Genomic DNA, 57,671 nt, shown 5'->3' with positions numbered 1-57,671 from the left:
AACGCACACTGCGCTGGATCTATACTCCCTAATCCTCTCTCAGCATAGAAAACAGTTTGTAGAATGTCTGGGAGCACAGTCTGAAGAAATTATGGAAGAGTTCTTGAACTGCATCGTTAAATTTCAGTATGAGAACCTTAATACGCTGGAGTCGTTCATCTACTGGATAAAAAATACATCACCAACAGTGAAGGGCAAAACTAATGCTTCTAAGGATGCTGTTAAAATCATGACAATTCACAGTGCCAAGGGAATGCAGTCGCCCGTGGTGTTCCTGCCAGACACCACTACTATCCCAAGGTGTGACCTGCAGGTAGTTTTTGATGCTCAAAACAGACCATTCTGGTGCGCTGGAGACACAAATTTTCATTGCAAACAGCTGAAACTATTGAAAAAACAGGAAGAATACAACGAGTATCTGCGTCTGTTATACGTGGCCATGACCCGAGCAGAGGACGAGCTTTACATTGCAGGGCTAGGCAATGCAAGTAGCAAGTCCTGGTATGATATCGTGGTAAATGTTGGCCAGGAAATCTTTGAAAAAAAGGTCGCAACCCTGCAGCCTATGTTCTCAGAACCGGTGGACATAATGTATGTGAAAAGTTAGGACTTACACACGAAAATAAGCCTACGACCCCCTATTCATACTTATAGCACAAGCACCAACTAGCTTTCTATCCTCCAAGTCCTTATGCGCTGTGGCAATTTCGTCAAAAGAGTAGGTTCTGGCTACATCTACCTTAATGTACCCGCGCCTTATTACCTCAAAAATCTCCATTGCAGTTAAACCCAACTCTATTCTGGATTTCTTGTAGTGGTGGATCAAAGGTGCGGTTATGAACCACGATCTAGCACTCAACATAGACATGCTAACGTTAGGTATGGGACCAGATATTTGCCCATAGGACACGTACAAACCAAACATGCTCAACACACTGAACGATAAGTGGCTTACATCCTTGCCTACTGGGTCGTACACTACATTTACTCCATTGCCCCCAGTAATAGACATTATCTCCTTAGCCACGTTAGGATCGTTCCGGTTCACAACATAGGCGCATCCCACAGACTTGGCCACGCTCACACCTGATGCAGAGCTTACCGCACCTATCACTTTACACCCTCTATGATTAGCCCACTGACAGAGTACTCCCCCAACGCCTCCAGTCACTCCGTGAACTAAAGCATATGTACCCTGACGAACAGCATACACCCTGTGAGTAAGGTAGTGCGCGGTCATTGCATTGAATAGATTGGCAGCAGCAACCTCATCGCTGAGCAGATCAGGAATTTTAAACAAGTATCTCTGATCTATGATTCTGGACTCCGCGTAGGCACCACCTCTTGCAGTGCAATACCCCACCCGATCGCCAACTCCTATAGCTTCTACATCAGATCCAACCTGCCTAACAATCCCTACGGCTTGCACACCTGGAGTATATGGCAGAGCAGCTCCCTTTCTCAGCCCTGCCCTGCACTCAACATCAAACCTACTGAGACCTACAGCAACATGATCAACAAGAACTTCACCTACCCCTGGCTCCCCAATATCTTGGTCAACATATTTCATTACGCCGGGACCACCCGTTTTCTCGACAACAACAGCCCTTGTCATAAGCCCACCTAACCTACTGCCACCATATTACACACAACTGTTAACAAAAGGCAAAATACACAAATAGCACAACGCACCTCCTACCTAGAAGGCGCTACCAATATCCACAACTAAGAAGCTCACAAATCTGCACAAGCCTAGTGTTAAGCTACGCAGCGTAGGTCATACAAATTATGAGCTGAGAGCCAGTTTAAATCATCCCCCAGATTCACCGATATTATCTTGCCCTGACGAGGCATCGGAATGCATTTTAGTAGATCTCTTCTTGTCTTGTTTACCTGCTGATGAGAGATCTTGTTGCAATTGGGAAACAGCCTCTTACTCAGTAGATTCCCCGGCACTGTCTGTACTCTGCCCCGCATTGCCGCTCTTAACTTTCGCGCCAGTGCTGTCGGGGTTTTTCACAGTTAGAGGTCTACCACGCTTAGGCGCACTTGGCTTATCGCTGTGTTTCCTCAACGCAGCAACGCTCTGTATTTCCTCTGCACTATTTGAAGACGCCTGTAGCGGCTGTTGCTGTATAGTAGCACTCTGTTTCTCAGATAGTGGAGCACCCTTTGTCTCACGCACAGCGTTACCTTCTTCAGCTTTTCCTTTGGAAACGTTGGAATTCCTGGCACTGACAGCTTGCCGGGACTCTCCCACTTGCACGCTGTCTTTACCACCAGGAGCTACACTTCTTCTGCGTTCTTCCTCCGTACTATTTGAAGACATCTGTTTCTGTTGTTGCTGTGTCTTGGCGCTCTGCTTCCAAGATACCTCAGTACTTTCCACGTTTTGCGTTACTTCTTTCCCTGTAACTTTTTCTTTGGAAACAGCAGAATCTCTAACAGAGACATCCACACTACCCGTAGATACCTTAGCTTGCACCCCGCTAGCGCTTACCACGGGACTTCCCTTAGGTGCTGGATTGTTGCCCATGGCCACAGGCTGCTGCGTAGGATTGCTACCCTCTGTTCCCCCAGCAACCGGAGCCTGAGGCAAGGAAGTCCGCAGTGCAGGTGCCGGCCCATGACGCGTCGCATCTGTTACCTGAGGAGGTGTTGGAGGCTTGCTAGTGCACCGGCTTAAGATTTCATCCCTATCCCCGATGGAACTCAGCATTCCATCATCCATAACTATAACCTGATCCACAACACTCAAAATCTGCATTTTGTGTGTCACAACAAAAGTGGTTATTCCCTGCTGTTTAGCATAAACCAGAGCTTTCATCAGCCACGCTTCTGCCTTCCCGTCAAGATTGGCGTTAGGCTCATCTAGCACCAAAAGCCTTACATCGCCATAAAATGCCCTGGCTAGCCCTATCATTTGTTTCTGCCCCCCTGAGAGAACAATGCCACCGCTCCCGATTATGGTGTCATACCCATTGGGAAACTGCAGAATCATCTCATGAATGCCAGCTATCATCGCCGCTTTTATTACTTTTTCTGGATCAGGATTGGGTACCATGCGGGCAATATTTGTTTTGACGGATGCATTAAACAGCTCCACATCTTGCGGAAGGTAACCAACATGATTACCAAAATCCTCTCTAGCCCAGGTATACACATCAGCTCCGTCAAGTCTAGCAACCCCAGATATGGGCTTCCAAACCCCAACTATAAGCTTCACTAGAGTGGACTTTCCCGAAGCACTCGCCCCAATAATACCTACACTCGTTCCAGGCTTCACATTGAAAGTAACACCCTTGATCGTGGGCTTTGATCCCCCATAAGGAGTAAAAAACACCCTATCCATTGACACTTCACCCTTAGGCACCGGTAAAGCCATAGACTGCTCACGTCGTGGCGCGGATAATAACAGCATCTGCAATCTGCGGTACGATATACGAGCAGATAGAAGCATTTTCCAAGTATTTATCGAAGCCTCAAAAGGAGCTAAGGCACGCCCCATAAGTATAGATGCTGCTATTATCCCACCAGCAGTCTTGTGCCCATGGATAGCTAACCACGCCCCTACCCCTATTACTGCAATCTGCAGCACCGACCGTGAAAACTTTGTTACGCCCATTATCGCATTAGAGCGGCTTTGCGCTCTTATCTGTAACTCCCTGTTTTGGTCGTTTCTCGATGACCACTCCGTCACTATATGGCCGATCATCCCCATCGCTTCCACGACTTCTGCATTGCGACTAGCGACGTCTATATACCCAATATTGCGGACATTCTCTTCGCTCGATTCCTGCATTATTTTTTTGGTAGCCAGCTCATTCCAGATGGCCATGCACACTAATAGTATTATCCCAACCACCGCAATCATCCCAGTAACAGGGTGTATCATAAAAATTGCCACCAAATACACAATTGCCCAGGGCATATCAAATAGGGAGAAAATGCCCATCCCTGTGAGAAAACCTTTGACAATACCCAGGTCTCTTACCGCCTCTCCACTTGCAGAAGAGCCCTTAACCGAAGTCAAACTTATGGCCTTAATTATGAGGTCGGGCGTGGCTTCCCTATCTATCCAATCCGCAACCTTTGCCATGGTTAAAGAACGGCAAACGTCTAAAAGTGATGAACATACCAAAGCAGCCACCGTGACGATGCTCAGCATCATAAGCGTGGAAGTGCTCCCACTGGATAGAACCCTATCCAAAACCTGCGAGGTATATAAAGGCAAAAACAGCGCCAAAATGTTTATGGCCGAGCTGAACCAAAAAACAAACCAGAATACACTTTTACACTTTTCCAACGTCTGATAAAGGATGCTTTTCTTAAGCTCCTTCATGGCTGCAAAGCCAAATTTCACACCTTCCACAAACACTCCTATATATCACGGGGCGTACACCAAAAATTTGAGTCCCCGTTAGGTCTGGATATTACTATAAAAATTCACTTATCATAAGGTAAATCGGTGTTGTACATTACGGTGGCGTAAGATATAATCGCCGAAAAAGTGGCTTCACATGCGATTGTTCGTTGTTGTTGTGTTGGCGCTGCTGGCGGTTTTGTCGCTGGTGGCGGGAGTTGTGCTTTCGTCAACGGGTGGTCGTTTTTACGAAAAGTACAAAAATAAGATCATGCTGTTGCGTGTGATATTGCAAGCCATAGCTATAGGTGCTGTTGTCATACTGGTCAAGTAGTGAGCTCATCTTTTGATGACACAAGGATTTTGGGTATCCTGAATGTCACGCCGGATTCCTTTTCGGACGGCGGCAAGTTCTTGCATGTAAAGGGCGCGCTGTCGCACGCCAAAAAGCTTATAGCAGAGGGAGCGCATATTGTGGACGTAGGTGCCGAATCAACCGCCCCTGGAGTGTCACCAGTAACTCATGAAGAAGAATGGCAAAGGCTAGAAAATGTGTTGCCCGAGGTGATCGCTCTTGCCCATGGGGAAGGAGTTGAAGTCAGCATTGACACCAGACATGCAAAAACCGCAGAAAAGGCCTTGAAACACGGCGTAGATATAATCAATGACCAAGGGGGGCTTCTGGATCCTGAAATGGTCTCGGTAGCAGTAAACTGCAGCGCCAAAATTATCATAATGCACCACTTCGGCATACCTGTGTCGAAAAACGCATTCCCAGTATGCAATTCTGATAAACTCGTGCGGGAAATCATTGGTTGGTTACTTGCACGCGCAAAAACACTCTGCGAGAACTGTGTTGATGAAAGGCGCATAATACTGGATCCCGGAATAGGGTTTGGCAAAACACCTGAACATTCTTGGCACATAATAAAAAACATAGGCGTTTTTACAAAACTGGGGTTTGACATTTGCATAGGACATTCGAGGAAATCTATGTTCTCAGCCGTAGATGTCGTGTTGGAAGACCGCGATCCTGCCACAGCAATTGTGGCATCGTACCTTGCGCAGCAAGGAGTTAAATACATACGTGTCCATAATGTAGCACTTACTAAAACTGCCACAAAAATTGCTAGCTATCTCAAATAGCGAAGGGTATTCAGGATGTGCGGCTCGTTGTACAACACTGCGGTACGTCTTTTACCCGTGTTCATTCAAACACGCATCCCCATTAATACGCTTAGGTGGCGCTAATGGCGTGCAACAACGAAACTTACCGCCTGTTTTGGGCTTATTGCAGGTCGTAAAAGTCAGAACTTATCAGTGTTGAGCAGCAGTACGTTTTTGCTTTTTGTGAACATTAGTAGTAACATGCTCGGAATTCGTTAAAATGTAGACAAGATGCCGAAGCGCACAGATATTGAAAGTATCTTAATCATAGGAGCAGGTCCGATAGTTATAGGACAAGCATGTGAGTTCGATTATTCCGGAACGCAAGCATGCAAGGTGCTGCGAGAAGAGGGTTACAGCACCATACTGGTGAATTCCAACCCCGCCACAATAATGACGGACCCTGATCTTGCGGACGCTACGTATATTGAGCCTATAACTGCAGAGTTCATCGAAAAAATCATAGAAAAAGAAAGACCAGATGCATTACTAGCCACTATGGGGGGGCAAACTGTGCTGAACGTGGCATTAGAGCTACATGACAGGGGAACGCTTGCCAGATACGGCGTGGAAATGATCGGCACAAGTCATACAGCTATAAGAAAAGCAGAAGACAGGGGCCTATTCCGAGAGGCAGTGCATAAGGTAGGTGCTAAATGTCCGAAAAGCGTGGTCATTAAGGAAGGCGCGGATACAGATGCAGTGTTGGAATACATTGGCCTGCCTGCAATAATTAGACCGTCCTTCACTCTGGGAGGAATAGGGGGAGGTATAGCGCGCACCAAGAGCGAATTCTACTCGGCGATAAAGCACGGCTTTGCGATGTCTCCAAGCTCAGAAGTCCAAGTAGATGAGTCAATCATTGGATGGAAAGAATTTGAAGTAGAAGTAATGCGCGATTGCAAGAACAACTGCATAGTGGTGTGCTCAATAGAAAATATCGACCCCATGGGAGTCCACACTGGAGACAGCATCACTGTTGCACCTGCAATTACCCTGAGGGATGAGGAATATCAAAAGATACGCAGTATCTCCTTCGACATTCTGAGAGAAATAGGAGTGGAAACCGGTGGGTCCAACGTGCAGTTTGCTGTGAACCCAGGAAAAGATGGGGAAATTGTAGTTATAGAGATGAACCCCAGGGTTTCTAGATCTTCCGCGCTTGCTTCTAAGGCAACAGGGTTTCCTATAGCGAAAATAGCGGCAAAACTGGCCGTAGGATACACTCTAGATGAAATTGCTAATGACTGCGCGGTCTCTATCCCCGCATCCTTTGAACCTGTTATGGACTACGTGGTTGTAAAGATACCAAGGTTTGACTTTGCAAAGTTCAGAATACCCAACCAAGAGCTGTCAACTTCCATGAAGTCTGTAGGAGAAGTTATGGCTATAGGAAGATCGTTTTCTGAAGCTATGCAAAAGGCGTTATGCTCTCTCGAGGTTGGCTACACTGGTTTTAACGAATACTTTGATAAAGATACAAGTGTTGAGAACATCTGTGCAGCGCTTGCAAGCCCTTCCCCCAGCAGAATACTAATGATCGCAGATGCAATTCGCATGGGAACAAGCATCAAAAAAATCAATGAAATAACCGGGTATGATGCGTGGTTTCTCCAACAAATAGCCGACGTAATATCTTGCGAACAGGAGATTCGCACTCACGGTCTTCCATCAACTAAAGAAAGACTACTGCACCTGAAAAAGATGGGGTTTTCCGATTCCAGACTTGCAGAATTAGGCAATGTAGATGTGAGGCAGGTCGAAGAACTGCGCGAAAAGTTGTCAGTGCACCCGGTATACAAGCGCATTGATACATGTGCTGGGGAGTTTAAGACCAGCACTGCGTACATGTATGGCTGCTATGAAGGAGATGCGTTCAGTGCTCCGGAATGTGAGTCTCGGGTCACAAACCGAGAAAAGGTAATAATTTTGGGAAGTGGGCCTAACCGCGTCGGCCAGGGAATAGAGTTTGATTACACCTGCGTGCATGCAGCATTTACTGTCAAACAGATGGGCTTGGAAGCAATAATGATCAATTGCAACCCCGAAACCGTGTCCACAGACTATGATACTTCTGACAGGCTATATTTCTCACCGATAACAGAAGAGTGTGTGCTGGACATCATAAGAAATGAGTCAAAAGGAAACGCATCCGTACGGGTGATAGTCCAATTGGGGGGGCAAACTCCTCTGAAACTTGCCAGGGTGTTGCACGAGCGATCGATAAACGTGGTAGGCACCGATTTTAGGTCAATAGATATCGCCGAAGACCGGATGAAGTTTCAACAACTCCTACAAGAGCTAGGGCTCAAACAGCCACATAGTACAACTTGCAACTCCGCCACTGAGGCTTTGGCAAAAGTGGAACAAGTGGGATACCCTGTGCTGCTGCGTCCCTCTTACGTTCTAGGAGGACAATACATGGCCGTCGTTCGAGACCAAGCGGCTTTCCTTACTTATCTGGATACCCACAAGAAAGCTTTCAACTCCGGATCATTGCTAATAGATGAGTTCTTGACAGATGCCTATGAAGTCGATGTGGATGCGGTATGTGACGGGGAGAAAGTATATATAGCAGGCATTATGGAACATGTTGAAGAAGCCGGAATACATTCCGGCGACTCAGCGTGCTCTATACCTCCTCACACTTTCAATCAAAAAACTAAAAAACTAATCACGCAGTATACAAAAAAGCTGGCCTTAGCCTTAAACGTTAAGGGTCTTCTGAATGTCCAGTATGCCATTTATGACGGGGCGATATACGTGCTGGAGGTAAATCCCAGAGCAAGCAGGACTGTCCCCTTCGTAGCAAAAACCACCGGCGTACCCGTAGCAAAAATCGCGACCGCCGTCATGCTAGGGAAAAAATTATGCATCGACAAGGACACCTGCGAAATCGCTTATACTGCTGTTAAGGAAGCGGTGTTTTCTTTCTCAAGATTTGAAAGTGCAGACCCGCTACTGGGCCCAGAAATGAAATCCACAGGAGAAGTAATGGGCATAGACGAAAATTTCGCAATGGCTTTTATAAAGTCCCAGCTTGCAGCGGGATACGCGCTTCCTAGATCGGGAAATGTTTTCATATCAGTGAAAAATAGCGACAAACCCGGAGCAGCTATCCTGGCGCAAGAGCTAATAACACTAGGATTCAACCTTTTCTCCACAACCGGAACAAACAGATATCTAAGTGAGCGAGGAATTCCATCAACTCATGTAAACAAAGTACGCGAGGGTGGAACTCATATAGTTGATATGCTAAATGCCGACCAAATTGTTATGGTAATAAACACATCAGAAGGAGCCAAGACTGTCTCCGACAGCGCAGACATACGAAGAACAGCTATGATGAGAAAGATCCCACACAACACAACGCTTGCGGCAGCTAAAGCAACTGTTGTTGCACTACAGGGGCTACACAGCGGCCAAATACCACAGGTAAAGTCGATACAGGAGCACTACGAAGACAACTCAAAGAATCAGAGCAAGTGCGAAGCTAAATAATGGAAGGAACAGAGCGAAGCTACTACTAAGCTTCGCCGCCTTTAGAAGACTGAGCAGCCGATGACGGCACGGACGAACCCCCGCCGGGAGCACCGTAAACCGCCCTTTCAAGTTTGAGAATTCTACGCTTAACTGCCCTCAGCTCTTCACGAAACTCTTCCCTGAGTTCATCAGCCCAGCCGCCGTCATGTGCTTGCTGCGCATCCTTATCGTCAGCAGCAAGTTGCCCTGCAACTTCACCACTGCCCTGCAAGCCAGAAGCAAGAACCTTCTCCTGCATCTTCATAATAGAAGCAACGACATCGTCGAATTTGCCATCACCGAAAACTTCTTTAACGCTTCCAATGCACTGCCTAATGATCTCCTTATATTCGTCGTTTTCCGACATAAACACCACCGAAGAATGCCTCCCAAGGCCTCTAGGGTATCACGCTGCTACGCGCGTGTCAATGACAAACTACAATGTCATCCTCCGCACAATATCTTAATTTTTTGCATCAAAACTTCATCAGCCCCCAGACTATACCGCATCTTTAAGGGAGGCGTTGTGATTGGGTGCTATGTTTCTGAAGGAAGCGTTAGCCGCGGTGCCGTGATAAGATCCCGTCGTTCTGTTTCCGAGTGGTTGTGCTGGTAAGTCCTTTGAGTTGGTCATCGACGAGGTCTCCCGTTGTCGCCAATCAGTTATGTGAGATTGCAGTCTGTCAGCTCTGCGCTGGGCCTGGTGGCCAGCAGTTTGGCTTTTTGCGTGCATATGCTTGGTAGCGTAAAGAGTGGACAGGTTAGAGTTTTTTGTTGCAGAAAACCTGCCCTTACTTTTGTAGCATTGCGGAGGAAGACCATTGCAAAACGGGCAACCAATTCCTCCCCCCTAATACCACTGCCACAAACAATGACTGCTCAAAGTGCGGGACAACCCATGCAGCTACTCGCTGGGAGCAATCATCTTTGCAGGATCTACTATGGAGTCAAAATCTTTTGCGTCTACGAGATTTAAAGACGCTGCTGCCTCCTTCAAGGTCACACGATTGTCAAACGCATATTTCGCCACCTTTGCCGCATTGTCATAGCCGATGTGCCGGTTCAGCGCAGTTACCAGCATAAGCGACTCCCCCAGTAAACTAGCTATGCGTTCAAGGTCTGGTTTTATACCGGACACACACTTCTCCGTGAAGCTAAGCGCCGCATCAGATAATAACTTTACCGACTGCAAAATATTGTACGCTATGACAGGCTTGAAGACGTTGAGTTCAAAGTGGCCATTGGAACCACCAATAGTTACCACAACATGATTACCCATAACCTGTGCACAAACCATGGTCATCGCTTCGCACTGAGTGGGATTCACCTTTCCAGGCATTATGGAAGATCCGGGCTCATTAGATGGCAATACAATTTCCCCAATCCCACACCTTGGCCCCGAGGCCAGAAGACGTATGTCGTTAGCAATTTTCATGCAACTCACGGCAAGAGTGTTAAGTGACCCACTTAGCTCCACCAATGCATCATGTGTCGCCAAAGCTTCAAATTTATTTTCTGCGGTTACAAACTGCAGCCCGGTTATACGAGAAACCTCTGTCGCAAAATCCTCGGCAAAACCCTTTTTAGTATTGAGCCCAGTGCCAACTGCAGTACCACCTTGCGCAAGCTGGTACACCCCCTGCAGGGCTGACTTGATACGCTCCCTACCCTGCCTAATCTGGTACTCATACCCTGAAAACTCCTGACTCAGAAGCAGCGGCGTGGCATCTTGTAAGTGCGTCCTACCCACCTTCACTATTCCCGCAAACTCTTTCACCTTTGCCTGAAAAGCCTTCTGAAGGATCTCTAAACTTGGCAAGAGACTTTTCTCTACTGCTACGGCTACAGCTATGTGCATAGCAGTCGGAAATACGTCATTAGATGACTGAGAACAATTAACATGGTCATTAGGATGAACAGGGGCCTTACTGCCCACCTTCCCCCCAAGCATTTCGATAGCCCTGTTTGCAATAACCTCATTGGCATTCATGTTTGTTTGGGTTCCAGATCCGGTCTGCCAAACTACCAACGGAAATTCCCCATCATGTTTACCATCGACAACTTCTTGCGCCGCTTTACATACCGCATCCCCTACTTGTTCAGTTACGTTACCGAGTGCCATATTAACCCGCGCTGCCGCAAGCTTCACTATACCCAAGGCCCGCACCAACTGTAGTGGTATTTTTTCATCCCCGATTTTAAAATTGCCTAGAGAACGCTGTGTTTGCGCTCCCCAATAGCGGGCAGCAGGAATCTCTACATTCCCCATGCTATCGGATTCAACCCTAGTATCCATAACAGAACCTCAGAACAATCTGAGCCCAATTCTACAGCTGCTTAAGCGCCCAGTCTACCCAGCGCAAGCAACAAAATTACACATAATTTGCCATGCCGCACTAGTAGCGCTATCATCCAGCTTGTCCCTCAAGAAGCGAGATATTTTTAGTGGTTCGTGTCCTGATAACAGCCGGCTCCACCAGGGAGCATATTGACCCGGTACGGTACATTAGCAGCAGCTCCTCCGGGAAGCAAGGCTATGCTTTGGCCGAATGCATGGGAAAAATTGGCTGGGATGTAAATCTAGTGTCTTGCTCTCTAGGAATATCTCCCAACTCACAGCTATACCAGGTGTTCAACGTGGTTTCCGCCGCACAAATGTTAGACAAGAGCTTGTCGCTACTTCCCGTAGATATCGCAATCCTCACAGCTGCTGTAACTGATTGGGTTCCTCATTACCATGATAGTAAGCTCAAAAAACATTCGAAAAACTCCATTGAATTGTTGCACAGTCCAGACATAGCCAAGTGCTTAGGTACTGCTCCTAACAGACCTAAACTTGTTATAGGCTTCTGCCTCGAATCCTATAATCTACTAGATGCAGCACGACATAAGCTGGAATATAAGGAATGCGACTGGATAATAGCTAACCCACACTACGTAAAAGAAAATGAACCAGTGATGGGTAGCGACTACAACAAAATATCGATAGTGCGCAAGGATTCCGTGAGAAACTATGAGCTCATGACCAAGGTAGAGGCCGCTAGAGTGATAGTAGAAGAAATAATTGACTACTTAAAGGTGGAAGATTTACTCTAGAGGGGGCGTGGTCTTGCGGTGTTGCAGTGAAATCTGAAGATCAGAGTTGGCATCTCCTGGAAGGTGGACAGCGCACCGGTTACGTCGTGGCGTATATCAACGCCCGGGTGATAGATCCTGAATCTGGAACGGACTGTCATGGCTACTTGCTTACCAATGGTCAGCACATTCTGGGCTTGGGACCAGACGTAATGCCAAATTCCTCCCCTAAGGTTGATGAAGTTGTGGATTGCCAGGGAAATATCCTGATGCCGGGCATGGTAGATATCCATGTGCATCTACGCGAACCCGGGGGCGAACACAAAGAAACCATAGACACAGGAAGTCGTTCAGCAGCCGCAGGTGGTATAACCACTGTAGTTTGCCAGCCCAACACTTCGCCGAGAATAGAAAACTCCACTGTAGCAAATTATTTGAAAAAACGCGCCTTGGAAAGTTCATGCGTTAACATTGAGTTCTACGGCGCGGTAACCAGCTCTAATGACACACTTTGTGACCTGCAATCGCTGCACGATGCAGGTGCATTGGGATTTACTGATGATGGCTCCCCCGTTATGAACGCTTTACACATGAAGCAGGCATTCGAGTGTGCGCGATCCTTGAATTTAGTAGTCGCCCAGCATGCTGAAGACTGCAACCTCTCGAATAAAGGCTGCATAAATGAGGGACATGTTTCCCGGCAACTGGGCCTACGTGGCATCCCAGACATATCCGAAAGTATCATTGTGAGCCGAGACATCCAGTTGCTGCGGGAGGTTCCGGAAGCCCATTACCACGTGTTACATATATCAACGAAAAAAGCGTTGGATGAAGTTCGAGCAGCAAAAAAAGAAGGACTTAAAGTAACTTGCGAGGTTGCGCCACATCATTTCACCTTGAACGAAACTGCCGTACTGGAACATGGGCCTATCGCTAAAATGAACCCTCCACTGCGCACTGAGGAGGACCGCATTAGCATGATATCCGGCCTGAAGGATGGAACCATAGATTGCATAGCTACTGATCATGCACCGCATGCACCCGGGGAAAAGGCCCCTCCTATATCATGCTGCGCATTTGGTATAGTCGGCCTGGAGACCATGTTGCCCTTATCACTGGAGCTGCATTTCAATGAGGGCATGTCGCTACTTGACGTACTTGCTAAGCTAACGAGCAATCCGGCTAAAATTGTCGGCCTCAAAAGAGGTCAACTGCGTGAAGGATGGCCTGCTGATCTGGCAATATTTTCGCTTGAACACCAGTGGGAAATTGACATAGCAAAATTTGCTAGCAAATCCAAAAATTCCCCATTCAATGGGAGGAAAGTGCGAGGCAAGGTACTGAGAACCGTAGTGGCAGGGAAAACAGTGTACTCAGCTGGTAGTGTTGTATAAATCGCGTTCTCCTTAATTATCAGCACTGTAGCACACTCTCCTTTTTTTTCGGAGGCTAACGCATGAATTATCGAAAACAAACCACAGTCAGTCCCGTTTATACCTCGTAAGGATAGTAGAAAACTGTCATCTGCCGCAATATCGGAAGACAGAAAACTTGATCGTCTGTAGCTTTGCAACGTATAAGCGGTAACAACAACTGGATCTTCATTCCACCGTTATCCATATTACCAGTGCGGGACGGCGTACCCGAATTACCAGTAACTACCACTATGACAAACATACCAGAGGCCTGCACGCTACAGCACCTATGATGGAATCTCTGTTGCCAGGCTTCGTCTGGTGACCCTGCGTAATCCAGACAGCTGCTTACATAATGCTCCTTTAAACACCGCACGGATCAATGCTCTGCGAACAGCTAGCAACTGCTTGTGCGTTCCGAATATTGTAAACGCACCTTAGTTAGCTGTTACATAGCTGGCAGCAATACCTGCAACACCTTAACCACATGTGCAATGAGCACTGCTACACATATGCCACCTATATAAGGCGTGCACTCCCCAATAATTCGCTCCCAAAATTTAACCATATAATTCCTGCGACACTCTACAAAATGTAACATGCAGATGAAGTCCAAAACACAGGCACTGTAGATGAAGTACCGCTATATATTCGTGAAGTGGTAAAGAAGGCTTTGCTACATGGTGCTTCGTACATAGTGATATCACATAACCACCCCAGTGGTGATCCCAAACCCTCAGCGGCGGATATTCGCACTACGGAAACGTTGAAAGCGGCCTGTGAAAACATGGGGATTATTTTGGTAGATCATGTGATAGTGACTCCGCAGCGACACTACAGTTTTAAGACCAACGGCTTACTGTGAACTATGACTATAGCTGCACAATACTTGCGGAATTTTGGGTAATATTTAACACTATGAGTTATTCGGGATTGCTTACGGCCATTGCGTACTATGTGTGTTGAATGGAAGACCTCTTGTGGACTTGTAGAGTACAGTGAGGCCTGTACCACTATGATCGAGCGTGTTGACGGGATAATTCGCGGTGACCAAGAGGAACTGGTATGGCTTCTAGAGCACCAGCCCGTGTATACTGCGGGCACCAGTGCCAAGCCAGAAGAATTGCTTGATGGCAGGCTATACATAATTTATAGCCACATATTGCGGATACAACAACCAGTCTTACCTAGACACCAGTCATTGTACTTGCGACGTTATGGCTGCCATGAAGAACACAGACACTGCGCATGAGGTGTATGATATAAAAGCACAGCCGCTGCTTTATGATCATAAATTGTTCCGCTATGCACCACGCAAGAAGCCGAAAGTTCTGATATAAAAGCTGTCCGTTAGCGCAGCGTGCTACCTAGGCAGCCTATGTCGCTCTACATCCCGACAAAACGCAAGCATGTGCCAGTGCTGTAAAAAGCTTTAGCCGCAAGTATGTGAAATACTTCAGCAAAAAACCTGGCACAGTATACAGCTAGCTACTCTCGTCAAACCCAGAAAACTTTTCTCTTGTCTCTCGAAGTGCGCAGTCAAGTGCTTCTTACGTTGTCGCGCTTAAAAGAGGTCCTGACGACATCTATGAAATGCATACGTCTGATTGTTAAAGGCATCAATGTTACCTAAAAGCAACTATCTAAAGTACTGACTAAGACACCACTTATTGTGTGCGCTATACCTGGCTTGATATCCAGTTTATCCGGTCAGTTGACTCTGTTGAGAGTAAGCGTCGCTAAAAAACTTTAGCAAACTCACGTCTAAGAACCTCATCTAACACTTCCATTGATACGTCTTTGCCTAACTTACGCAGTGACGTCACCCCTAAACCTGCCAAACCACACGGTATTATCCCAGCGTAGTGTGAAAGATCTGTACTTACATTTATTGATACTCCGTGGTATGTGACCCACTTACGTAGCCTTATGCCCATAGCTGCAATCTTTTCCGAATGGGCGCCGTTTTTAACCCACACCCCAATGTTTGTTTTATCAAAGTAGCTGTCAACACCTAATGCCACCAAAGTATTTACAATCCAGTTCCCCAAATTTCTGACATACTCGCGAATATTACACTGATCTCTTCTCTTCAGGTCCAGCATGACGTACACCACTCTCTGTCCAGGACCGTGATAAGAATACTTTCCACCACGCGTCGTGTTTAGCACTGGAAATAGGTTGTCATCAAGCAATTCTTCTGGCTTGGCACTGGTGCCCGCAGTATACACGGGCTGGTGCTCTAGAAGCCATACCAGTTCCTCTTGGTCACCGCGAATTATCCCGTCAACACGCTCGATCATAGTGGTACAGGCCTCACTGTACTCTACAAGTCCACAAGAGGTCTTCCATTCAACACACATAGTACGCAATGGCCGTAAGCAATCCCGAATAACTCATAGTGTTAAATATTACCCAAAATTCCGCAAGTATTGTGCAGCTATAGTCATAGTTCACAGTAAGCCGTTGGTCTTAAAACTGTAGTGTCGCTGCGGAGTCACTATCACATGATCTACCAAAATAATCCCCATGTTTTCACAGGCCGCTTTCAACGTTTCCGTAGTGCGAATATCCGCCGCTGAGGGTTTGGGATCACCACTGGGGTGGTTATGTGATATCACTATGTACGAAGCACCATGTAGCAAAGCCTTCTTTACCACTTCACGAATATATAGCGGTACTTCATCTACAGTGCCTGTGTTTTGGACTTCGTCTGCTAGAATGCAATACCGTTTGCCTAGATAAAGCACAAAAAACTGCTCTATACTCGCGTTACCTATTCGGACACGAAAGTAGTCGATCAAGCTTGCCCACTTATCAATGACGGCTCCATTAGCGACCTCGCGCCGAAGTGTTCTAATTATTGCCTGTCTTACACAGATGATCGCCGCTACTGCTGCTTCCCCTACATCCTTTACCTGTCGCAGTTCACCTATATCGGCATAAAGCACCTGTGGTAAACTTCCAAACTTGGAGACAAGTCTCTTAGCCACAGGCTTCAAGTCTATTCTGCTGCGTGCCGAGCATAAAATGAGCTCCAGAATTTCATAGTCCATCACCCCATCACCATCATTGCATATAAGCCTCTGGCGGAGCCTTTCTCGGTGGCCTGATCGCTGTTTTTCCAGTTCCCCAGCGTCCCCTTTGGGCATGAACACGCTACCTAGCTGACTTTTCTAAAGTAATTTAAGCACAGAAAAATTGAATAATTAACCATTTTCGGCAGTCATCAAAACACATAAACAAAGAACGCTTGTAAGGCTGAATACCTGCATGGTTTCGTGTGCAAAATGAAAAAAATGACCTGTGGCACTTGAAATTCAACTTCGTGACTCCTATATACCGCTAGAGTTATTGTGACGTCATGGTAAGTCACTGGTGTTAAGGAGGGTCGTTTATGAATTTGGCTATGTTGCATGATAACGTGTTGGTAGAGGCTTTGGAGGAAAACAATTCAAGTTCTCCCATCCAGCTTCCCGACTCTGCAAAGAAGAAACCTACTAGAGGTAAGGTTGTGTCTGTTGGCCCGGGCGCGAAAAACGATGAAGGAAAGGTTACGCCTATGTCTGTAAAAGTTGGTGACTGTGTATACTACCGTCAGTGGGCTGGCAACGAAGTAGAGTTTGACGGCAAGAAGTTTATAGTGATGAAGGAGAGTGACATAATAGCTAAGGAAGCGTAGTCCGATTCTCCAGTTTTTGGTTCTGTTAGTTTAAAGTTTGAGAGGTTAGAAATGGCAAATACGGTTGTCACGGGTGAGGTGTTAGATAAGTCGATCAGGGAAGTGGTACGAACCCTGGAAGACGCTGTTGGGTGTACTGCCGGACCGAAAGGGCTTACTGTTGCTATTAGCAAGCCTTATGGGTCACCAGAGATTACTAAGGATGGCTACAAGGTAATGAAGAGTATTAAGCCTGAGGAACCGCTCGCTGCGGCTATTGCTAGCATAATTACTCAAAGTGCGTCACAGTGTAATGACAAAGTGGGTGACGGAACTACTACATGTTCGATATTGACTGCAAAGGTTATTGAAGAAGTAGCTAGGGCTAAGGCTGCGGGAGCTGACATTGTTAGCATCAAGAACGGTATACTGAAGGCGAAAGAAGCAGTCTTAACCGCGCTTATGTCAATGAGGCGTGAAGTTGAAGAAGAGGAAATTGCTCAGGTTGCTACCATCTCTGCTAACGGCGATAAGAACATAGGAAGCAAAATTGCTCAGTGTGTGAAGGAAGTTGGTCGTGATGGGGTTATAACTGTCGAAGAAAGCAAGGGATTCAAAGACCTAGAAGTCGAGAAAACTGATGGTATGCAGTTTGATCGCGGTTATCTCTCTCCTTACTTCGTAACCAATGCAGAAAAGATGCTGGTGGAGTTCGAGAATCCGTACATATTCCTAACAGAGAAGAAAATAAACGTAGTACAGCACATTCTGCCGATCCTTGAAAACGTTGCTAGATCCGGCAGGCCTCTGCTCATCATCGCTGAGGATGTAGAAGGAGAAGCTTTAAGCACTCTGGTTCTGAACAAGCTGCGTGGTGGTCTCCAAGTTGCAGCTGTTAAGGCTCCTGGCTTTGGTGATAGAAGGAAGGATATGCTTGGTGATATCGCAGTAATTGCTGGTGCTAAGTACGTCGTGAATGACGAGCTAGCAGTTAAGATGGAGGACATCTCGCTAAGTGATCTAGGAACTGCTAAAAACGTTCGTATCACAAAGGATACAACGACAATAATAGGAAGTGTTGACAGCAATTCTGAAGTTATTGCCAGCAGAACTAACCAAATCAAAGCACAGATGGAGTCCTCCACTTCAGACTATGATAAGGAAAAGCTTAAGGAACGTTTAGCGAAGCTATGTGGCGGCGTTGCGGTTCTTAAGGTCGGTGGTTCTAGTGAAGTTGAAGTTAAAGAACGCAAAGACAGAGTAGAGGACGCATTGCATGCGACTCGCGCTGCTGTCGAGGAAGGTGTTGTACCAGGTGGTGGCGCTGCCCTGCTCTACACATTGTCATCTCTTGATAGCCTAAAGGGTAAGAACGACGACGAGCAGCTTGGTATAAACATCATTCGTCGTGCGGCGTGTGCTCCTATCAAGAGGATAATAAAGAATTCAGGTTCTGAAGAAGCTCCTTGTGTGATTCAGCATCTGTTAAAGCAAAATGATAAGGAGCTTATCTACAACGTTGACACCATGAACTATGCCAATGCGTTCACTTCCGGAGTTATGGACCCTCTTAAGGTAGTGCGTATTGCGTTCGACCTTGCTGTTTCTCTCGCTGCAGTGTTCATGACCTTGAATGCCGTAGTGGTTGACGTTCCTAGTAAGAACGACTCTGTTGGAAACGGTGGTGCTGGCATGGGTGGCATGGGTGGTATGGGTGGCTTCTAAGCAGGCGCTCTGCACCTATGGTGCGTTGTTTTAGCACAAACAGTTTTTGACTGTGCCGGGTGGGTGCTCGTTATTTATGTGTTGCGAAAACCTACCCGGCCAGCAAACTGGGCACCGTTGGGTGCTTATCTGATGCTTTGAGACGTGTAATCGAGCAAATTCCCCACCATAAAACTGCGGCAGAAGAGAGTAAGAAGAAAAAAGAAGACGAGGGGGCGGCCATTTGGAAAGCACGCTGCCAACTGCTTCGTGAAGGCATAAGGTGCCTGCCCATACGTCAGTAACCCTGATATCAAAGCAACCTACTGAAAAAGAGAACTCTCGAGGGCGCTGACTATTCTGAGACAGTCAGCTCATACACTTGACCGGTGGTATTGCACTCATCACTAGCAAGCTCAACAAACTTGTCAGTCAACTGCCTTGGCTGCGGAAGTTTAGTCTGGTCTTGCGCAGGGAATATAGCTGAATAAATACTACTTGCTACAGGACCTGGACACACCATATTAACGCAGAGCTTGCTATGCTTAGTTTCTGCGGCATAAACCTGGACCAATGCTTCCAATGCAACCTTACTTGTAGCGTATGGAGCAAAATATGAATAACTCAACAAGGCCCTTGGCGCTTCGGATGTGACAAAAATCGCCCTACCCGCTTCTGAGTTCTTCAGGAGCGCATCAAACTGGCGAATAAGATGCCAGTTCGCATATAGATTCACCCCCATGATTTCTTGCCACATTGAAACTTCGCATTCTTGCACCGATGCAATACTACCCGCCACAGCAGCTGCAGACACCAAAATATCAAGCCTGCTATATTTATTTTCTATGGACAGGGCCAGACTCTTGATACTTTCCTGGTCACTCAAGTCTATAGCCGCCAGCATTACTTCACCTCCGGACGACTGTATCTCTTCGCAGAGAGACTTCATATTTCCTACATTGCGTGCCGCAAGGACAACACCGGCCCCCTCCCTGGCAAATCTTTCAGCGACCGCAGATCCTATACTGCCTGAGGCTCCAGTAATTAACGCAACCTTACCATGCAAAAGGCCTTCCATCACACTGGCTCGTGCCACCATAAATACAGGTCCGCATGGTACTTCCTCTGCAAAAAGTTGACAAGCAAAATAAGTTCAGCTCACTCAGCTTGACACCACTTGGGAAGTATGTTTTTAGAGGTTTCTACTTGCAGTTCTGCTTTTTACATGGTGTAACCTTTAAATTTTATAAAGTTAATACCTATCTATAGGGATGAGTATGAATATGGGGACGTGTTGCCATGGATTTGAACAAATTTACTGAATCGGCAAAGGGATACATAATGCGCGCTCAGGTATTTGCAATATCCTCAGGGCACCAGTTGCTTTTGCCAGAACACTTGCTTCATGTGATGCTGGAAGAAAAGGGCGGCATTGTTGATGACATATTGTCGTCACTAAGCGTCAATACCAGCACAATGAATACCGAACTTGAACAACACCTAGGTAAGCTACCTGTGGTAAGCGGGTCTGGTAGTGGGCACCTAAGCCTATCAAGAGAAATGGCACGAGTGTTGGAGGAAGCTACCTGCATCGCTAAGAGAAACCAAGACGCTTATGTGACTACTGAGAGGCTACTGCAAGCACTGACGATAGTAGAGAGTAATGTATCGAGAATACTGCAGAACTGTGGTGTTACCCCACAAAAGTTGGGAACACACATAGAAAAAATGCGTGGCGGGTCTAAGGCTGACAGCGCAACCGCAGAAAACAAGTTTGACGCTCTCAAGAAATACACCCACGATCTTACTGCACTGGCTGCCGCAGGCAAAATGGATCCAGTTATCGGACGGAGTGACGAAACCCGGCGACTGATTCAGGTTCTGTCCCGAAGAACAAAAAACAACCCCGCATTGATCGGGGAACCCGGCGTTGGCAAGAGTGCCATAGTTGAGGGGCTTGTGCAGGAAATCGTATCTGGAAATATCCCCCAATGGCTACAGGATGCGCGGGTGCTTTCCTTAGACCTTGCGGCCTTGGTTGCTGGCACAAAATATAGGGGGGAATTCGAAGAACGATTGAAGGCGGTGCTATCACAGATCACAGCATCTGATGGCAAAATTATACTCTTTATAGATGAGCTACACATGCTTGTGGGCGCGGGTTCCACTGGTGACTCTATGGATGCATCCAACATCTTGAAACCCATGCTAGCTAGGGGAGAGCTTAGGTGTGTTGGGGCCACTACTCTTGATGAATATCGCGAAAACATTGAGAAGGATCCTGCACTTGCAAGAAGATTCCAGCCAGTGTTTGTAGCAGAGCCTAGCATCAGCGAAACTACATCTATACTCCGTGGCATCAAGGAAAAATACGAGCTGCATCATGGTATAAGAATCTCCGATGGGGCAATCGTAGCCGCTGCTAACTTATCAAGTAGATACATCCCTGATAGGTTTTTGCCAGATAAAGCAATAGACCTTATTGATGAAGCAGCAAGTCGCGCCAGGATAGAAATAGACAGTAAACCCGAAGTCATCGACGGTATAGAGCGACAAATAATGCAGCTGAAAATAGAAGCTGAAGCTCTAAAAAACGAAAAAACAGATACTGCTGCACAACGGTTGGAAGTCATTGAAAAGGAACTCAAGAGCCTCAGCGCCAAGGCTTGCGATTTAAATAGCAAGTGGCAGGCTGAAAAGGGCAAAATAGCAAAAATGCAAGAGCTAACAGAAGCTCTGGATAGCGCCAGGATAGAGCTTGAGCAGGCTCAAAGAATGGGCAATCTTTCTCGTGCTGGAGAATTGATGTACGGAATTATTCCATCCTTGGAGAGCGAGCTCAAGAAACACGAAGAGGTCGCTGGAACGCTTTTGAGAAAGGAAATTAGCGCCAATGACGTTGCAGCCATTGTTTCCCGATGGACGGGAATTCCTGTGGATAGCGTCTTGAACAGCGAGAAGGAAAAGCTGTTACATATGGAAGAGGCGCTAAAGAAAGTTGTCATTGGCCAAGACAGCGCAGTTGCCGCGGTTAGCAATGCAGTGCGTAGATCCAGAGCCGGAGTCCAGGATTCTCAGCGGCCTATGGGATCATTTCTGTTTCTTGGTCCCACTGGAGTGGGGAAAACCGAACTGACCAAAGCTTTAAGTGAGTTTTTATTTGACTCGCGCTCTGCTCTATTGCGCTTTGACATGTCAGAGTTTATGGAAAAGCATTCTGTGGCAAAGCTTATAGGAGCGCCTCCAGGATACGTAGGGTACGAGCAAGGGGGCCTATTAACTGAGGCGGTACGCAGGCGTCCCTACAAGGTAATTTTGTTTGATGAGATTGAAAAAGCCCATGCCGACGTCTTCAATTTGCTTCTACAAGTTTTAGATGAGGGGCATCTCACTGACAGTAGAGGAAATTTAGTTAACTTCAAGAATACAATCTTGATCCTGACTTCTAATATTGGGCAAGAAATTCTGGTGAATAGTTCAGAGGATTGTAATTCTCCAAAGATAAGACAGACTGTGCTTGAGATTCTCAGCAGATCGTTTAGGCCAGAATTTTTAAACAGGCTAGATGAGATTATGATCTTCAACAGGCTCACTAAAGAGCACATAGAACAAATTGTAGACGTGCAACTCAATCACTTACAGGAAACCATCAGCGATAAAGGAATTTCGATCACTTTGCGCCCTGAAGCAAAGAAATGGCTTGCAGAAAACGGATATGACGAAGTGTACGGGGCACGGCCTCTGAAAAGACTAATACAGCAGAATATTCAAAACCAGTTAGCTCATCTTTTGCTTGAAGATAAAATAGAGGAAGGCAGCGTGCTCGAAGTACACACAGAAAACGATGTGCTAGTGATCAAGCATGTAGGTAAATAGCTGGTTAGAGGAAACATCCAGGTTGCTGCGACAGTCGCGGGGTGGGTTTATGCTCACCCTGTAGCAGCTGCAAGAATATTCTGAAAGAAGACAAATAACCACATCAAAAGTGGTGCTCACATCCAGAAAAAAGCACACCTCTTTTCTCTAAAACGCCCGCGGTATTCCAATATACCATGGCATCACAGAGCTACTATTGCCCTTACACCGCCATCACGCACAACGATCATATCCTAACCGAGAAATAACTTCACGGAAAGGCCATGACCTTTTCTTTATATAATAGAATAGAAGCCTGCAACAAGTTACATCAGCATATAAGTGGCGCTTTGTCGTCATCGCGATCCCAAACCTCCTCACCGGCTGAATAGCTGTCAACTTCGTTTTCACGCACAACAACCCTGGCTGGTTGCTCCATCTCATTGATAACGGGAGACACTTCTCCATCTTGCACATAATCCGGAGCTCTCCTTCTATTGGCTCTGATTGACAATAAGCCAGCAGCAATCAGATTTAATACTCCAAAATTTGATACGGTGTTGCTCAATTGCTCGTTGAGCCAAACAACATCTTCCCATCTCTCGTCCTTGGACATTGCAGTACGCACCCCGTATAAATCCCGCGCTATAGCACCGAAAACAACAACAGATGTAATAATGGACCCGAGGAAAATACAGGTCTGGAACGCTGTTAAGGGGAGAAGAATACTCATCGCAGGAATTTGTGCAACAGCGTACAGCCCCAAGGAAAAAATCAGCAGATTGCCCAAGAAAATCTCGGTATAGAGACACGCTCTATTTGCTACAGCGGCTAACATCTTACGGTTACTATTACGGAACACATTAGAGAGCTGCCAAAACAGTGCAGGGACAATGAATAAAGCATCCGTTATGCGTCGTACTAGTTCATGTACAAATCTCTTCTTCCCGTATTTAAACCCCCTACCTGAAAGCTCCGCCCTGTCGCGAAACAGTGAGCATACGCAATTCACGCAGACAGTAAGAATGCCAAACTTGAGCACAGAACGTGCCACATCATCCGAGATCTCTTCCGGATGCCCGTATTCTTTTGCCCCTATCTCCCAGTAGCAATACACAACTGCTACGGCTAGTATCAAGGACGAAACAATTATACCATTCAGCAGCGCAATGCTCGCGCTATCTGCATGGAGCTTCACGAAAACTATGTGCTTATAAAATTTCTCTAAGACATAGGTGACAGCACTCACTACAAGCACATTGGTCAATAACATGTGCGCAGAGACTGCTAACACCCTTGTCACAGCCATGGCGGTTCTTTTTTTCTTTCTCTGGAAAAAATCACAAAGAAGCGCAAGACACGACGGCAATACTAGAAGATACGAAGTGCTATATATATAAACATCGAAAAATATGTCAGCCCCGTAGCGCTTCCGTTTTCTGCCGTTCTCTCGTATAAGTAGAGGACCACTACGCCCGGTATAACAAACCAGAGCTGGAATGCCGCGGGAGACATCGCTCAGATAACTGCGAGAAAGAAGCGCCTCCACCACGCTGTAGTTCCGAGTCTTGACCATGTCGTATACTATCGAGTACCTAATGGCCAATACAAAACATAACACAGGAAACGCACACATGACTCCAAGAGCCAGGATAGCCAAGTCCCGGTTTGTTATAAAAAAGCCACTGAGAAAGTTGCCATATGTCTTATTCAAAAAGTGCAAGACTTTGATGAATACCAAGCTGAAGGTCAACATACAATGCGACAGCATGAATACCTCCATGCTGATTGCCGCACCTGTCCTTCGCCCTCTCTTGTATAGCTCCTTGGACACAAGGTAGGGTACCAATGGTACCGCACACAATATAGAAGTACAGAGAATGTAGCAGATAAAAATTCGGTTTTTTAAGTCATACTCCTTCTCATCGCCTACAGCGCGAACAACAGGCCCCCTCCTTGCCTCATGCTCAACAGAGGCTGCAACTTCTTCGCTTCCGTTCAAGTTTTCACGAGCTGCCAGCATAACGAAACTAGGAAAGTCCTGCAACATTCACAAGCTGAAAACTCGCCAGCCTGCTGTATCTCATGATACCAATAACAACTAACAATCTCCTAACATCAGAGCGCGTCTATACAACCGGAACTTGCAGCAGTCTCCTCATTAACCCCCAATTTTTGGCTCACATAAGAGCCCGAACCCCACAGACAAGCACAAACCAGAGCTCCTCCACCCTGACCGCAGTCTAGCGAAGCATGGCTTGTAACACTATAGAGCCTTATTTTTCCCATGTAAACCAAAGAGCCCCTAGGCGCACGGTGGTTAGGCGCTAAAAATCCAAATCCCCTCACAAGATCCGGAAGATCACCCACCAAAGCGATCTCTGCACTGCTCCGTGACATCACGTACTTCTCGCTCTTGCCCCGTACATAGGTCATACTCATAGCAACAAATGGCAACCAACGTCGTAGGAACACCGAACAACAGCTGTTTATCATGCCTGGATAGGGATGACATGCTAGAATAGCCCTCAACCTGGTCCCGAAGCATCAAATCCAGAACCGAGTCTTTAAATCCATCACGCCCAACCTCGTGATCATGCACTTGCAGCCTCGTACAGTATTCCATCAAGAGCCGGCTACTGGACCGAAAAAACCTGGAAAAACTGTAATACGCCACAGACATGACACACAGAACACATGCTGGACCTAGAGAAGCCAACGCCGCTGCTTTAAATGCTGCCGATACTGTCATGGCTGGGCTCGCGATTTTCAGTACAGCAGCGGTAAGTAGCGTAAAAAACACCACGTTACTGGCAAATACATGCCAGTAAGCAAAAAACTGAGCCGCGTTGTGTCCCAAAAGGCTGCAAAAAGGTCCTTTAAAGACACAACCGCTCTTGACGCTACTGACGCCACGCACACGCTGAGAACTGCGGTGTACCGCCCCTAGCAGCGCACCAAACGCCAAGTACAACATTATCAGCGGAGCTATAGCTAAAACTGCAAGGGCCATAGAAACCCTTAAATACCACGAAAACGCTGAGTAACCACGGGTTACCACTCCTCTAGAAGGCGCCATCTAACCCCTCCGTGGAGACCTCAGACGACTCTTGAGTACAACTCCCCCAGCAAATCCCTACACCCATCACCATAGCAACAGACCACACACACGCTCGTAGTGTACTACTAACAGCAGGTACTGTCAATTGACTCTTGCCCCTTAAAGTTCAGAAAGTAAAAACCGCATAGGTAATGTACGCAACCTTGATGGCCAATTTCACCACTCATGCATCACGTCATCTTTTCCCGGAAATGTGAGATTAAACTCATATATTTTAACCCCACCTTCCTCTCCAATAAGCCGCGCCGTAAGCAGCTTCCTCATGGATCCCGGAATCCGACTCAAACTCGAGTGCCCTTCACTGCCCTTTCCTTCGAAAAACATTTCCGTCTGAAAGTCAGGAAGCTCTGGGTGCTTCACAAGGAAATGTACTCTTGGAGACCCCCCAAAATGCCCTCCAGGAACTATGGTTATAAAACCGTAATTTCCCAGGTTATCGGTCGTAACTTTACCCGACCCGTTAAACCTCCGGTCAAAGCCTTCATCCTTGCTATATTTACCTTTGGAATCAGCCTGCCACACGAAAACGTTAACATTAGACACCGGTCTGCATAGTGAATCCGTAACCCTTCCAACAAGATACACCACCTCTCCCTCAGCGACAACAGCGCTACCAACGCGTCTAGTAAGGTCATTAGTGAGATTGAAAACAGTAGGCTTATAATTTTCGCTATCAGCTTCTATGCCGGGAGTTTCAATGCAGTTCACTATAACCGGGTCTACAGCCCATGCACGAACCACAAGGAAATTCTGTAGACAAACAATCATCGTTGTTAACCACACACTTCTTAAAAAGAACCTTTTCAATCTCCTACCCTCTGACATGCAGCAACGAACGTCTAGCACAGCCTCCATCTCTGGGCAAAACAAAGCCCGATGCAGGAAAACCCATGTAATTTCCTATATAACTATTTGATAAACTTTTGCCAACAAGAAGCACCACACACGGGAGAAAATGAGTCTCATATCGCTACCCGCCTGTGCCCCTGAAACTTAGACCCATTGTATTGTACAATTCTGGAAAATACACAGAACAGTAAACCCGTCTTCCTGAAATGCGAAAAACATCATTTTCCAGCATTAACTAAAACAGAGAGACCTTGCTGCGCCGCAACCCTAGTGCACTACCAGCTTGATATGACCATCGAATGAAGCTAGAATGGCAGCCATACTTTGCTAATGGTGGTTTTATGGCGAGCATTTCGTTTTTTGGCTTGGCTTCAGGTGTTTCTGCTTTACCAAAGACAGCAGTACTTGTGGTCGGTGTCTTTAAGGGCGGGAACACACTCGAAGATGGAGGCGTGCTGCACTCACAAGAAGCGAAAGCAGTGCTAGCAGCTAAGGAGGCGTCGTTGTTTACCGGCGAGTTTGCTAGTTCGATGCCGGTAATCCTGGCTTCGGAAAGCAGGACCGTGTTGCTGATGGGGCTCGGAGAGAAATCAGACACTATATCTGACCATAATAAGGCGATGGAACTAGGTGGCGCTATTTATGCTCGTTTGGAGGAAATTAAAGCAGCAAAGGCTGTTATCATCCCTCCTCAAGGCATTGAGTCACGACTGGCATATGGTGCCATGCTTGGTAGTTTTAATTTCAACAAATACTTCAAAAGTAAAAAGAGCGAGCATGAGGCAAAAGTAGAAGAAATAACACTGGCAGTCGCTGGTGATTTAGCTGCAGTGAAAAGTGATTTCGAGCTTCTAAAAACTGAAGGCGAGTCTGTGTTCTTCACCAGATCGCTTGTATCCGAACCTGCAAACGTTCTCTACCCCGAAGAGTATGCACACCGCATCCGGGACGAGCTTACCCCACTTGGAGCAAAGGTGGAGATACTCAACGAAGAGCAAATGCGGTCTGCTGGTATGATGGCACTTTTGGGCGTTGGCCAAGGGAGTAGCAAAAAGTCATGCTTAGTGGTGATGAGGTGGGACGGTGACACTAAATCCAAGGATACCCTCGCCTTTGTCGGTAAGGGAGTAACATTTGACACAGGAGGTGTTTCTTTAAAGCCATCCAAAGGCATGTGGGACATGAAATATGACATGGCAGGTTCTGCTGCCGTTGCAGGGCTGATGAGAGCTTTGGCTGCAAGAAACGCACCTGTAAATGCCGTAGGAGTGGTGGGACTGGTGGAAAATGCTCTAGGTGGCAATGCACAGCGGCCGGGAGATATTGTTACATCAATGTCTGGGCAAACAATAGAGGTTTTGAATACTGATGCGGAAGGCAGGTTGTTGCTAGCAGATGCCTTGTGGTACACACAGAAAACGTTTTCACCAAAGTACATGGTAGATCTAGCAACATTGACAGGCGCAATAGTTGTTGCCTTGGGAGAGGGGGAATATGCTGGATTGTTCTCCAACGACGACAAATTGTCCGAGCAGCTTTTAGCTTCCGGCAAGGTCACCAACGAAAAGCTGTGGCGCATGCCCATGGGTAATGCGTATGACAAGATGATTGACTCACCCGTTGCTGACATGAAAAACATAGCGACAGATAACCGCGGTGCTGACAGTATCACTGCCGCTCAGTTTTTGCAGCGCTTTGTGAACAACGTTCCCTGGGCACACATTGATATAGCTGGGATGGCCTGGAACAGCGCAGGGTCTAAGATTTCTCCCAAAGGCGCTACAGGTTTCGGTGTTATGTTGTTAAACAAGTTCGTTCAGTTGCATTGCGAAGGTGCTACTGATACCGCAACGGCATAAGACACGCGCAATAACTAGAAAGGGGTCATTTTGAGAATTGGTGTCCTAATCTCAGGTCGTGGATCTAACTTGGAGGCGTTGGCCCGAGCCTGTGTTGACAGCGAGTATCCCGCTACTATTGCGTGTGTTATATCCAATAAAGTTAATGCACACGGTATTACAATAGCGTCCCAATACAGTGTACCTGCATTTACTGTTAACCGAAAACCTTTGGATACAGAGGGAATTTCTTCAATATTAGAGCAGCACAAGGTCGAGCTGGTCTGCCTCGCTGGATTTATGAGTGTGTTGCCTGCACAATTTGTTACCAAGTGGCATGGTAAAATCATAAACATTCATCCCTCCCTTCTGCCATCGTTCAAGGGTCTAAAAGCACAAGAGCAAGCGTACAATGCTGGAGTAAAAGTGGCAGGATGCACCGTGCATTATGTCAGTCCTGAAGTTGATGGTGGCCCCATCATCCTACAGGCGGCAGTCCCCGTATTGAACGACGACACTGTTGAAACCCTTTCTCACCGCATTCTTTCTGTTGAACACCTATGCTACCCAGAAGCTGTGAGGCTCATTGCTCTTGGAAGGGTAAAGATAGTAGAAAACAGAGTAGTGCGTGTAAAAGGGAACGACGAGCTGTTCCTGTTGAGCCAGAAAAGCTAAGCTGCAACTTCCACGCGGCAGCATCTTGACATGAATTTCAAATAAATTTAGCATGCCGAGTCAATCTTCATGAGGGGGGGGGGGAAAGGATAATGGTAGGAATTTCATTTCTCAGTTTAGCCTCAGGCATCAGCGCCTTTCTAAGGGCAGCAGTGCTCGTGGTTGGTATTTACGAGGGTAGCCACCAACTAGAGCATGGAGGCGTGACAAAAACAAGAAGTGGAAATAATTCTGGCGACGACAGAGGCTCACGGGTTCACTGGAGAATTCGCTAGCTTGATGCCTATCATAATTACTCCGGATGAAAAAACTGTACTGCTGGTGGGGCTAGGTAAGGAGTCTGATTTATCTGATCTTAAAGCAATGGAACTGGGCGGGACAATTTATTCTAACTTAGAGAAAATAAAAGCTGCGAAGGCCATGGTTATCGCGCCACAAAACATCGAGGCAAGGCTGGCCTACGGCGCAATGTTGAAAAGTTACAAGTTCAACAAGTATTTCAGCAGAAAAAAGGATGCCCATGCTGCTAAAGTAGAGGAGATTGCTCTTGCTGTTTCAGGTGACGTAACTTCTGTGGAAGGGGACTTTGATTCCCTAAAAGCAGAAGGAGAGTCTGTGTTTTTCGCTCGTTCTCTGGTATCTGAACCTGCAAACGTTCTCCATCCCGAAGAGTATGCCAGGCGAATTCGCGCTGAGCTTGAGCCGCTTGGAGTGAAGGTGGAGGTATTGAACGAAGAGAGAATGAAGGCCGAGGGAATGGGGGCCCTCCTAGGAGTGGGCGCTGGTAGTGATAAGAAGTCTCGCCTAGTAGTAATGGAGTGGAATGGTAATTCCAGATCTAAAGATACGCTTGCCTTTGTCGGAAAGGGAATCACCTTCGACACCGGAGGGCTGTCACTCAAACCACAACAGTACATGATAGGTATGAAGGGTGATATGGCTGGTTCCGCGGCAGTAGCAGGGTTGTTAAGAACTTTAGCAGTGCGCAATGCGCGAGTCAACGCTGTTGGCGTTGTGGGCTTGGTAGAAAATGCAGTCGGTGGTGGTGCTTATCGTCCAGACGATGTTGTGACTTCCATGTCTGGTCAAACGATCGAGATTGTTAACACAGACGCTGAAGGAAGGCTGACCTTGGCGGACTCAATGTGGTACGCACAAAAGAAATTCGCTCCCAAACTTATAGTAGATATAGCCACGCTTACTGGGGCAAATATGGTTGCGTTGGGTTGTGAGTATGCGGGGTTGTTCTCAAACGACGACACGCTTTCTCGTCAGCTTACTGACGCAGGGACAGCTGTTGGAGAAAAAGTATGGCGCATGCCCATGGGCGAGGTTTTCGATCGAACTATAGATTCTCACATCGCGGACATGAAAAACCTCGGACCGCGTGAAGGAGGAGCTATAACGGCTGCTCAGTTCTTAGCGCGCTTTGTTGATAACATTCCGTGGGCCCACATCGATATGGCTGGGATGGAATCTGACAAAGCCACTAAGGTCCGTGGATCGGGATTCGGAGTGATGTTGCTAAATAGGTTTGTGCAGCAGTATCACGAAACTCCTAAAAAACCTACGGTGGCTAAACAACGTAAATAGCACGGGTACGTCGGAAATCTATATGGTTTCCGACAACAACTCAAACATTGAGGCTTCTGTTCTGGGGCGCACTGGCGCCGGGGTTTCCTGCTATTGGTGTACTCTCTGTTCAGGGTCAGTCTACCCCACATCCTTAGAAAGGAGTCTCAACAGTATTTACCGTTTAACGAAAGAACCTTGGCGTCAGTATTTAGCATAATAATAGGAAGAAGAACCCTAAATTGTACTCAGGGGGAATGTGGACGGGTTCAGCACAATTTGCACTCGCAGCGAGTATAAAATGTAGCTTCACCGCAGTGATTCTGGAAAGCTTGGGGACGAGCACGCCTCTGGCAGCCCTCAGGATAGGCGCTCAAAGCCTAAAAGACTGGGCCACCGCGACTAGATTAACCCTGGGGTTTCAGTGTTTGAACTACTGTCCACACCAACATTTTCCTGTTATACCCTCCTCCACGTACACATTTCACAAATGCTATCAAACCCATGGCCTTAAACCAACTAGGACGCGAGGGGGAAGGAGCCACCATAGCTTGGTCATAACCGTTAACCATAACCCTCCGCGGGGTCACTTGATACGGATTTCAAACAAATTTGGCACGCCGTGTCAATTTTTGATTATTGGGGAAAGATAGACATAGTTAGGCGCTTCGTTTTTTGTTGGCACCAGGTGTTTCAGCTCTACAAGAAGCGTCTGTGCTTGTAGTTGGTGCTTACACAAATGAAACATCATTGGAAGATGGCGGCGTGCTCAGCGACAATGAAGCCAAGGTCGTGATCAATGAAAAGGAGGCTTCGTCTTTTACTGGGAAGTTCGCCGGCTCCATGCCCGCAATCGTGACCCCAGAGGGTCGCACAGTGCTGCTGTATGGACTGGGAGCTAGGTCTGAAACTATGAGCCCATAAAGCTGCTGATCTAGTTGGCGCGATCTATGCTCGCTTGGAGGAGATCGAAGCTACTGGGGGGCTTAGTTGTTGCTCCCAAAGGGCAGTAGGCAAGAGTAGCATACGATGCTCTTTTGCGTAGTTTTAAGTTCAATAAGTATTTAAGCCATAACAAAGACACGTGTGGAACACAAGTGGAAGAACTTGCACTTGCGGTTCAGGGCAATGTTTCTGCTGCAGAAAGTGATTTCAAGCTGCTTAGGACCGAAGGTGATGTTGTATTCTTTACTCGCTTGCTTGTGTCCGAGCCTGCCAATGTTCTTTATCCTGAAGAATGTGCTCAACGGATTCGTTCTGAGCTTTCGCCACTTGGTGTCCACGTAGAAATACTACACGAGGAAAAGCTGAGAGCTGAAAGAATGGGGGCGCTTCTGTCTGTCGGACAAGCTAGTAGCAAGAAGACTTGTATGGTAGTGATGAAATGGAACGGAAAGACTGGTAGCAAGGATACTCTTGCTTTTGTCGGAAAAGGAATACGTTCGACACTGGAGGTCTATCGCTCAAGCCTGCTTACGGCATGTGGAATATGACTCACGCTATGGCCGGTGCTGCTGTAGCTGGCTAATCAAGGCGCTTGCATCACGTAATGCTCCAGTGAATGCGGTGGGAGTTGTTGGCCTGGCAGAAAATGCCGTCGGAGGAAATGCACAGCGTCCGGGCGATATCATAACTTCGATGTCAAAACAGACTATAGAAGTTTTGGATAAGGAAGATTGTTGTCTGCCGATGCGCTGTAGTACACACAAAAGACCTTTTCTCCGAAATTTATGGTCGATGTTGCTACATTGACGGGAGAGATTACAGTGTCTTTGGGTGAAGGACTGTATGCGGGTCTGTTCGCTAACGACGATTTATTGGCCGATCAGCTTATAGCTTCAGGGGCTGCCACTAACGAAAGGCTCTGGTGTATGCCGATGGGAGATGATTACGAACGGATGATAGACTCCACAGTTGCGGACATGAAAAACGTCGCTAACAACAGGTGGAAAGGTGCTGAGAGTATTACTGCTGCGCAGTTCCTCCAGCGCTTTGCAAATAAGGTTCGCTGGGCTCACCTGGATATCTCTGGCGTTGCATGGAACGATGATGGAAACCGAATCACTCCAAAGAGAGCTACCGGATTTGGCGTAATGTTGTTGAACAAATTCGTGCGAGATCATTGCGAAAGCGGCTGCTAATATATGGAGCTACGTCTATAACAGTACTCTCCTAGTTGAAATTGCATGCTGTTGTGTAGCTGGTGCTGAGCTATGGGCCATTGTTTCGATTTGAAGCAGTGGCCCAAATTTCTTGCTCATAAGTTTTTGATCAAAGCCTTTGCTGTCTATGCCACATGTATGAGACAAAGTGTGGTGCAATGGCTGAAAAATTCGCGGCGACAGTTGTGTTGTGCTCTGCAATTATCATAGTGATGCAGCGTTCCCCAATAACTTGTTAGACAGAATTAGCGCTCGTAGCGAATACCTAACAACGCAGCACAAAAACATACACGCCGGCGAGCGTTACAGGATACAAGAGGCAACGTATTGTGAATACAGTCACCTAGTTGGAGGTGAGTGGAAAGTTTGAATCAAAAACACATCAGAAGTGGCTGGCAATTGACTTGCACATAAGTGCACAGGGCATGGTATGAACTGAAAATTCAGATTGGCATGCGCCGCTTTACTTTCATCCATAAAACAAGAAGTATTATTGCACGCTTAGTTACTTAAAATGAAGCCACCGCAAACAACACACATTTTACCAGCTACATGGCAGCCACTTTCGCGCTAATGTTGTTATACGCTTCTGAAAGAGTCGGTTGATTGCAGATATTAAGCTCGGGCGCTTACCAACTTACGACATAACTGATTATTGTAAAATCGATTGAGAGTTATAGCGAGAATTCGATGCCATTTGAAGTTAGTACAGCAGTGAAATCCCATGCTATTGCAGCACCTTAAAGGACTTAATAATGCTGTATGTATTACACAAAGTAGCGCACAGCATTGGCAAAAATCCGATATCCATCAGCATAATGCCCTACATCTACACCGTTGCGTTTCGCCTCCGCTAAAACCTCAGTCCAGTCATATCTCTGCGTTAGGAACAACGCCCTTTCCGGATGCGGCATCACCAAGAGGGCACGCCCCTTAGCATGGATCAACGCCGCAATATCATACATTGAACCATTGGGATTGTGTGGGAACGCTCCATCAGCAAAGTTGCCGTTGGGACCAACATAGCGCATAGCTATACAGTTATCATCTTGCAGGCGCTGCAATACTTCAGCAGATGCGCAAAACTTTCCCTCCCCATGAGCAATTGGTATATACATTTCATCTATTCCTTCTAGCCATGGGGAACCACAAGTGGTCTTAACTCGCACCCATCTGCACTGATAGCGCCCCACATTATTTGCTACCAAGGCAACGTCGGGAATCAACATACGCAGTAAGATTTGGCATCCGTTACATACTCCCAATATCAGGGTGTCGCGCTCCATAAACTCTTTTATTTGTTCTTTCAGCCCATGAATCAGTCTTAGTGCATACGCATTTCCCGCCCCCGTGTCATCACCATATGAGAAACCCCCAGGAATGGCCATGGTGTTGAATTCTAAAAGCTTCTTTGGATTCGCCAATAACTCATTTACATGCATCACCCTACCGCGCACAGTAGTCTTGGCACCCTTTCCGGCCTCGAGAAAAGCAAAAAGCGTCTCTTCCTCGCAATTTAAGCCATATCCAGATAAAACGACTACATTCATGTGCATCCCCAACAAACACATGAAGTTTAGCACTATTTGACATTACACGTATTAATTTTTACCATTTACGGAGGTTAACCCGGGTGTGCAAGCTAGTGTCAGATATGGATTATGACGTCGTCGTCGTGGGAGGGGGCCATGCTGGCTGTGAGGCCGCTGCGGCTGCTGCACGAGTTGGGGCGAAGACTTTACTTGTTACCCATAAGCTGGAGTCTATCGGTGAGATGTCTTGCAATCCAGCAATTGGCGGCATAGCCAAGGGAGTGGTAGTCAGGGAGGTTGACGCACTTGACGGTTTGATGGGTAAGGTTATAGACAAATCAAGCATCCACTCCGTGATCCTGAATAGAAGCAAGGGACCAGCAGTTTGGGGACCAAGAGCTCAGGCTGACCGCGATGTTTACAAAACCTGTATGCAGGAAGCTATTTTGAGTTATCCCAATATCGCTGCAATCGCTGACGAAGTGATAGATTTCACCGTGGATTCACATGAGGGAAAACCTCGCATTTCCTCGGTATTGCTTGCCAGCGGTACATGTATAAAAACTACCAGGCTAGTCTTGGCTACCGGAACTTTCTTGGGGGGCACCATACATGTTGGCAGTGAGAGCTTCCCTGCAGGGCGCATTGGTGAAGGCCCTTCTACAATGCTACCAAAGTCGCTTGCAGCACATGGATTCCAACTGGGGCGCCTAAAAACTGGAACGCCACCAAGGCTGGATAAAAACAGCATAGACTGGACGCAGCTTACAGAACAAAAGGGCGATGTCTACCCTACGCCTTTTTCGTTTATGAGTGAAACAATATCGCTACCCCAGGTCTCATGCTATGTGACACACACAAATGAGAAAACACATGAAATAATTAGAAGCAACATTCACCTTGCAGGATCTCGTTGCGAGTCTCTGATAGATGTGATGGCACCAAGATACTGCCCATCCATCGAAGAAAAGGTACGTAGGTTTCCCAACCATGAGAGACATCAAATTTTCTTGGAGCCAGAGGGATTAAACTCTGATCTAGTTTACCCCAATGGCATATCTACCTCTTGCCCGGTGGATATACAGCTCAAGATGATCCGCAGCATCGTGGGACTTCACGATGCTGAGATGATTCGCCATGGATACACAGTGGAGTACAACTTCATTGATCCACGAGAACTGTACCACACCCTGGAAACAAAAAAGATTGAGGGCCTCTTCTTCGCTGGGCAAATTAACGGCACCACGGGATATGAAGAGGCTGCAGGGCAAGGGTTGATAGCTGGGGCCAATGCTGCACTGTCATTGTCATCGGATAAGCAGCCAATCATCCTAAAACGCAGTGACGCATACATTGGTGTCATGATCGATGATCTAGTGACTCTGGGAACGAGTGAACCATATAGGCTGTTCACATCAAGGGCAGAGTATAGATTGTCGCTGCGTTCTGACAACGCCGATATGCGCTTAACTGAGTTTGGGTATTGTTGCTCTCTGGTCTCCAAAGGGCGCTTCCAGGCGTACTCACGGAAAAAAGATGAGATGACTTCTCTGGCCAATGTACTAAAAGGAATAAACACGACACCTAACAGGCTCGCAGAGTTCGGTATTACAGTTTCTCAAAATGGCGAGCTCAAGAGCGCGTACGACTTACTTAGTTACCCGAACGTTGGCATGTCTGGATTGCTAAAAATTTGGCCGTCTCTACAAAAGTTTAGTAACACAGCGTTGGCGATGGTCGAGATTGAAGGCAAGTATGCTCCTTACCTCAAGAGGCAGGAAGCAGACATAAAATCCTTCCTAGAAGAGGAACACTTATCTATACCCGTGGACATAGAGTACGCAAACGTCTATGGTCTCTCTAGGGAATTGCAGGAAAAGCTCCAGTTTACCAGACCTTTTTCCATAGGTGCTGCAAGAAGGATTCCCGGTATGACACCCGCTGCCATAGCTAATATCCTAATACACTTGCGTTGCCAACATAAGTCTTCAGACTGATGGGAAAAAGTTCAGTGTCCCCTGAGCGGGAAGGTAATCCTCCCCGAATGGACCGTAAATGCACAATGCGTATGCCAACGTGATGACACCCCGTCAAAAACAAAGCAGACTTATAACTATGACAGCAGGCCTACCGCTACCAGTAGTACGACAGCCCCATGCATGTGCCGCACCAGCTACCAAAACTCATTGTGTACACTACCGCAGTCCCCATTGGCTACTCAAAGCGTCACAGAATAGGTTCTGAGAAGACATTAAAGTAGCCCCAACACCATAACGACAGTCTGTAGCAACACTACTAGTGCACTACAAAACTCCCGGAAATTGTAACAGCTTTCCATTGCAGATCGTCCAAAACTATAACCCAGATGCAAACTGGCCACTAAAACTCATTGAGCCTCGCTAATGCAGCTTTAATTGGCATAAGTGCATCACGCGGACACAGGTCTCGATAAGGCATTTAAAATAACACCGTAACAATGGTCTGTAGTCTACCACCAGTGAACTACGGAGCTCCCGGGAATCTCATGCAACATGCTTTTCATCGCGTATCTGCAAAAGCCCCCGTTACTGAACTTATTAAGCCACACTGCCGCAACCTATCATCGGCCACACAACACGTCACAAGGATACAAAAAACAGCAATATATGAGTATACCACAAGTAAACAACTTTCCCTTCCGGGCGGCAGTTCACCGTCCTCATTCGAGTAACAAAGGCACACAAAACATCCTGCATGGGGTCATGTTGTCTTTAAGCTTCCAACAACAGCGGTACCCTTTGGGGACAGTTAGCCAACAAAATTGCACCTTGCAAAGTGTCGGAAAGTGACTAAGAAGAACTACCGCATTACCGTGAACTATCAATGACATCATATCAGAATGTTTGAACTGCTCAACCAGAACTGTTACTGCCGCCAACGGACATCACCCACTGATACATATAAAGATTCGCTTGTCTAGCAAACAAGAGGGGTTTTGCAGCGAGCTGGCGCATTGTGCTCATCACAAACAACACAGGACAGAATGCACCTCAACTGTCACCTTGTGCATGCACAAGCCTTACGTATCAAACAACTCTCGGTCCCATCTAGTCTAAATCACAGTTGATGTGCGTGCCTCACCTGCATTACTGCACCTCCAGGAGCAAAGATTATCGAGTCGGTTTCCCAACTATTATCATCAAACCTAATGCCACCGAGCAAGGTGCTATCAGTGATCCCAGTCGCTACGAAAAATGCGTCACCTCTTACCATGTCCGCAACTGAGTAAGATTTGTCACAATCCTCTATTCCACATTCGGCAGCTCTAGAACGCAGTTCGGGCGTATTTAAAACCAATTTTCCATAAATCTGCCCACCCACTGCAGCGAGTGCCACCGCGGAAAGCACACCTTCAGGAGCTCCTCCTATTCCAAGACATATGTCACTTTCACCCCTAATCATGGAGATAACGGCGCCTATGTCTCCATCATCTATCAACCTAATACGCGCTCCCAACGCACGTAACTCACCTATTAGAGAATCATGTCTTTCTCTCTTCAGCACGACAGCCACAAGATCAGATACATCACACTCCCTGGCATCTGCTAGATTGCCCATATTAGTCTTCAAATCATTCTGCAGCGATATAACGCCTAATGGAAGGCCGGGACCGACCGCTATCTTGTCCATATAAACGTCAGGAGCCTGCAAAAGACTATCTCTTTCGGCAACTGCTATCACAGACATCGCGCCATCTTTGTATGACGCGCAGGTGGTGGTACCTTCCAGAGGATCCACAGCTATATCCAGGGAGATTCCCCCCTTGCCAACTTTCTCGCCACAATACAACATTGGAGCTTTATCGCGCTCCCCTTCACCTATGACTACCCTTCCGTCTATGTCCATCGCATTTAGTGCCGAACGCACTGCGTTTACAGCAGCTTTGTCCGCACCCTTTTCATCGGCCCTACCTGCAAACTGGTAAGCCTCAAACGCTGCAAGTTCCGTAACCTTTAGAAATCTATAACACAGGTCTTCTACTAACATTTACTCTCTACCATACTGAAATAGTCATTAACAAAAGTCTCTTACTACATTATGATATATGAGTTGCAGAGTAAGAAACAGACAAATGTGCGGACAGTAGGATTTGCAGCGTGTTTGTTGCTTTTGGCCGGTTGTTTAACGCAGAATCCCGCTCCTGTTTTACTGCGGGGTGAGGAGTTTTACGGGACAAAGGAAGCAGATCCCAGGTATCGTGTGGTAAGAGACCGTGGTGGCCCAGCTACGGCGGGCTCAAAAACTAGACAAGGTAAGGTTATAGTGGGGGATATTTATTCCACCGACACTCCTAGTCTCGCAAAAGAGCACGTTAGGTGTGACTTTGAGATGCCACTAGACAGCGAAGTTCTTGCATCACAACGTTTCACCAGTACAGCTGGAGCTAATTGTGGAGACGGCGCCGCGATAGTTGTTGATGTCCCTACCCAGGCTGTTGCTTCTTCTGGTGGAAAGGTCTTGTATATAGGAAAAGGCCTGCAGGACTACGGAAATATGGTGATCCTGGAGCACGACAAGTACACTATAACTATGTATCATCACCTGGATGAGATCAGCGTCAAAATTGGCGATACAGTTTTTGTAGGAGGCGCACTTGGCACTACTAGCACTGTTTCAGGTCATGTCCAAAACCAAAAGGGACATTTCTTCTGTTTTGCCATGAAACATAACGGCAAGTCTGTTGACCCTCTAAGACATATCAAAGAGTGCCGCAAGGGAAAGTATAAATAGGTCTGTGCGCGAGATTAACCGGGAATGGCTTCGGTAGCGGGTTTTTGCTCATGGTGCCGTGTTGTTCACCAGCAAAGATAAATACAAAAACGACCTTATTTCTTGTACGGTCTGGCCAAGTAAAATCACATATCGCAAAAGACCGAATAAAATCTGCCCCCAGAGGCCATGCCTCGGATGATAAATGGCTGCCACTATCATTACATACCCATTAACCGCAGTGTAGCACCATGAGCGTCGATCACGATTGGAGTATGCATCGCAGGCTACATCTCCTACTCGTCTTGCTACTACGCTACTATAAACCTCACGGCCAAAAATGAAAATGAACTCGGTTGCACAAACCACAGCGTGACCAACCAAAAAAGTTTCTACGCGTTTATATTCATGATTGATAACACGCATAAGTGTGTGGAATATATGTCACCAAGACTGCACATCGTGTGCCCTACATATATGCCAAGTGGTTAGGAATTTTAGAAAAAAATATTATATTTTAAGCATACATATGTATGAAAACCGCTCCTATCCGGGCAAAATTCCTAGTAGATGAACGTGCTAAAATTACATAGCGGCACATTTATTTCAGTAAGAAAAAATAAATATTTCTGATATAAAGTACGATCGTTGCAGTAGTACAGGTTGCGAGTAGTAAATGTCAGAATATATGTCCGAAAGAAGAGCCATAAACATTCTATGCTCGTATTGGGATCAGTTGCGCAACGGTAGAAGTTTCCCTTCCAAGGAGGAAGTAGACCCTGAAGAGCTCATTAGAATATGGCCATGCTGCTTCTTACTCGAGGTTAGGAACTCAGATGATGAGGATAATAGGTTCAAGTGTACATATGCCGGAACTGAAGCTATAAAGCTCTATGCATCAGACTTCAGATACTATTCTGAATCTGTAAACTTAGTGGTTTTCTTCCCCCAAGTTGTAGAGAGCCTTTTTGATTATTTAGAGTCCGTGGTAGAAAACCAGAGGCCCTGGATAGAGGAAACAGAAAGAACCTCTACTAGCGGTCATGACATAAAAATCCGCCAATGTTTGCTGCCTCTGGGAAATAGCGATACTGTAGATCACATAATCGGAGTTGTAGGTGGACGTGTCTATTAATCGTTCTGCTAGATCCTAAATAAAGTAGCACACAGGCGTACGGTAGTGTTATAAGAGCTGCGCTCGTGGCGCCCTACTTTTAGTATAACACAAGCTATCAATCATTGAGCCAATGAAAAACTCCCTGCTGTTGACACTGCGCTAGCCCTCTTGTAGAATGCGTGAGGGTGTTTTTTAGCTAAAATACTGTGTTGTCTTCCGTATTACGTGGCGTAGTAAGAACAGGGGTAGCCGCAGTTGGTGCTTCGTCACTTTCACTTGGAGTTGGGAAAAGAGCATTCGAGAAGTGCTTTAGGATATGCCTAGACAAAATGGGGTACGTTAGCAGGGAAGAATTTGAGGCGCTGCGCGAAGTAGTCATGCGCACTGAAGCGCAAAACAAAGAAAAAGAATCCCCCGCAAGCGACGAGGACAATAAAAAATAGACTCGGTGTGGCGCCATGTGCGGTATTCTCGATGTTATGAGTCGCTGCTGCTGGTTTGCGGAAGTTCTGATATGTTTCAACGTGATAAGTAAGGCACTGCCAGGAGGAGCGGCGCGTTATGGACACACTACATCCCTCACAAGAAAGGAGAAGCCTTTGGCTCCTTGGAAGATCGCAGAAAACAACGTTATACTTGTATCATCCTGTTACTAGCGAGTTAGCAAGCACAGAACATGTCAGATGATCACCTGTCTTTTCAGCGAGTGCATTTGTAACAATCCTGCCACGCTGAATGCAAGGGTACCTGTTGACAGGAATTAGACATGGCGAGTATAAATCAATCGCCATAACCCCTGCAGAAAGCCTTATCAAGGCTGCTGCAATAATTTAACGCAACCCCGTTGGTACATTCAGCCATTCTTGATTTTGTACCACTGTCATTCTTGTACAGAGCTCTAACAAAACTCAGACTGCGCACTACCGGGCACCAAAGACAACTACTACCAAGTCCACTATGCAACAAACACTTGAAATGAAGACCGTCATGCTTATTTCATGGTCGGTTACGCCTTTTACGCCGTAGATACGATGTGTGAGCCACTAGCAAGCAAAAGACCGCGATACTTTGCAACTTCATATCGTACCGGCACAAGGAACTTATGCGTACAAATGCTCATATACCTAAGCCATAGTTTCTCTATTGTTATTTGTCACCCATCTATCAAAACTGCGTCGCTCCGGTTGACGTGCACAGCCTCATATCTACTCAGTGCCAGACAGTTTCAGGATTAATCATCAACACTACGCCAAAAGTTCGCCCCTCCCCCGAAGCGTTCCACAAAAAACAAGTCCTTTGCATCTTCTCATAGATAAAATTGTCGGTTTCCAATGGGAAAAAGCTCTTTCAGGTGTGAGTCCTTAAATCACAAAAAGCATGTTTGGTTATTGTGCCACTTGTTTACTTGAGATAGACTCACGGCGCAGGTGGGGTTGTGGTCGCTGCGTTTTGCGCAGAGGAAAGTCCGGACTCCAAGAGAAGGTGGAGGCAGGTAACTCCTGCCGGGGGTGACCCCAGGTTAGGGCCACAGAAAATAACCGCCTCGTTTGCGAGGTAAGGGTGAAAAGGTGCGGTAAGAGCGCACCGTGCTCGTGGTAACACTGAGCAGCAAGGTAACCACCTCCAGGAGCAAGGCTAAGAAGGGCACTTTTGTCTTCTCTCATATGATGCCCGGGTGAGCCGCTTGAGATTAGCAGCGATGCTTGTCCTAGATGAATGACTACACAAGACAGAATCCGGCTTATCTCCACCTGCAAACACAATAGAAACAAAAAAAACGGCTAACACCGCTCGGAACACACGCCAATTACTGTTCTTCCCCCCCCCCCAAAAAAAAGGAGCTATACTCCCACGGAGGAAAATACATCGTAAACGGGAAGGAATGTTGCGCCGAATACGGTAGGGTTGCGTGCAGAATTTAGTTTGATGCCACACACGTTCTCAAAACGTACATACTCTCAAAGCAAAACAGAGGGACGCATCAGGCGTTTTATAAGTAGATATAACGACACAACGACTATAAACACCAAGCGCGGCAAAGACCGTGCATCATCATCTCCAGATTTACATTAAAACGTAATGCCATGCGGATCAACCAGCTGCTTTACTACACTGGCCATCATTGCAAACTTATTTTATTTGTTCCTAAACCGCAACTACGGTCCTTGATCACATATTGGTTACCGCACCTTGTAGCAGCACCACAAGCATGAATCCCGATTCGAAGAAACAACAGTAGATATAGCCACACCTCTTTAGGGAGCACACCCCAAAAAATACGTGGCACTAAATAATCGGTAGTTGTTACACATCACCATTCCTTACCCGAGGCAAAACAGCGTGCTCTACCGCTACAAATATGTTATTTCACCCAACAACCAAACGTTCTGTCCCCGAAGAACTCTCATGATATAAGTGACTGCAGGGTTTTCCAAAAGACCTGTTCGCCATTAAAATCGTATTGGTGGCTAGTTTTCAGGCCGCCATATGTTCCCTGTATGTAACAATGCTTCCAATCAGCTGGATGTCTCATCCGTCGTGCCCCTCCATCACACTAAGAAAAACAGGCATACTGTACAACAAGCAACACCACGATAAGCACTACGAGAACTCGTTTAAAAGCTCCCAGGAAAAATACATGGTGAAAACTATGGGCGGCAAGACAAAAATCACAGTGCAAATCCAAAGTTATATGACATATAACCTGTGGGAATAATCCCCGGCCTTGCGAAACAAATATATCAGGTGATGCAAGGCTTGTTGAAACGCGAGTTTTTGCAAGAAGACAGTTTTACGCCCCCTCTCAAACCGCACTCCTCATCGTTGTCCGCCGTACAATTTATCCCTGTTATCCGCATGGAACCCGTGTCCACAAATCATTTATATAGAATTAAGTTCACAACTAAAGTACGCCAACTACAATGGAAATACCGCCCCGGTGGGCGCTATATTTAGAAACAAAATAATGTAAGTAACATTTGTATTTGCCGTCAGGTGCAGGGATTGCGATAATGGGGCTTAAATCTCATTGATGTTCCAGAATGATACTCAGCATAGTAGTAGAAAGCCTGCAAGGTGCCCTTTGTAGAAGGGGATATACCGTGAGTTTGCCCTGCACAGTAAAACACGCCGAAGTTTTAGAAATTGGAAGGCTCCTTTCCAACCCAGTGACCGATAGATTCCACGTATTCACCTACTCAGATAACGCCTATGCTCCGGGAATCCCAGGGTTCAAGAATATTCAATCCGACAAGCCTTATGACTTGTTTGAGATTTACCAGGCTCTATCCTCAGTAGAGATAGCGTACTTGCCGGGAATGACAGACAACGTCGGCAATACCGCAGCACAGATCATCGAAGAAGCTTTTAACCTGACGGACGTGCAAGCACATGTTGCAGAAGTTTTCTTATTTAATGCTCTAAACCCCATACTGCCGCGATATAATCCCCTAGTGAAGTACTGTAAGTTGGTGAAACACGATGCTACAAATGGCACATATGATGTGCATTTCTTTGGAAATAAAGCTGTAGAAGCAGTGCATTGTTCGCAGGATCTTATCGGTAAAACCCCACATTTTATTCCCTACCTAAGATCATCTGATCTGCTAGGAGATGTGGTGTCAGATTACACTCCAGCCGAAGAAACAGTAATAGGTGTCGACCTACACGTGAGTGACCAAGAACTTGCCACTATGGGGCAAGAGGGAATACGTAACCGTGGGCCACTAAACCTTTCACTGCATGCCATGAAGGCGATAAGAGAGTATTTTGACGCTGAAGGCCGCGCCCCTAATGATATAGAACTAGAAACCTTGGCTCAAACTTGGTCGGAGCACTGCAAGCACAATATTTTCTCTTCTCCCATAGATGAAATACAGGAGGGACTATATAAGTATTACATCAAAAGGGCCACAGAAGAGATTGCATCACCTATATGTGTCTCCGTATTTGCAGATAATGCAGGAGGTATTGTGTTCGACCAAGACTACCTGGTAGTAGACAAGGTTGAAACACATAATAGCCCCTCTGCACTTGACCCGTTCGGCGGTGCTGAGACCGGGATACTAGGAGTGAATAGAGACATAATAGGGTTTGGGTTGGGAGCAAAACCCATAATGAACGCATATTATTTTTGTTTCTCTGAGCGTTTGGAAAAGCCTCTTTACCGGGATGCTAACAGTAAGGAAGAAGTGCTGCCCCCAGAACAGATTATGGAAGGCGTAATCATGGGCGTCAATAGCGGGGGAAATTGCTCGGGAATACCCACATCCATCGGGTCAATGTACTTTCACAGTAGTTTTTGCGGTAAGCCCCTGGTATTTGTTGGCTGCACAGGTATAATCCCACAAAAAATTGGTCAGCGCACCTCGCATGAAAAGATAGTTCTGGACGGAGACTATATAGTAATAGTGGGCGGCCGAGTGGGAAGAGATGGGATTCACGGGGCAACTTTTTCTTCGCATGCTTTAAAGGAAAACGTGGGGTGCACCGTGGTGCAAATCGGTAGCCCGATAACACAGAAGAAACTGTCAGATGCCATAGTGAAGGAGGCTCGGGATCTTGGGCTTTTTAATGCTATTACAGATAATGGCGCCGGAGGTCTTTCTTCCTCAGTGGGGGAAATGGGAGCTAAAGGTTTTGTAGTTGATCTGGAAAAAGTTCCCCTAAAAACCAGGGGTATATTGCCTTGGGAAATTTGGGTTTCTGAATCCCAGGAACGGATGACTTTAGCAGTCTCACCAGACAAATACTCCGCCCTTGCGGCTGTGATGAAAAAACACAACGTGGAAATCAGCATAATTGGAGAGTTTAATAGCTCGGGTCGCGCTGTAGTACGCTTCCATGGTGCCGTTATCATGGACATGTGCACAAACTTTTTGCACAACGGGAATCCTAAACAACCATTACGGACCTCAGAGCGAGCACCCGTTAGGATAGATATCCCCAATATTGCTGATATAAGCATAGAAGAAGACCTGCTGAACATGATAGGCCGCAGAAATATCTGCAGCCGGGAATTTTTGGTAACGCAGTACGACCACGAAGTACAAGGCACATCGGTTATCAAGCCTCTACAAGGGAAAGGACAAATTTGCGGAGACGCGGTGGTGTTGCGTCCCATATTGTCGTCCACAAGAGGCATAGTTAAGGCTCAAGGGCTAGGCTGCGTATATAGCGAAATTGACCCCTACAGAATGGCTGCTTGCGCTATAGACACCGCAATACGTAACCATGTAGCTGTTGGTGGCAACATAGAAAACATGGCACTCATCGACAATTTTTGTTGGTGCAATGCCACTGATCCGGGACGGCTCTGGCAGCTAAAACAAGCAGCAAAAGCATGCTATGACTACGCAACCGCCTTTGGGACACCTTTTATTTCCGGAAAAGATAGCATGTTTAACGACTTTAAAGGCTATGACGCACAGGGAGATCCTGTGCACATTTCGGCACTTCCCACATTGCTTATATCGACTCTTGGAATTATTGAAGATATACACAATGCGGTATCGCAGCCTGTAAAGGGAACTTCTCTTATATACGTGCTAGGTCCCACATACAATGAGCTAGGTATGTCAGAATATCAGCTATACAGTGGACGAGGTAATGACAGTATTCCCCAGGTCAGTGCTGCTAGTGCCAAGGTGTTGTATAAAAAATTCCATCAGGCAACTCAAGCACAAGTCATATCTTCAGCGATAGCTCCTGGTATCGGGGGAATAGCCGTGAGCCTGATAAAGTCACTTATAGGTGGCAAGATGGGAGCTGATATCGATTTGAGTGCGGTGTTGACATACGACATTCCACGAGATGATATGTGGGCACACACTGTGCTGTTTTCAGAATCGCAGAGCCGGTTTGTCGTAACTGTAGCGCTGGAAAAACAAAAAGAATTTGAAGAAATTTTCGCAAGCGAGCATTTTTCGCTAATTGGACGCACAACCCCACAGTATGTGCTAAAGATTAAGGACGTTGTTGAAATGGACATGCATCTTTTGGAAGGAAAGTATAAGGAATTTAGCAACAGCTACTATTCGCATGTTATGCCCGTGTAGACGCCTGCCATAGTCGTTAGGTCTTCTGCGCTAACTTGTTCCAATGAATAAGGGCAAAGGATTATTAATCGCGGGCCATTAACCTTGCGCCCACTAACATGGGAGCAAACGCTCTGCAGACAAAAACACTCTTGCTACCGACATTTTGTTGCTCTGCTTTAACCCTATAACAAGGAAGATTTAGGACTTGGAATAACCCTAAGACCGCATACAAAAAACTTGGAAGCAAGTTTTCGCGGCAACGCAGTTTAGCGCGATATAAATACTATCAGACCCCCGAGCTTAAAAAACCGCATAGTAGCTGTCACGATAGCAATTATTCCCGTATTGGTGTACCATTGACATGTTTTATCCCCGTTAACTTAAGAGTCTACCATGTTGGTATTAGCGTTGGGCAGCAACGTTGGTGATCGTATGGCAAATCTCAAAGCTGCCGTGAAGCTACTACCCATACACAACATAGTATGTTCTGCGGTTTATGAAAGTCGCGCTCTGCTACCACCTAATGCCCCTATTTGCTGGGATGCTCCTTTTCTCAACATGTCTATTGCGGGATATACCCATCTGTCCCCCATGAACCTACTCGAACACACCAAGGAAATTGAACACGCGCTGGGACGATATGGCGAGTATAAAGTTTGGTCTCCACGAACCATAGACATCGACATAGCGCTGTGGGAGGGGATAAATATGAGTAGCGAGGCGCTATCTATCCCCCACGCAGAACTACACAAAAGGGCCTTCGTTCTGGTCCCCATATGCGATATCTGCCCAAGATTTCCCCACACAGTTTTAAAATCGTCCATAGAGGATATACTTGTCAGTACATGCACCACGGATCTGGTAAAAAAGCACAATGCCCTTATGTAGAACATAAACAGCGGCAACAATTTCCCGCAGTGGGTATATAGTTTAAGCACAAGATTTTTTGCCCTTGGCTCTGCGTCTGCATGGAAAAAGGCCGTGGTCGAATCGTGCATTCTTGCTCCCAGAAGCAAAGCTATAACATGCCGTGACTTGCTAGTGGAAAAGAGGCACAATTGCTGTTTTATCTCATGCAACTAATCAGCAAATACAGAGCCAACCACACTGAAACGCTTTGTTTTAAACGATACAAGCTGCAGCTCATAATCACTCAACGAAAGTGGTGCGAGATGCTTTTTGGAAACTACACCATTACTCGCACGCCAAAGCGCTTATGCGCACCGGAAACAACACCAAAACATGCATTATTTTACTATTTGGACTTGCGATCGTTATTTTCTATATAAGTCCTGCCACCACAACCGATAAAGCAAGCCCTGTAGTCATCTCTACAGAGATCGTCACACCACCGTTTGTCACAAACATTTTCGGAACGCTTCTTGAATTCCATACCCTTAAACGCGCTCCCCATACCTATACTACTACCCGCAATCATACCCCCAAAAGCGCTACAGAACTTATAGTCAATATCACACTTGGTAGCGCAAAACATGTCGCCTTTGCACTGCACTGCACATGCATCTAAAGTATGCTGACATGCATTGGCAGGCTCTTGACCAGGGCTCTTCTTATCAGGAACTTCGGATTCTGCAAACTCCGCCAGGGTTTTGATTGCATTGTTCAGCGCATCAAACTGCATCTCTCTTATGCGACAATCATGCGCCTGTCCGCCACATTGCCTGAAACAATTGTTCTTCGCGTACGTACACTGCGCTATGCACCTTTTTCCCTCTGCGTTACTGGGAGCCTCATAAACAACGGTGACCGGTTCCAATATCGAAAGGCACGATGCAAGCAGCAACGTAGAACCTGCCGTTACTAAATTCCTTAACAGAGTAACGGTTCTCATAGCCATTTCCCCGTGAATAACAAACCTCGAACGCAGCTGGAGGTACATTAACACAGGGAAAAAAGCCTTTCCACTCAAAATTAAAAAACCATATGCTCTTCTATGAGACAGTAAGCTCGTTCATGAGCTGACTTTGTAAACTGTTCTTGTCAAAATATTTCTTCGCTAATACTGCGTATGCTAAGGACTTACCGCGATTTCCTTCGAAGAAATACCGGTGCGCCAGTGCAAAATACGACATCCCGATACTGCCTGCCCTTCCATATGCCAGCGCAAGCTGATTCCACACATATGGGTTATCCCTCTCCTTACTTAGTACATGCTCAAGATACGGAACAGCCTGCTTAGGATCTTTTATTAGTAGTGCCTGCGCCAATTCAAGTTTTATCAATACATCATCTGGAAGCATGGTGAGAGCGGCTTCATAGTCCGCAATACACGCGTTTATATCACCTAACTTGTAAAGAATCTGTGCTCTGATCTCACGCAAATACGGGTCAGCCGGTGCAGCAGCACTTAGGCCATCTAGGAGGACTAACGCTTTCTTAGCATCTGCAGCCCTGAAACTTACTATGGCCTGCATATAAGGAGATAGTGGTCTGCCTTTTAGGGCATCCAAAGGCGCAAGAAACGCCTCTGTTTTGTCGACGATTCGAGCAAATCCCGCTGCATCCTCATGAGAAAAGCCCACAACTTTCCGCTTGTGACTGTAACCTATTACCTTTCTGATCCTGGTCTCACTGAGGGGGTGCGTGAGAATATACTCATCGATGGACCCCACATGAGATTCGTACTGGAGAAAATGCCGCAAAACCTGCAGCAGTCCTTCGTGGCTATAACCAGCAGCATCAAGGTACTCCAGAGCCAGCTGATCGGCTGCTTCCTCCTGAGTCCTACTATGGGCCAACAACATCCTTTGGCTTATTGTACTACTCCCCGCAATAATCACTGGCGCAATCTTAGGGTCCACTACCAAGGCGGCAGCCATTCCCAGGAGATAACCAATCCCCTGCACTAAAGATTCCTGCCTGTGTTCCCCTGCCCTTTTTATTAGATGATGCTGGGCTATGTGTCCAATCTCGTGGGCAATCACGCCAACAACTACTGCCGGATCTCTGGAGAACTTGAGCAACCCTCTGTGGATAAAAATATGGTTATCTTGCGTCACATAGGCATTTACCATGTTGTCATCCACGATAAATACTTTCACCTCGTCCGCATTGATGTTCGCCACCTCGAACAGGGGGAGGCTTATTTTTTTTATAACGTTCTCGACTTCACTGTCTCTGAAAACTCCGGCGCTCGCTGCTGGTCCCGATCCCAGCATAAACAATACGCCCATGATCAGTCCGCAAAAGGACATACCGAACTTAAAAACCACTGTTGGCTCCGACAATGTATAGTGAAAGGCACTAGAATGCTTTATAATAAAACCTTCGCTGCCTATTGTGGTATCTTTACTCTTAATTCGCGTTTTGTATAGGTTTCAATATTAACTAATTTATTATGGAAAGACATGTCTTGGCAGAGTGTGGAGGGCTGAGTTGGTAAACGCAGAAAAGTTAAAAAATTTAGTAATCGACGTGTTGGACAGTCATAGCGCGAGTGACATTGTGGAGCTTGATGTGACTGAAAAATGCCAGTTTGCTGAATATATGGTGGTAGCGACCGGCAACTCTACAAACCACGTTAGGGCGTTGGCTGAGCACGTGAAGAAAGCAGCGTCTCCGCTCAAAAAGGCGCGCGTGGAGGGATTGAACGAGTGCAACTGGGTGGTTTTAAGCATCGGGGGCGTGTTAGTGCATATTTTCCGTGCCGAGGTTAGGGAATATTACAAGCTGGAAGACCTTTGGAATGCAGTAGGCAAGAACCTGGGCGAGGCAGTTGTATTGCCTGCTGCTGACAACGTAGTATAGCAACGTAATTTTCTCTTCTTCACCATTCGTGGCAGGTACATATGTCAGTGTCTGTGGTATACAACTCAAGTCATACTGCGTGGCGGGGGCTAAAAGTTGCTGCCACCACAGCACCAGAAGAATTTACGTGGAAAAGCACGGAACTCGGTCGTGGGCACAGTACAATATCACTGTAGATGGCGGGTATAAACTCGTGGAGCGCTTGGCAAAACTGGAAGCATTTATGTGAAAGAACGTTGATAGGCGCTCGCTGCGTTATACAGCGTATGCGAGGGTACATGACCATGACCCCAAAGAATTTATTTCGCCGTTAGTTGACTTACACCCCGTGCACCGCAGCAAAGACTTGCCCTATGGTTACCATCCGGACAATCATTCCCAGATGCGTACATTCCGTTACATTAGAGTCTTACAAAACCTAGCACATTCCGTCGTAGCATGTTGCCTCCCGATGCGTGGTACACCATAGACAAAAACCTTGGAATCCTGGATAAGCAATCCACTGCTACGGAAGTGCAAGTGATACCAAGCTTTGCGCAAAGAACGGCAATCGAAGTGGTGTTTGCTGTAGTAGCACCGGCCCTCCATTCTCAGACGATACTGAAGCCCATGGCTCCATGATGCGGCTTTTGGCTGATTCGTTGAGCGCAAACCTTCGGTATACTGACTACGTGATCAACCACGGAAAGACTAGTAGTACGCAGCTCTTGTGCCTACATTTTAGCACAAAAATCATGGCTTTCGCTTTTTCCTTCCTAAAACCCAGAACTTCTGTTTTCCCCTTACACAGATAATCTCAAACCCGCACGCTGTAGCCTTTGCGCTTCTAATCAGCAACCGCGCCATTCAAGAGAACACGAATAACCCTGAGCACTATGTTGGCCCGTGAACATGATGAATGATGTCCTTGAGTAAGAGTAGAAACGCTTCTTGTTTTAGTAGCCGGCCCCTGTACACAACCAACGCGGTTCATGACCAAGAAAAGTCCTCTACAACCTTTAATGCATCATCTTGCAAGCCATATTACAAAAATAGTTCGCCTCAGTGCGTATGCGATACCGGGCATCGCAGCACCCAATTTAATTCAGCAAACGTTTGGTAACACGGATGCGTGTTGGACAAGATCTGCAACACACTATGGGTAAATTTCTTCCTGATAAACGCGGAACTAAACTATTCACTCTGTTTAAGGCCACTGATTCTACGCACCTATGCAGTTAACCACATGGTAACGCTGCACCGCTACGCTCTTTTGGTGTGTTCCTTTCACAAATGAGAACACCGCTTTTGTTATAACCTAGCGGAGTGGAGCGCTATGCTAGAAACTGTGACGGCTCGCAGAGCAGATGATGCAGTAATATCTGTGCAGCAAGACAACACCACGCAGAATATAACCATTTCTGGAATAAACGTCCCAGCACTGCGTCTTCTGGGACTTGACCAGGACTCCGTTGTGCTGAATTCGTCGTTGTATTCCATAGTGGACTCGAAAACAAAAAACATCATAAGCAGCTATCTGGAATATTCTGACAATGGAACCGATCTTACCGATGTTGTGTCTAAAATGAGGGATTTTGTCCTGCTGAATAGCCAATCCCAAGCTCTTTCCGTTAAACCCAAAGTGTTTCGTGTAACTTCGGCAAAGAACTTTCTAAACTACGAGATACTGATTAGAGATACTAGCGTCTCACAGAAACTTAGCGCATTCCGTCGTGACATGTTGCCTCCCGATGCGCGGTATACCATAGACGAAAACCTTGGAATCTTGGATGAGCAATCCACTGCTACGGAAGTGCAAGTGATACTAAGCTTTGCGCAAAGAACAGCAATCGAAGTGGTGTTTGCTGTAGTCGCCCCGGATCCTCCATTCTCAGACGATACTGAAGCTCATGGCTCCATGATGCGGCTTTTGGCTGATTCGTTGAGCGCAAATCTTCGGTATACTGACATTGTAGGGTACTTGGGAAAGAGTACGCTGGTATTTGCCCTACTGGGATGTGGAAGGGGAAATGCCAACGCCGCTGCAACCAGAATACACGGGCGCGTAGCAGAAAAGTTGGCGCTGCTGTTTTCTAAAGCCACTCTTTCCGTTGTGTATGCTAGTGCCCACGAAGCAGTCGATGGTGCCTTACTGTCCGACATGCAGCATGCGCTATTAACATATCAGCGCTCGAGGAGCTCTTCGGTTTCACCATACAAGCCTGACATGGTTTTGTGATAGTTTTTACTGGCATGCGACGAGTAAATACCAAGAATTCGGAGTTTATATAGCGACCACAAACAGCCTTGTGCAGGACATCAAGCATCTGACAGACCACAAGAAAAAAACCAGAGGTAGTCTCAGAGATAGGGGGGCAGTTTTTGATTTGCTAGCAACTGGAGAGTATAAGCACCCTTGTGTCTTCTACAGATGGAGTAGGAACAAAGCTTTTAGTAGCTCAGGCTGTGGAAACCATAGAGTGGAGAGACCTAGTTGCAACGTGTGCTAACGACGTGCTTGCACAAGGTGCTAGGCCGCTGTTTTTCCTGGACAATCTTCTACTCCCATAACAATTTAGCGACCCGTGGCATCAATGGGGTTATTCTCTCTTCCTGACCCTGCCACAAATGCGCAGCACTCCCCACTCGATATTGCAAAAACGAATGGAACCACCTCAGAAGTTTCTTTACAACGTTCTGCGGGGTCCAGAGCCATGCGAAGGGATAAAAAAGTTCCCCGATTGGCCGGCAATTACACAGACATACACACCGAACATCATTAGCAGCGATCCACCAAGCACTTAAATGGAGCCACAGAGTTACGCTGACAGCCTTAACTCCACTAACGAATTCTCAACATCATACCGCACAACAGCATGGTATTTGCTGCACAATAACAGCATAAAGTAAGCCTGTACGTTATGAGTAGTCAGTTTACCCACGTTGCCCCTGCTATTAAATATTTCCTTCACGTCCTCGTGCACAGCCAACTCATCGGCATGCAGCCTAAGCAGTATCACTATAGCGTCTCCTTCCTGCTTTACCGAAACTGCTATTGCCCTTCCCTTAACCATCATCATGACGGAAAAAAGCACAGCCTGGATTATAAGCCTGTTTACCTTTTCTATGGTATCAGCCTCGGCAAAGCGCGCATCGACGGACCAATCAAGCCTAGCGATACCCCTCTTCTTAAGGTACTCCTCAACATGTTGCTTGGTATTATCAAAACTCGAATTGTCCTCCGAGGTGCCATAAGCCTGCCTAACAAGCCGGAACCTGGCGATCATCCCTTCAACAGCTTCCTCGAGCGAGCAACGCATATCACGGGACTCCGGGTCCTCCAGAAAGCACTCTACATAGCTAACTACAGAACCAATAGAACCTGCGACATCATGCAACAACCTGGCAGCCAACACCTCCATGTTGGACAGCTCTTCAGCCTCGTGCCCTACAGCCATCATACACGACACTCCATGAAAGCAGGGTGTATTCTATAATATTAGAACAGTTAATCAATAAATATTTTTGTACAAGTTTACTAAATCTGGTGCTACGCTGTCACCGTTAAACTGTTCCTAATGTGTATGAGTAAATACCAAGAGTCCGGAGTTGATATAGCAACCGCAAACAGCCTTGTGGAGAACATCAAGCATCTGACAGATCACACGAAAAACCCAGGAGTAGTCTCAGAGATAGGAGGGTTCGGTGCAGTTTTTGATTTGCTAGCAACTGGAGAGTATAGGCACCCTCTACTTGTGTCTTCTACAGATGGAGTAGGAACAAAGCTTTTAGTAGCTCAGGCTGCAGGAAACCATAGATTTGTGGGGGTAGACCTGGTTGCGATGTGTGCTAATGACGTGCTTGCACAAGGCGCTAGGCCGCTGTTTTTCCTGGATTACTTCGCCACTGGCGTGCTTGAAAACGAAGTGGCATTGCAGGTGATAGAAGGAATCTCTGAAGGATGTAAGCAAGCCAACATGTCTCTTGTTGGCGGTGAAACCGCCGAAATGCCCGGCATGTATACCAAAGGACACTACGATCTCGCAGGCTTTGCAGTAGGAGTTGTAGAAAAGAGCGAAATACTTCCCAAACTAGACGCTATGACCGCAGGAGATGTTATAGTAGGTCTGGCCTCTTCTGGGCTGCATTCAAACGGCTTTTCCCTTGTCCGCAGGGTTCTGCAGGACATGCAAATTAGCTACGACAGCACTTGCCCGTTGGTGCATGATGGTAGGTCTTGGGCTGATGTTCTACTTACCCCTACCAGAATATATACAAGATCTGTACTGGAAGTATTGCCTTTGATAAAGGGAATGGCGCATATCACTGGTGGCGGCTTAATACACAATATCCCAAGGATATTACCGAAGCACCTGGCGGCGCACATATCGCAAGATTCTTGGACTCGTCAGGAGATCTTCACCTGGCTCGAGGACAAAGCTGAGATACCGACCATAGATATGCTGGAAACATTTAACTGCGGCATAGGCATGGCTCTGGTAACAGCATCATCGAATGTTGACACTCTTATCTCTTTATTAGGGGCAAGTGGGGAAAAAAGTTCTATAATCGGGAAGATAATACCACGCAGCGAACACGCAGTGACAATAGACTATTCGCTGCGCCCTTAGGTAGCACTTAGACTCGCACAACGGGTACAGCTGTGTTACAAGCAAAACATCCCAAGCTGCTACCAAAACCACTTTCTCACAAGCACATCCTCGATACATTTGTCGCGTATAACGCTGTAGTACCACTTAAACAGCGCAATAGGGCCTTATATTGTGCCCAAGGAAAAACCTCCTGAGCTGCTGCTTAAAATCTACACACATCGCGTAAAAGACGGCCTATGAACAAATACCATACTTAAACCTCTTGCCTACAGAAACACAAAAGTGCTGTTGTTCTGCCGAACCTATGTCTATATGAAAACTGTAAATGCCGCAAAGGCGCATCATTCCCCTAGACAACTCTCCTAACCCTTCCCGGATGATCATAATGAAACTTTTGCCTTGAATTCAGAAAACCTCAGTAGCACATACTAACCACAAAATTAGCATTGCGTACTACGGCTAGCGCGGGCTGATTTAGAAAGTGGTCCACTATTTGTCTTTTTTGACAGAATGGGGGTGAAATCCCCTGTAATTTTCAATTACATTTTTATGGTCCAAGTGCGTGTATATCTGTGTTGTCGATAGATTTTCGTGTCCGAGCAATTCCTGAATAACTCTAATGTCAGCTCCTTCCAAAAACATGTGGGTGGCAAAGCTATGCCTCAAGGCGTGAGGCGTTGTACATTCAGGCAATCCCATCTTACGGCGCAGAACTTTCATTCTGTGGGCAAAATACGTCCGGTCAAGTGGCTGTCCCTTAACTCCCAAAAAGACAATAACGTCTTTGCCGCGTGTTTTCCCCACATGGAATGGGCAATCCTCCACATACTCCCATAGCAACTTAACAACCCATGGCATCAACGGGATTATTCTTTCTTTTTTACCCTTTCCACAAATTTTTAGTACTTCTTGCTCGATATTGCCAAAACGCAGGCCCACCGCTTCGCTAATTCTGAGACCACATCCATACAGCAACGCCACTATTGCTATATCACGTCTGGAAGACCAGTCAGAGCTCACGCTCTCATCGATGATTTCCAATATTTGAGATTTCTCCAAAACTTTTGGCAGGCGTCGCCTGCTGATCGGGCTCGTTATCACCGCAGGAAAGTTGTTTTTTATGCCATGTTTATAATACAGATAGCGATAAAAGTTCCTTACCACCGAAAGAGCCCGGGCATTGGATTGGGGCTGCTTACCTTCCCTACACCGCAAGGCAATCCAGTGCCTGAATTCTGACATCCCAACTTCACCTAAATCAGGTAGCGCCACCTGGTCGTCATCAAGCGATGCCAGAAAGCCCTTAATGTCTCTCTCATACGCACTGACAGTGTGGGCAGAATACCCCTTTTCTTCACACAACCAGCAAACCCAGTCCCGCACCACCGTAGCCGTATTTTTTGCTTCCATTGGGGTTCTCCTATAACTCAACCCAGTACTACTACAAAAAACTGTTTTTTTTGACAGTTTTTTAAGCTGCTAGCCACTGCTGACGATTCGTAGTATCTGTTTGGACATACTTTAATACTCACAAATTTTCTAGGCCGTGGGTGTGCGCTAGTATCATCTCATGGCTGAAACTTTATGCACGCTACCAAGTGCATCGACGGCAGAACGGTCTATTCATCGTGAATGCAGCATTCACATGCTACAAGCAACATAAGATCAACTATGTCGGCTTGTATACGGGCATATACGTTTTTTATGTTGATAAACGTTACACTAGGCTATACCATGCTTGGCGTGTATTTTCTTGGAAAAGGCTAAGTGCAGGTCACAATCCTGGGAGCAGGAGCATTTGGTACGGCAGTGGCCACTGCTTTAAGCAAGGCTGCTGAGAATGTTTTGCTCTGGAGTCGCAGTCAGCAAGTTGCTGACGAGCTGCTCAGCACAAGAGTAAATGCTAGATACCTGCCAGGTTTTGAAATCCCTGCAGATGTAAAGGTTACGTCTTCCATTGAAGTAGCTCTATCGAATGCGGCCATCGTGTTGCTGTGTGTACCCACGCAAGAACTGCGTAATTTGTGCGGTGAAATACAAGATTCTAACCATCTAGCCTCGAATACACCCATACTTGTGTGCAGCAAGGGAATAGAAAACAAATCTTTGCAGCTAGCAAGCGAGATTATTGAAGAACTGCTTCCTGCCCACCCCGTATATGTTTTATCAGGCCCCGCTCTCGCTAGGGAAATCATACTCGGCCTACCATGCACCATGGTATTAGCTGGCCGCGCACAGGAGAAAGCTGCAGCACTGGCAGCACGGCTCAATAGCCCTGCAATGTTTATAGTTCCTGGTGAAGATTGGGTTGGCGTTCAAATTGGCGCTACCATGAAAAATATAATCGCAATAGCATGCGGCATTATCATAGGAAGGGGGTTAGGAAACAATGCAGCATCTATGGTTGTGGTTCAGGGTTTGGCGGAAATACGGGCCATGTGCACAGCAAAAGCGGGCAACGCTGACTTTGAAACAATCGCTGGTTATGCTTGCTTGGGAGACTTGGTACTAACCTGTATGTCGCCTGGTTCACGAAATATGTCTTTTGGAATTTCCGTAGGTCAAAACCGCAACATATCCTCGCTGAAAAACAGCAGCGTGTTGGTAGAAGGTGCTGCAAGCGCCCCTGCCGTGGAAAAGTTAGGGAACTCACTTGGAGTAAAGCTCCCTATCTGTTCCGCGATTTCACAGTTACTTCGCGGGAAGATGACCGTCGATCAGGTAATAGACCAAATAATCACCGGTCCTTTCCGTTGAGCATTCAAAGTTAAGCTCTCACTTGGAAACAAACCACCATTGCACACTTTCTCCACAGTAAAGACCAGTAATGTCTCATCGGCAATCGGCAATCGGCAATCGGCAATCGGCAATCGGCAATCGGCAATCGGCAATCGGC

General features: G+C 46.6%; 44 protein-coding genes, 1 other RNA gene and 3 pseudogenes (1 of these 48 only partly in view). 30 read left to right on the top strand and 18 right to left on the bottom strand.

What is annotated here, in order from left to right; genetic code table 11:
- On the top strand, positions 1-607 hold the 3' portion of the coding sequence (locus ANPL_RS01145) for a UvrD-helicase domain-containing protein (RefSeq protein WP_169192983.1). 1,994 nt of this gene lie to the left of the window's left edge; only the last 607 of its 2,601 coding nucleotides appear in the window; the start codon falls outside the window, past its left edge; it ends in the stop codon at positions 605-607.
- A gap of 21 nt (positions 608-628) precedes the next feature.
- Here ANPL_RS01145 and ANPL_RS01140 read toward each other — a convergent pair whose 3' ends face one another.
- Positions 629-1,615, bottom strand: a complete 987-nt coding sequence (locus tag ANPL_RS01140) for a quinone oxidoreductase family protein (RefSeq protein ID WP_169192982.1) — start codon at positions 1,613-1,615, stop codon at positions 629-631.
- Positions 1,616-1,933: 318 nt separating this feature from the next.
- The gene (locus tag ANPL_RS01135; protein ID WP_236822891.1) at positions 1,934-4,342 is read right to left on the bottom strand and encodes a type I secretion system permease/ATPase; all 2,409 of its coding nucleotides are present in this window, start codon (positions 4,340-4,342) and stop codon (positions 1,934-1,936) included.
- A 178-nt stretch (positions 4,343-4,520) separates the two neighbouring features.
- Here ANPL_RS01135 and ANPL_RS01130 point away from each other — a divergent pair, with 178 nt between their 5' ends.
- The 3 genes from ANPL_RS01130 to carB all read left to right on the top strand — a co-directional run bounded on the left by ANPL_RS01130 (position 4,521) and on the right by carB (position 9,031).
- Positions 4,521-4,697, top strand: a complete 177-nt coding sequence (locus ANPL_RS01130; protein WP_169192981.1) for a hypothetical protein — start codon at positions 4,521-4,523, stop codon at positions 4,695-4,697.
- Positions 4,697-5,509, top strand: coding sequence for a dihydropteroate synthase (folP, locus tag ANPL_RS01125; protein WP_169192980.1), 813 nt, complete (start codon positions 4,697-4,699; stop codon positions 5,507-5,509). Before ANPL_RS01130 ends, folP begins: the two co-directional genes overlap by 1 nt.
- A gap of 252 nt (positions 5,510-5,761) precedes the next feature.
- Positions 5,762-9,031: a carbamoyl-phosphate synthase large subunit gene (gene carB / locus ANPL_RS01120; RefSeq protein WP_169192979.1), complete on the top strand. Its 3,270-nt coding sequence runs from the start codon at positions 5,762-5,764 to the stop codon at positions 9,029-9,031.
- A gap of 25 nt (positions 9,032-9,056) precedes the next feature.
- On the opposite strand, the gene ANPL_RS01115 is transcribed toward carB, so the two are convergent.
- Complete coding sequence (locus ANPL_RS01115; RefSeq protein WP_169192978.1) at positions 9,057-9,419, bottom strand: hypothetical protein; 363 nt, start codon at positions 9,417-9,419, stop codon at positions 9,057-9,059.
- Positions 9,420-9,956: 537 nt separating this feature from the next.
- Positions 9,957-11,348, bottom strand: coding sequence for a class II fumarate hydratase (gene fumC / locus ANPL_RS01110; RefSeq protein ID WP_169192977.1), 1,392 nt, complete (start codon positions 11,346-11,348; stop codon positions 9,957-9,959).
- 149 nt (positions 11,349-11,497) lie between these two features.
- Between fumC and ANPL_RS01105 the strand changes: the two genes are divergently transcribed.
- Together ANPL_RS01105 and ANPL_RS01100 are read left to right on the top strand one after the other, a co-directional pair.
- On the top strand, positions 11,498-12,148 hold the full coding sequence (locus ANPL_RS01105) for a phosphopantothenoylcysteine decarboxylase domain-containing protein (RefSeq protein WP_169192976.1): 651 nt from the start codon (positions 11,498-11,500) through the stop codon (positions 12,146-12,148).
- A gap of 26 nt (positions 12,149-12,174) precedes the next feature.
- The gene (locus ANPL_RS01100) at positions 12,175-13,521 is read left to right on the top strand and encodes a dihydroorotase (RefSeq protein WP_169192975.1); all 1,347 of its coding nucleotides are present in this window, start codon (positions 12,175-12,177) and stop codon (positions 13,519-13,521) included.
- A 97-nt stretch (positions 13,522-13,618) separates the two neighbouring features.
- Here the strand turns inward: ANPL_RS01100 and ANPL_RS01095 are convergent, their stop codons facing one another.
- Positions 13,619-13,804, bottom strand: coding sequence for a hypothetical protein (locus tag ANPL_RS01095; RefSeq protein ID WP_236822860.1), 186 nt, complete (start codon positions 13,802-13,804; stop codon positions 13,619-13,621).
- Between the two features lie 354 nt (positions 13,805-14,158).
- Between ANPL_RS01095 and ANPL_RS04735 the strand changes: the two are divergent.
- Positions 14,159-14,407 (top strand): annotated as a pseudogene (locus tag ANPL_RS04735) (JAB domain-containing protein); the annotation flags it as partial.
- A gap of 90 nt (positions 14,408-14,497) precedes the next feature.
- Positions 14,498-14,794, top strand: a complete 297-nt coding sequence (locus tag ANPL_RS04855) for a lipoate--protein ligase family protein (RefSeq protein ID WP_169192973.1) — start codon at positions 14,498-14,500, stop codon at positions 14,792-14,794.
- Between the two features lie 487 nt (positions 14,795-15,281).
- Here ANPL_RS04855 and lipB read toward each other — a convergent pair whose 3' ends face one another.
- A complete protein-coding gene (gene lipB, locus ANPL_RS01080) occupies positions 15,282-15,905 on the bottom strand; it encodes a lipoyl(octanoyl) transferase LipB (RefSeq protein ID WP_169192972.1) in 624 nt (207 codons plus the stop codon).
- A 90-nt stretch (positions 15,906-15,995) separates the two neighbouring features.
- A complete protein-coding gene (locus ANPL_RS01075) occupies positions 15,996-16,694 on the bottom strand; it encodes a JAB domain-containing protein (RefSeq protein ID WP_169192971.1) in 699 nt (232 codons plus the stop codon).
- A gap of 245 nt (positions 16,695-16,939) precedes the next feature.
- Between ANPL_RS01075 and ANPL_RS01070 the strand changes: the two genes are divergently transcribed.
- Both ANPL_RS01070 and groL read left to right on the top strand, forming a co-directional pair.
- On the top strand, positions 16,940-17,224 hold the full coding sequence (locus ANPL_RS01070; RefSeq protein WP_169192970.1) for a co-chaperone GroES: 285 nt from the start codon (positions 16,940-16,942) through the stop codon (positions 17,222-17,224).
- A 51-nt stretch (positions 17,225-17,275) separates the two neighbouring features.
- Entirely contained in the window at positions 17,276-18,928 is a 1,653-nt protein-coding gene (groL, locus tag ANPL_RS01065) for a chaperonin GroEL (RefSeq protein ID WP_169192969.1), read from the top strand.
- 334 nt (positions 18,929-19,262) lie between these two features.
- Here groL and ANPL_RS01060 read toward each other — a convergent pair whose 3' ends face one another.
- Positions 19,263-19,985, bottom strand: a complete 723-nt coding sequence (locus ANPL_RS01060) for an SDR family NAD(P)-dependent oxidoreductase (RefSeq protein ID WP_169193597.1) — start codon at positions 19,983-19,985, stop codon at positions 19,263-19,265.
- 221 nt (positions 19,986-20,206) lie between these two features.
- Between ANPL_RS01060 and ANPL_RS01055 the strand changes: the two genes are divergently transcribed.
- Positions 20,207-22,783, top strand: a complete 2,577-nt coding sequence (locus tag ANPL_RS01055) for an ATP-dependent Clp protease ATP-binding subunit (RefSeq protein WP_169192968.1) — start codon at positions 20,207-20,209, stop codon at positions 22,781-22,783.
- A 310-nt stretch (positions 22,784-23,093) separates the two neighbouring features.
- Here the strand turns inward: ANPL_RS01055 and ANPL_RS01050 are convergent, their stop codons facing one another.
- From ANPL_RS01050 to ANPL_RS01040, 3 genes are all read right to left on the bottom strand, one after another.
- Positions 23,094-24,785 (bottom strand): hypothetical protein, encoded by a 1,692-nt coding sequence (locus ANPL_RS01050; protein ID WP_169192967.1) that lies wholly within the window; start codon positions 24,783-24,785, stop codon positions 23,094-23,096.
- Between the two features lie 339 nt (positions 24,786-25,124).
- Positions 25,125-25,841, bottom strand: coding sequence for a hypothetical protein (locus ANPL_RS01045; protein WP_169192966.1), 717 nt, complete (start codon positions 25,839-25,841; stop codon positions 25,125-25,127).
- A gap of 198 nt (positions 25,842-26,039) precedes the next feature.
- Complete coding sequence (locus ANPL_RS01040) at positions 26,040-26,651, bottom strand: dioxygenase family protein (protein WP_236822858.1); 612 nt, start codon at positions 26,649-26,651, stop codon at positions 26,040-26,042.
- Positions 26,652-27,073: 422 nt separating this feature from the next.
- On the opposite strand from ANPL_RS01040, the gene ANPL_RS01035 reads away from it, so the two are divergent.
- The 6 genes and pseudogenes from ANPL_RS01035 to ANPL_RS04800 all read left to right on the top strand — a co-directional run bounded on the left by ANPL_RS01035 (position 27,074) and on the right by ANPL_RS04800 (position 32,958).
- Positions 27,074-28,591, top strand: a complete 1,518-nt coding sequence (locus tag ANPL_RS01035; protein WP_169192964.1) for a leucyl aminopeptidase — start codon at positions 27,074-27,076, stop codon at positions 28,589-28,591.
- A 30-nt stretch (positions 28,592-28,621) separates the two neighbouring features.
- Complete coding sequence (gene purN / locus ANPL_RS01030; protein ID WP_236822857.1) at positions 28,622-29,245, top strand: phosphoribosylglycinamide formyltransferase; 624 nt, start codon at positions 28,622-28,624, stop codon at positions 29,243-29,245.
- Positions 29,246-29,337: 92 nt separating this feature from the next.
- Positions 29,338-30,838 (top strand): annotated as a pseudogene (locus ANPL_RS01025) (leucyl aminopeptidase).
- A 693-nt stretch (positions 30,839-31,531) separates the two neighbouring features.
- The gene (locus tag ANPL_RS01020; protein ID WP_169192963.1) at positions 31,532-31,741 is read left to right on the top strand and encodes a hypothetical protein; all 210 of its coding nucleotides are present in this window, start codon (positions 31,532-31,534) and stop codon (positions 31,739-31,741) included.
- A gap of 173 nt (positions 31,742-31,914) precedes the next feature.
- Positions 31,915-32,569 (top strand): annotated as a pseudogene (locus tag ANPL_RS04850) (hypothetical protein).
- Positions 32,548-32,958 (top strand): hypothetical protein, encoded by a 411-nt coding sequence (locus ANPL_RS04800; RefSeq protein ID WP_169192960.1) that lies wholly within the window; start codon positions 32,548-32,550, stop codon positions 32,956-32,958. Before ANPL_RS04850 ends, ANPL_RS04800 begins: the two are co-directional and overlap by 22 nt.
- A 788-nt stretch (positions 32,959-33,746) precedes the next feature.
- Here the strand turns inward: ANPL_RS04800 and ANPL_RS01000 are convergent.
- Positions 33,747-34,529 (bottom strand): phosphoribosylformylglycinamidine synthase subunit PurQ, encoded by a 783-nt coding sequence (locus ANPL_RS01000; RefSeq protein ID WP_169192959.1) that lies wholly within the window; start codon positions 34,527-34,529, stop codon positions 33,747-33,749.
- Between the two features lie 104 nt (positions 34,530-34,633).
- Between ANPL_RS01000 and mnmG the strand changes: the two genes are divergently transcribed.
- On the top strand, positions 34,634-36,508 hold the full coding sequence (gene mnmG / locus ANPL_RS00995) for a tRNA uridine-5-carboxymethylaminomethyl(34) synthesis enzyme MnmG (protein ID WP_169192957.1): 1,875 nt from the start codon (positions 34,634-34,636) through the stop codon (positions 36,506-36,508).
- 1,099 nt (positions 36,509-37,607) lie between these two features.
- Here mnmG and glpX read toward each other — a convergent pair.
- Positions 37,608-38,537, bottom strand: coding sequence for a class II fructose-bisphosphatase (gene glpX / locus ANPL_RS00990; protein ID WP_169192956.1), 930 nt, complete (start codon positions 38,535-38,537; stop codon positions 37,608-37,610).
- A 51-nt stretch (positions 38,538-38,588) separates the two neighbouring features.
- Between glpX and ANPL_RS00985 the strand changes: the two genes are divergently transcribed.
- Positions 38,589-39,281 carry a M23 family metallopeptidase gene (locus tag ANPL_RS00985; protein WP_169192954.1) on the top strand — a complete coding sequence of 231 codons (693 nt, stop codon included), beginning with the start codon at positions 38,589-38,591 and terminating at the stop codon, positions 39,279-39,281.
- Between the two features lie 48 nt (positions 39,282-39,329).
- Here ANPL_RS00985 and ANPL_RS00980 read toward each other — a convergent pair whose 3' ends face one another.
- Positions 39,330-39,629, bottom strand: coding sequence for a hypothetical protein (locus ANPL_RS00980; RefSeq protein ID WP_169192952.1), 300 nt, complete (start codon positions 39,627-39,629; stop codon positions 39,330-39,332).
- A gap of 307 nt (positions 39,630-39,936) precedes the next feature.
- On the opposite strand from ANPL_RS00980, the gene ANPL_RS00975 reads away from it, so the two are divergent.
- From ANPL_RS00975 to folK, 6 genes are all read left to right on the top strand, one after another.
- Positions 39,937-40,395, top strand: coding sequence for a PAS domain-containing protein (locus ANPL_RS00975; protein WP_169192950.1), 459 nt, complete (start codon positions 39,937-39,939; stop codon positions 40,393-40,395).
- Between the two features lie 188 nt (positions 40,396-40,583).
- Positions 40,584-40,820: a coiled-coil domain-containing protein gene (locus ANPL_RS00970; protein ID WP_169192949.1), complete on the top strand. Its 237-nt coding sequence runs from the start codon at positions 40,584-40,586 to the stop codon at positions 40,818-40,820.
- Positions 40,821-40,835: 15 nt separating this feature from the next.
- Positions 40,836-41,033: a hypothetical protein gene (locus ANPL_RS00965; protein ID WP_169192947.1), complete on the top strand. Its 198-nt coding sequence runs from the start codon at positions 40,836-40,838 to the stop codon at positions 41,031-41,033.
- 767 nt (positions 41,034-41,800) lie between these two features.
- Positions 41,801-42,136, top strand: an RNA gene (rnpB, locus tag ANPL_RS00960) — RNase P RNA component class A.
- 1,282 nt (positions 42,137-43,418) lie between these two features.
- Positions 43,419-46,433 (top strand): phosphoribosylformylglycinamidine synthase subunit PurL, encoded by a 3,015-nt coding sequence (locus ANPL_RS00955; RefSeq protein WP_169192946.1) that lies wholly within the window; start codon positions 43,419-43,421, stop codon positions 46,431-46,433.
- 375 nt (positions 46,434-46,808) lie between these two features.
- Positions 46,809-47,303 carry a 2-amino-4-hydroxy-6-hydroxymethyldihydropteridine diphosphokinase gene (folK, locus tag ANPL_RS00950; protein WP_169192945.1) on the top strand — a complete coding sequence of 165 codons (495 nt, stop codon included), beginning with the start codon at positions 46,809-46,811 and terminating at the stop codon, positions 47,301-47,303.
- 367 nt (positions 47,304-47,670) lie between these two features.
- On the opposite strand, the gene ANPL_RS00945 is transcribed toward folK, so the two are convergent.
- Positions 47,671-48,345: a hypothetical protein gene (locus tag ANPL_RS00945; RefSeq protein ID WP_169192944.1), complete on the bottom strand. Its 675-nt coding sequence runs from the start codon at positions 48,343-48,345 to the stop codon at positions 47,671-47,673.
- A 22-nt stretch (positions 48,346-48,367) separates the two neighbouring features.
- Positions 48,368-49,609, bottom strand: a complete 1,242-nt coding sequence (locus ANPL_RS00940; protein WP_236822855.1) for a M48 family metalloprotease — start codon at positions 49,607-49,609, stop codon at positions 48,368-48,370.
- A 187-nt stretch (positions 49,610-49,796) separates the two neighbouring features.
- Between ANPL_RS00940 and rsfS the strand changes: the two genes are divergently transcribed.
- The 3 genes from rsfS (at position 49,797) to ANPL_RS04720 (ending at position 52,733) form a co-directional block, all read left to right on the top strand.
- Positions 49,797-50,183, top strand: coding sequence for a ribosome silencing factor (gene rsfS / locus ANPL_RS00935; RefSeq protein ID WP_338022650.1), 387 nt, complete (start codon positions 49,797-49,799; stop codon positions 50,181-50,183).
- Between the two features lie 1,315 nt (positions 50,184-51,498).
- Positions 51,499-52,401: a hypothetical protein gene (locus ANPL_RS00930; protein WP_169192942.1), complete on the top strand. Its 903-nt coding sequence runs from the start codon at positions 51,499-51,501 to the stop codon at positions 52,399-52,401.
- Positions 52,402-52,580: 179 nt separating this feature from the next.
- On the top strand, positions 52,581-52,733 hold the full coding sequence (locus ANPL_RS04720) for an AIR synthase related protein (protein WP_236822854.1): 153 nt from the start codon (positions 52,581-52,583) through the stop codon (positions 52,731-52,733).
- 248 nt (positions 52,734-52,981) lie between these two features.
- Here ANPL_RS04720 and ANPL_RS00920 read toward each other — a convergent pair whose 3' ends face one another.
- Positions 52,982-53,623 (bottom strand): histidine phosphotransferase family protein, encoded by a 642-nt coding sequence (locus ANPL_RS00920; protein ID WP_169192941.1) that lies wholly within the window; start codon positions 53,621-53,623, stop codon positions 52,982-52,984.
- Between the two features lie 123 nt (positions 53,624-53,746).
- On the opposite strand from ANPL_RS00920, the gene purM reads away from it, so the two are divergent.
- Positions 53,747-54,793, top strand: coding sequence for a phosphoribosylformylglycinamidine cyclo-ligase (gene purM, locus ANPL_RS00915; protein ID WP_169192939.1), 1,047 nt, complete (start codon positions 53,747-53,749; stop codon positions 54,791-54,793).
- Positions 54,794-55,264: 471 nt separating this feature from the next.
- On the opposite strand, the gene ANPL_RS00910 is transcribed toward purM, so the two are convergent.
- Positions 55,265-56,185 (bottom strand): tyrosine-type recombinase/integrase, encoded by a 921-nt coding sequence (locus tag ANPL_RS00910; RefSeq protein ID WP_169192938.1) that lies wholly within the window; start codon positions 56,183-56,185, stop codon positions 55,265-55,267.
- 357 nt (positions 56,186-56,542) lie between these two features.
- Between ANPL_RS00910 and ANPL_RS00905 the strand changes: the two genes are divergently transcribed.
- Complete coding sequence (locus ANPL_RS00905) at positions 56,543-57,532, top strand: NAD(P)H-dependent glycerol-3-phosphate dehydrogenase (protein WP_169192937.1); 990 nt, start codon at positions 56,543-56,545, stop codon at positions 57,530-57,532.
- Positions 57,533-57,671: the final 139 nt, after the last annotated feature.

This window comes from Anaplasma platys, assembly GCF_012790675.1.
Classification (GTDB): Bacteria; Pseudomonadota; Alphaproteobacteria; order Rickettsiales; family Anaplasmataceae; genus Anaplasma; species Anaplasma platys.
The sequence above is the reverse complement of the archived record's forward strand: the minus strand, read 5'-3'. Positions and strand labels throughout refer to the sequence as shown.

Bases quoted from the DNA above. Each gene is read 5' to 3' on its own strand.
- ANPL_RS01115 (WP_169192978.1), bottom strand. From the start codon at position 9,419: ATGTCGGAAAACGACGAATATAAGGAGATCATTAGGCAGTGCATTGGA.
- purM (WP_169192939.1), top strand. From the start codon at position 53,747: ATGAGTAAATACCAAGAGTCCGGAGTTGATATAGCAACCGCAAACAGC.
- fumC (WP_169192977.1), bottom strand. From the start codon at position 11,348: ATGGATACTAGGGTTGAATCCGATAGCATGGGGAATGTAGAGATTCCT.
- ANPL_RS00965 (WP_169192947.1), top strand. From the start codon at position 40,836: ATGTGCGGTATTCTCGATGTTATGAGTCGCTGCTGCTGGTTTGCGGAA.
- ANPL_RS00985 (WP_169192954.1), top strand. From the start codon at position 38,589: ATGATATATGAGTTGCAGAGTAAGAAACAGACAAATGTGCGGACAGTA.
- ANPL_RS01035 (WP_169192964.1), top strand. From the start codon at position 27,074: ATGGCGAGCATTTCGTTTTTTGGCTTGGCTTCAGGTGTTTCTGCTTTA.
- ANPL_RS01000 (WP_169192959.1), bottom strand. From the start codon at position 34,529: ATGAATGTAGTCGTTTTATCTGGATATGGCTTAAATTGCGAGGAAGAG.
- ANPL_RS01050 (WP_169192967.1), bottom strand. From the start codon at position 24,785: ATGCTGGCAGCTCGTGAAAACTTGAACGGAAGCGAAGAAGTTGCAGCC.
- ANPL_RS01140 (WP_169192982.1), bottom strand. From the start codon at position 1,615: ATGACAAGGGCTGTTGTTGTCGAGAAAACGGGTGGTCCCGGCGTAATG.
- ANPL_RS01040 (WP_236822858.1), bottom strand. From the start codon at position 26,651: ATGATTGTTTGTCTACAGAATTTCCTTGTGGTTCGTGCATGGGCTGTA.
- ANPL_RS00940 (WP_236822855.1), bottom strand. From the start codon at position 49,609: ATGGGCGTATTGTTTATGCTGGGATCGGGACCAGCAGCGAGCGCCGGA.
- ANPL_RS01045 (WP_169192966.1), bottom strand. From the start codon at position 25,841: ATGGCGCCTTCTAGAGGAGTGGTAACCCGTGGTTACTCAGCGTTTTCG.
- folK (WP_169192945.1), top strand. From the start codon at position 46,809: ATGTTGGTATTAGCGTTGGGCAGCAACGTTGGTGATCGTATGGCAAAT.
- ANPL_RS00930 (WP_169192942.1), top strand. From the start codon at position 51,499: ATGCTAGAAACTGTGACGGCTCGCAGAGCAGATGATGCAGTAATATCT.
- ANPL_RS00955 (WP_169192946.1), top strand. From the start codon at position 43,419: ATGATACTCAGCATAGTAGTAGAAAGCCTGCAAGGTGCCCTTTGTAGA.
- ANPL_RS01095 (WP_236822860.1), bottom strand. From the start codon at position 13,804: ATGTTTGTCATAGTGGTAGTTACTGGTAATTCGGGTACGCCGTCCCGC.
- ANPL_RS04855 (WP_169192973.1), top strand. From the start codon at position 14,498: ATGTGTGTTGAATGGAAGACCTCTTGTGGACTTGTAGAGTACAGTGAG.
- carB (WP_169192979.1), top strand. From the start codon at position 5,762: ATGCCGAAGCGCACAGATATTGAAAGTATCTTAATCATAGGAGCAGGT.
- ANPL_RS00975 (WP_169192950.1), top strand. From the start codon at position 39,937: ATGTCAGAATATATGTCCGAAAGAAGAGCCATAAACATTCTATGCTCG.
- mnmG (WP_169192957.1), top strand. From the start codon at position 34,634: ATGGATTATGACGTCGTCGTCGTGGGAGGGGGCCATGCTGGCTGTGAG.
- ANPL_RS00920 (WP_169192941.1), bottom strand. From the start codon at position 53,623: ATGATGGCTGTAGGGCACGAGGCTGAAGAGCTGTCCAACATGGAGGTG.
- glpX (WP_169192956.1), bottom strand. From the start codon at position 38,537: ATGTTAGTAGAAGACCTGTGTTATAGATTTCTAAAGGTTACGGAACTT.
- ANPL_RS00910 (WP_169192938.1), bottom strand. From the start codon at position 56,185: ATGGAAGCAAAAAATACGGCTACGGTGGTGCGGGACTGGGTTTGCTGG.
- ANPL_RS01135 (WP_236822891.1), bottom strand. From the start codon at position 4,342: ATGAAGGAGCTTAAGAAAAGCATCCTTTATCAGACGTTGGAAAAGTGT.
- ANPL_RS04800 (WP_169192960.1), top strand. From the start codon at position 32,548: ATGGTCGATGTTGCTACATTGACGGGAGAGATTACAGTGTCTTTGGGT.
- ANPL_RS01075 (WP_169192971.1), bottom strand. From the start codon at position 16,694: ATGCCCAAAGGGGACGCTGGGGAACTGGAAAAACAGCGATCAGGCCAC.
- ANPL_RS01060 (WP_169193597.1), bottom strand. From the start codon at position 19,985: ATGGAAGGCCTTTTGCATGGTAAGGTTGCGTTAATTACTGGAGCCTCA.
- ANPL_RS01070 (WP_169192970.1), top strand. From the start codon at position 16,940: ATGAATTTGGCTATGTTGCATGATAACGTGTTGGTAGAGGCTTTGGAG.
- ANPL_RS01055 (WP_169192968.1), top strand. From the start codon at position 20,207: ATGGATTTGAACAAATTTACTGAATCGGCAAAGGGATACATAATGCGC.
- groL (WP_169192969.1), top strand. From the start codon at position 17,276: ATGGCAAATACGGTTGTCACGGGTGAGGTGTTAGATAAGTCGATCAGG.
- lipB (WP_169192972.1), bottom strand. From the start codon at position 15,905: ATGTGTGTTGAATGGAAGACCTCTTGTGGACTTGTAGAGTACAGTGAG.
- ANPL_RS01130 (WP_169192981.1), top strand. From the start codon at position 4,521: ATGCGATTGTTCGTTGTTGTTGTGTTGGCGCTGCTGGCGGTTTTGTCG.